General features: G+C 57.0%; 53 protein-coding genes and 1 tRNA gene (2 of these 54 only partly in view). 43 read left to right on the top strand and 11 right to left on the bottom strand.

Annotated features, from left to right (window positions below; translation table 11 throughout):
• The 13 genes from murD to dnaE form a co-directional block, all read left to right on the top strand.
• Positions 1 to 575 carry the 3' portion of a UDP-N-acetylmuramoyl-L-alanine--D-glutamate ligase gene (gene murD / locus BQ8011_RS07740; protein ID WP_072456120.1) on the top strand. 907 nt of this gene lie to the left of the window's left edge, so the window shows 575 of its 1,482 coding nt (coding positions 908-1,482); its start codon lies beyond the left edge, outside the window; its stop codon occupies positions 573 to 575.
• Positions 572 to 1,849, top strand: coding sequence for an FtsW/RodA/SpoVE family cell cycle protein (locus tag BQ8011_RS07735; protein ID WP_034501616.1), 1,278 nt, complete (start codon positions 572 to 574; stop codon positions 1,847 to 1,849). Before murD ends, BQ8011_RS07735 begins: the two co-directional genes overlap by 4 nt.
• Positions 1,846 to 2,976 (top strand): undecaprenyldiphospho-muramoylpentapeptide beta-N-acetylglucosaminyltransferase, encoded by a 1,131-nt coding sequence (gene murG / locus BQ8011_RS07730; protein ID WP_072456118.1) that lies wholly within the window; start codon positions 1,846 to 1,848, stop codon positions 2,974 to 2,976. The genes BQ8011_RS07735 and murG overlap by 4 nt, the downstream gene beginning before the upstream one ends.
• Complete coding sequence (murC, locus tag BQ8011_RS07725) at positions 2,973 to 4,379, top strand: UDP-N-acetylmuramate--L-alanine ligase (protein ID WP_072456116.1); 1,407 nt, start codon at positions 2,973 to 2,975, stop codon at positions 4,377 to 4,379. The genes murG and murC overlap by 4 nt, the downstream gene beginning before the upstream one ends.
• Positions 4,376 to 5,503 carry a cell division protein FtsQ/DivIB gene (locus tag BQ8011_RS07720; RefSeq protein WP_072456114.1) on the top strand — a complete coding sequence of 376 codons (1,128 nt, stop codon included), beginning with the start codon at positions 4,376 to 4,378 and terminating at the stop codon, positions 5,501 to 5,503. The genes murC and BQ8011_RS07720 overlap by 4 nt, the downstream gene beginning before the upstream one ends.
• 136 nt (positions 5,504 to 5,639) lie before the next feature.
• Positions 5,640 to 6,881, top strand: coding sequence for a cell division protein FtsZ (ftsZ, locus tag BQ8011_RS07715; protein WP_072456112.1), 1,242 nt, complete (start codon positions 5,640 to 5,642; stop codon positions 6,879 to 6,881).
• A complete protein-coding gene (locus BQ8011_RS07710) occupies positions 6,881 to 7,627 on the top strand; it encodes a purine nucleoside phosphorylase YfiH/LACC1 family protein (protein ID WP_072456110.1) in 747 nt (248 codons plus the stop codon). Before ftsZ ends, BQ8011_RS07710 begins: the two co-directional genes overlap by 1 nt.
• A gap of 59 nt (positions 7,628 to 7,686) precedes the next feature.
• Positions 7,687 to 8,157: a cell division protein SepF gene (locus tag BQ8011_RS07705; RefSeq protein WP_034501610.1), complete on the top strand. Its 471-nt coding sequence runs from the start codon at positions 7,687 to 7,689 to the stop codon at positions 8,155 to 8,157.
• Positions 8,158 to 8,159: 2 nt separating this feature from the next.
• A complete protein-coding gene (locus BQ8011_RS07700) occupies positions 8,160 to 8,468 on the top strand; it encodes a YggT family protein (RefSeq protein WP_072456108.1) in 309 nt (102 codons plus the stop codon).
• A gap of 195 nt (positions 8,469 to 8,663) precedes the next feature.
• Complete coding sequence (locus BQ8011_RS07695; protein WP_034501608.1) at positions 8,664 to 9,278, top strand: DivIVA domain-containing protein; 615 nt, start codon at positions 8,664 to 8,666, stop codon at positions 9,276 to 9,278.
• A 71-nt stretch (positions 9,279 to 9,349) separates the two neighbouring features.
• Positions 9,350 to 9,847: a signal peptidase II gene (lspA, locus tag BQ8011_RS07690; RefSeq protein WP_231945297.1), complete on the top strand. Its 498-nt coding sequence runs from the start codon at positions 9,350 to 9,352 to the stop codon at positions 9,845 to 9,847.
• Positions 9,840 to 10,754 (top strand): RluA family pseudouridine synthase, encoded by a 915-nt coding sequence (locus tag BQ8011_RS07685; protein ID WP_072456106.1) that lies wholly within the window; start codon positions 9,840 to 9,842, stop codon positions 10,752 to 10,754. Before lspA ends, BQ8011_RS07685 begins: the two co-directional genes overlap by 8 nt.
• Before the next feature lie 56 nt (positions 10,755 to 10,810).
• Entirely contained in the window at positions 10,811 to 14,359 is a 3,549-nt protein-coding gene (gene dnaE / locus BQ8011_RS07680) for a DNA polymerase III subunit alpha (RefSeq protein WP_072456104.1), read from the top strand.
• A 76-nt stretch (positions 14,360 to 14,435) separates the two neighbouring features.
• Here the strand turns inward: dnaE and BQ8011_RS07675 are convergent, their stop codons facing one another.
• Positions 14,436 to 14,669, bottom strand: a complete 234-nt coding sequence (locus BQ8011_RS07675; RefSeq protein ID WP_072456102.1) for an RNA-binding S4 domain-containing protein — start codon at positions 14,667 to 14,669, stop codon at positions 14,436 to 14,438.
• A 161-nt stretch (positions 14,670 to 14,830) separates the two neighbouring features.
• Here BQ8011_RS07675 and BQ8011_RS07670 point away from each other — a divergent pair, with 161 nt between their 5' ends.
• The 6 genes from BQ8011_RS07670 (at position 14,831) to BQ8011_RS07645 (ending at position 18,640) form a co-directional block, all read left to right on the top strand.
• Entirely contained in the window at positions 14,831 to 15,442 is a 612-nt protein-coding gene (locus tag BQ8011_RS07670; protein WP_072457745.1) for a hypothetical protein, read from the top strand.
• On the top strand, positions 15,442 to 16,200 hold the full coding sequence (locus BQ8011_RS07665; RefSeq protein WP_034501602.1) for an SseB family protein: 759 nt from the start codon (positions 15,442 to 15,444) through the stop codon (positions 16,198 to 16,200). The genes BQ8011_RS07670 and BQ8011_RS07665 overlap by 1 nt, the downstream gene beginning before the upstream one ends.
• 266 nt (positions 16,201 to 16,466) lie before the next feature.
• A complete protein-coding gene (gene infC, locus BQ8011_RS07660; protein WP_072456100.1) occupies positions 16,467 to 17,138 on the top strand; it encodes a translation initiation factor IF-3 in 672 nt (223 codons plus the stop codon).
• Between the two features lie 47 nt (positions 17,139 to 17,185).
• Positions 17,186 to 17,380, top strand: coding sequence for a 50S ribosomal protein L35 (gene rpmI, locus BQ8011_RS07655; protein WP_034501600.1), 195 nt, complete (start codon positions 17,186 to 17,188; stop codon positions 17,378 to 17,380).
• A gap of 29 nt (positions 17,381 to 17,409) precedes the next feature.
• Positions 17,410 to 17,790, top strand: a complete 381-nt coding sequence (gene rplT, locus BQ8011_RS07650) for a 50S ribosomal protein L20 (RefSeq protein WP_034501599.1) — start codon at positions 17,410 to 17,412, stop codon at positions 17,788 to 17,790.
• Between the two features lie 7 nt (positions 17,791 to 17,797).
• Positions 17,798 to 18,640 (top strand): TrmH family RNA methyltransferase, encoded by an 843-nt coding sequence (locus BQ8011_RS07645; RefSeq protein ID WP_072456098.1) that lies wholly within the window; start codon positions 17,798 to 17,800, stop codon positions 18,638 to 18,640.
• Positions 18,641 to 18,738: 98 nt separating this feature from the next.
• On the opposite strand, the gene BQ8011_RS07640 is transcribed toward BQ8011_RS07645, so the two are convergent.
• The 3 genes from BQ8011_RS07640 to rpmB form a co-directional block, all read right to left on the bottom strand.
• Positions 18,739 to 20,040 (bottom strand): MFS transporter, encoded by a 1,302-nt coding sequence (locus BQ8011_RS07640; RefSeq protein WP_072456096.1) that lies wholly within the window; start codon positions 20,038 to 20,040, stop codon positions 18,739 to 18,741.
• A 21-nt stretch (positions 20,041 to 20,061) separates the two neighbouring features.
• Positions 20,062 to 21,564 carry a sucrose phosphorylase gene (gene gtfA / locus BQ8011_RS07635; protein WP_072456094.1) on the bottom strand — a complete coding sequence of 501 codons (1,503 nt, stop codon included), beginning with the start codon at positions 21,562 to 21,564 and terminating at the stop codon, positions 20,062 to 20,064.
• A 339-nt stretch (positions 21,565 to 21,903) separates the two neighbouring features.
• A complete protein-coding gene (gene rpmB, locus BQ8011_RS07630) occupies positions 21,904 to 22,095 on the bottom strand; it encodes a 50S ribosomal protein L28 (RefSeq protein ID WP_019127135.1) in 192 nt (63 codons plus the stop codon).
• A gap of 238 nt (positions 22,096 to 22,333) precedes the next feature.
• Between rpmB and BQ8011_RS07625 the strand changes: the two genes are divergently transcribed.
• The 8 genes from BQ8011_RS07625 to BQ8011_RS07590 are packed head-to-tail and all read left to right on the top strand — an operon-like array spanning position 22,334 to position 29,862.
• Entirely contained in the window at positions 22,334 to 23,944 is a 1,611-nt protein-coding gene (locus BQ8011_RS07625) for a hypothetical protein (RefSeq protein WP_072456092.1), read from the top strand.
• Positions 23,941 to 26,100, top strand: a complete 2,160-nt coding sequence (locus tag BQ8011_RS07620) for an ATP-dependent DNA helicase RecG (RefSeq protein ID WP_072456090.1) — start codon at positions 23,941 to 23,943, stop codon at positions 26,098 to 26,100. Before BQ8011_RS07625 ends, BQ8011_RS07620 begins: the two co-directional genes overlap by 4 nt.
• A 14-nt stretch (positions 26,101 to 26,114) precedes the next feature.
• The gene (gene rsmD / locus BQ8011_RS07615; protein ID WP_072456088.1) at positions 26,115 to 26,684 is read left to right on the top strand and encodes a 16S rRNA (guanine(966)-N(2))-methyltransferase RsmD; all 570 of its coding nucleotides are present in this window, start codon (positions 26,115 to 26,117) and stop codon (positions 26,682 to 26,684) included.
• On the top strand, positions 26,681 to 27,190 hold the full coding sequence (coaD, locus tag BQ8011_RS07610; RefSeq protein ID WP_072456086.1) for a pantetheine-phosphate adenylyltransferase: 510 nt from the start codon (positions 26,681 to 26,683) through the stop codon (positions 27,188 to 27,190). The genes rsmD and coaD overlap by 4 nt, the downstream gene beginning before the upstream one ends.
• Positions 27,183 to 27,899 carry a DivIVA domain-containing protein gene (locus BQ8011_RS07605; RefSeq protein WP_034501591.1) on the top strand — a complete coding sequence of 239 codons (717 nt, stop codon included), beginning with the start codon at positions 27,183 to 27,185 and terminating at the stop codon, positions 27,897 to 27,899. The genes coaD and BQ8011_RS07605 overlap by 8 nt, the downstream gene beginning before the upstream one ends.
• The gene (locus BQ8011_RS07600) at positions 27,892 to 28,458 is read left to right on the top strand and encodes a YceD family protein (protein ID WP_072456085.1); all 567 of its coding nucleotides are present in this window, start codon (positions 27,892 to 27,894) and stop codon (positions 28,456 to 28,458) included. The genes BQ8011_RS07605 and BQ8011_RS07600 overlap by 8 nt, the downstream gene beginning before the upstream one ends.
• Complete coding sequence (gene rnc / locus BQ8011_RS07595) at positions 28,458 to 29,213, top strand: ribonuclease III (RefSeq protein ID WP_072456083.1); 756 nt, start codon at positions 28,458 to 28,460, stop codon at positions 29,211 to 29,213. Before BQ8011_RS07600 ends, rnc begins: the two co-directional genes overlap by 1 nt.
• Positions 29,214 to 29,247: 34 nt before the next feature.
• Positions 29,248 to 29,862, top strand: coding sequence for a response regulator (locus tag BQ8011_RS07590; RefSeq protein ID WP_034234131.1), 615 nt, complete (start codon positions 29,248 to 29,250; stop codon positions 29,860 to 29,862).
• 9 nt (positions 29,863 to 29,871) lie between these two features.
• Here BQ8011_RS07590 and BQ8011_RS07585 read toward each other — a convergent pair whose 3' ends face one another.
• From BQ8011_RS07585 to BQ8011_RS07565, 5 genes are all read right to left on the bottom strand, one after another.
• Complete coding sequence (locus tag BQ8011_RS07585) at positions 29,872 to 31,518, bottom strand: GAF domain-containing sensor histidine kinase (protein WP_072456082.1); 1,647 nt, start codon at positions 31,516 to 31,518, stop codon at positions 29,872 to 29,874.
• Positions 31,515 to 33,350 carry a thiol reductant ABC exporter subunit CydC gene (gene cydC / locus BQ8011_RS07580; RefSeq protein WP_072456080.1) on the bottom strand — a complete coding sequence of 612 codons (1,836 nt, stop codon included), beginning with the start codon at positions 33,348 to 33,350 and terminating at the stop codon, positions 31,515 to 31,517. The genes BQ8011_RS07585 and cydC overlap by 4 nt, the downstream gene beginning before the upstream one ends.
• A gap of 2 nt (positions 33,351 to 33,352) precedes the next feature.
• Positions 33,353 to 35,053, bottom strand: a complete 1,701-nt coding sequence (cydD, locus tag BQ8011_RS07575) for a thiol reductant ABC exporter subunit CydD (RefSeq protein ID WP_072456078.1) — start codon at positions 35,051 to 35,053, stop codon at positions 33,353 to 33,355.
• 86 nt (positions 35,054 to 35,139) lie between these two features.
• Positions 35,140 to 36,261, bottom strand: a complete 1,122-nt coding sequence (gene cydB, locus BQ8011_RS07570) for a cytochrome d ubiquinol oxidase subunit II (RefSeq protein WP_072456076.1) — start codon at positions 36,259 to 36,261, stop codon at positions 35,140 to 35,142.
• Between the two features lie 14 nt (positions 36,262 to 36,275).
• Entirely contained in the window at positions 36,276 to 37,826 is a 1,551-nt protein-coding gene (locus BQ8011_RS07565; protein WP_072457743.1) for a cytochrome ubiquinol oxidase subunit I, read from the bottom strand.
• 417 nt (positions 37,827 to 38,243) lie between these two features.
• Between BQ8011_RS07565 and BQ8011_RS07560 the strand changes: the two genes are divergently transcribed.
• From BQ8011_RS07560 to BQ8011_RS07490, 15 genes are all read left to right on the top strand, one after another.
• Entirely contained in the window at positions 38,244 to 40,736 is a 2,493-nt protein-coding gene (locus BQ8011_RS07560; RefSeq protein WP_072456074.1) for an Rne/Rng family ribonuclease, read from the top strand.
• Between the two features lie 175 nt (positions 40,737 to 40,911).
• Positions 40,912 to 41,232 carry a 50S ribosomal protein L21 gene (rplU, locus tag BQ8011_RS07555; RefSeq protein ID WP_034501582.1) on the top strand — a complete coding sequence of 107 codons (321 nt, stop codon included), beginning with the start codon at positions 40,912 to 40,914 and terminating at the stop codon, positions 41,230 to 41,232.
• A 29-nt stretch (positions 41,233 to 41,261) separates the two neighbouring features.
• Positions 41,262 to 41,522: a 50S ribosomal protein L27 gene (gene rpmA / locus BQ8011_RS07550; RefSeq protein WP_009748005.1), complete on the top strand. Its 261-nt coding sequence runs from the start codon at positions 41,262 to 41,264 to the stop codon at positions 41,520 to 41,522.
• A gap of 100 nt (positions 41,523 to 41,622) precedes the next feature.
• Positions 41,623 to 43,146 (top strand): GTPase ObgE, encoded by a 1,524-nt coding sequence (gene obgE / locus BQ8011_RS07545; RefSeq protein ID WP_072456072.1) that lies wholly within the window; start codon positions 41,623 to 41,625, stop codon positions 43,144 to 43,146.
• Complete coding sequence (gene proB / locus BQ8011_RS07540) at positions 43,147 to 44,256, top strand: glutamate 5-kinase (RefSeq protein WP_072456070.1); 1,110 nt, start codon at positions 43,147 to 43,149, stop codon at positions 44,254 to 44,256. It begins immediately after the preceding gene.
• 2 nt (positions 44,257 to 44,258) lie between these two features.
• A complete protein-coding gene (locus BQ8011_RS07535; RefSeq protein WP_072456068.1) occupies positions 44,259 to 45,539 on the top strand; it encodes a glutamate-5-semialdehyde dehydrogenase in 1,281 nt (426 codons plus the stop codon).
• Positions 45,540 to 45,550: 11 nt separating this feature from the next.
• Positions 45,551 to 46,171 carry a nicotinate-nucleotide adenylyltransferase gene (nadD, locus tag BQ8011_RS07530; RefSeq protein ID WP_072456066.1) on the top strand — a complete coding sequence of 207 codons (621 nt, stop codon included), beginning with the start codon at positions 45,551 to 45,553 and terminating at the stop codon, positions 46,169 to 46,171.
• Between the two features lie 83 nt (positions 46,172 to 46,254).
• Positions 46,255 to 46,677, top strand: coding sequence for a ribosome silencing factor (gene rsfS, locus BQ8011_RS07525; protein ID WP_072456064.1), 423 nt, complete (start codon positions 46,255 to 46,257; stop codon positions 46,675 to 46,677).
• Positions 46,674 to 47,453 (top strand): histidine phosphatase family protein, encoded by a 780-nt coding sequence (locus BQ8011_RS07520; RefSeq protein WP_072456062.1) that lies wholly within the window; start codon positions 46,674 to 46,676, stop codon positions 47,451 to 47,453. Before rsfS ends, BQ8011_RS07520 begins: the two co-directional genes overlap by 4 nt.
• Positions 47,454 to 47,556: 103 nt before the next feature.
• Positions 47,557 to 47,629 (top strand) — tRNA-Ala (locus BQ8011_RS07515).
• A gap of 301 nt (positions 47,630 to 47,930) precedes the next feature.
• Positions 47,931 to 48,983, top strand: coding sequence for an ABC transporter substrate-binding protein (locus BQ8011_RS07510; RefSeq protein ID WP_072456060.1), 1,053 nt, complete (start codon positions 47,931 to 47,933; stop codon positions 48,981 to 48,983).
• A gap of 82 nt (positions 48,984 to 49,065) precedes the next feature.
• On the top strand, positions 49,066 to 50,754 hold the full coding sequence (locus BQ8011_RS07505; RefSeq protein ID WP_072456058.1) for an ABC transporter permease: 1,689 nt from the start codon (positions 49,066 to 49,068) through the stop codon (positions 50,752 to 50,754).
• Positions 50,751 to 51,884, top strand: a complete 1,134-nt coding sequence (locus BQ8011_RS07500; protein ID WP_072456056.1) for an ABC transporter ATP-binding protein — start codon at positions 50,751 to 50,753, stop codon at positions 51,882 to 51,884. The genes BQ8011_RS07505 and BQ8011_RS07500 overlap by 4 nt, the downstream gene beginning before the upstream one ends.
• Positions 51,885 to 51,895: 11 nt before the next feature.
• Positions 51,896 to 52,522, top strand: coding sequence for a 2'-5' RNA ligase family protein (locus BQ8011_RS07495; RefSeq protein WP_072456054.1), 627 nt, complete (start codon positions 51,896 to 51,898; stop codon positions 52,520 to 52,522).
• Positions 52,523 to 52,567: 45 nt separating this feature from the next.
• Entirely contained in the window at positions 52,568 to 53,578 is a 1,011-nt protein-coding gene (locus tag BQ8011_RS07490) for a LacI family DNA-binding transcriptional regulator (RefSeq protein ID WP_072456052.1), read from the top strand.
• 71 nt (positions 53,579 to 53,649) lie between these two features.
• Here BQ8011_RS07490 and BQ8011_RS09030 read toward each other — a convergent pair whose 3' ends face one another.
• Together BQ8011_RS09030 and BQ8011_RS07480 are read right to left on the bottom strand one after the other, a co-directional pair.
• Positions 53,650 to 53,814, bottom strand: coding sequence for a carbohydrate-binding protein (locus BQ8011_RS09030; RefSeq protein WP_157884993.1), 165 nt, complete (start codon positions 53,812 to 53,814; stop codon positions 53,650 to 53,652).
• Positions 53,815 to 54,292: 478 nt separating this feature from the next.
• Entirely contained in the window at positions 54,293 to 56,314 is a 2,022-nt protein-coding gene (locus BQ8011_RS07480; RefSeq protein ID WP_072456048.1) for an OPT family oligopeptide transporter, read from the bottom strand.
• A 172-nt stretch (positions 56,315 to 56,486) separates the two neighbouring features.
• Here BQ8011_RS07480 and BQ8011_RS07475 point away from each other — a divergent pair, with 172 nt between their 5' ends.
• A protein-coding gene (locus BQ8011_RS07475; RefSeq protein ID WP_072456046.1) for an MFS transporter crosses the window boundary here: on the top strand, positions 56,487 to 57,671 show its 5' portion. 66 nt of this gene lie beyond the right edge of the window; the window shows 1,185 of its 1,251 coding nt (coding positions 1-1,185); it begins with the start codon at positions 56,487 to 56,489; its stop codon lies beyond the right edge, outside the window.

Below are 57,671 nucleotides of genomic sequence, written 5' to 3'. Positions count from 1 at the left end.
ACGATGGGGTTACCGATGCTGCGCGCATGGATGCCACTGCCGCCGCGGGCCTCGCTCGAGCTTATGGAGTGAACCCGGAGGCAGTTGCACAGGGTCTGCGTGACTTCCATCCTGCCGATCATCGACGTGCGGTGATCTCTCACGCCGCGGACGTTACGTGGATTGATGATTCCAAGGCAACAAATGCTCATGCTGCTGCGGCCTCGCTGCGTGGAATTGCTCCAGGAACAGCTATCTGGATTGCCGGGGGAGATACGAAGGGCCAAGAATTCGGCGAGCTAGTCGCAAAAATTGCCCCTCAGCTGCGCGGAGTCGTTGTCATTGGGGAAGACCGCAGCGCGATTCTTCGTGCGCTCGCGCAATATGCGCCGACAGTTCCCTTTGTTGAAGTTGACGGACACGAAGACTGGATGTTCTCCGTTGTGAACGAGGCCGTTGCTCTCTCGCGCCCCGGAGATACTGTTGTGCTTGCACCGGCCTGCGCGTCGTGGGATCAATTCCGTTCTTACGCCCAGCGCGGGGAGGTTTTCCGCGAGGCAGTTGCGCGCCTTGAAGCTCATTGGGCTGCGCAATGACCTCTCTTCTTGAGCGTCTCCACATTCCTCGCTTCGAATTTGCACGGCGAAATGAGGAAGATAAGGTCTACTCGCCTGTAGCGACCTACTATCTCATTGCTCTACCTGCACTGATTTTGACGCTATTCGGCTTGGTCATGGGCTTTTCTGCATCAGCAGTTACGACGATCTCCCAAGGTGGTAGCCCATACAGTACCTTCGCTCGTCAGCTCGCAATTACCGGAATCTCATTCTTAGTCGCAGCGATCATCATTCAACGTATTCCCTCATCGCTGTGGTACCGAGCGGCACCTCTGGTTTTCCTGATCGCACTCGGTTTTCAAGGCCTTGTCTTGACTCCATTGGCTGCTTCTCAAGGCGGCAATACCAACTGGGTGTCTCTCCCAGGGCTGGGAACATTCCAGCCATCTGAGTTCCTCAAGCTTGCTCTGATCATCGCCCTTGGAAGGGTACTGACTCGAGAAGGCGCAAGGCGCCAAGACTGGAAGCAAATGGCGGTCACGGTGGGCGGCACTGCATTTCTCGCTCTTGTTGACGTCATGCTGGGCAAGGACATGGGAACCGCAATGGTCATGGCAGCGGGAGCTGCCGGAGCAGTGTGGGTTGCAGGATTGCCCAAGCGGTGGTTCCTCACCATCGCAGCAGCTGTGATTCCTTTGGGAGTATTCCTTGTCTTCCAAAACCCAACGCGTTTGAAGCGTATTGCTGCGGTCATGCCGTGGAATCGTCCCGCACGGAACCTGTCTGCTCCCGAACAGATTGACCACGCGCTGTGGGCATTGGGATCGGGCGGCCTAACCGGTCTTGGACCGGGGGCATCGCGCGAGAAATGGAATTACCTCCAGGCCGCGCACACAGACTTTATCTTGGCGATTATCGGCGAAGAGTTTGGCCTTTTGGGGTCCCTCACCGTTATTACGTGCCTGTGCCTGATGATTTGGGGAATGCTTCGGCTCATTCGCACCACGAACTCATTCTTCGCCGCCATCATCACCGGTGGCGTTGCGACGTGGATTGGGATCCAGGCCTTCATTAATATCGCTTCTGTGACAGGGATGGGGCCCGTTATTGGTGTTCCTCTTCCCCTTGTTTCATATGGCGGATCCTCATATCTCTTTACGGTCTCTGCGATTGCCGTCGTTGCTGCCTGCGCACGCGAGAATGCAGGGATGACAATGGGCCTGAAATTCTCGAGTTTGCGTGACCCCCGCGTCTCGTCGCGGCGTCGTCATCCCGGAAAGAAACGTCAACGCTCGACGGAAGGAACACGATGAGTGAGAAGATCGTTCTTGCTGGCGGTGGAACAGCGGGGCATGTGAACCCCCTGCTCGCAACGGCCCTTGAACTGCGTTCACGCGGGTACGAGGTTGTCGCGCTTGGAACGAAACAGGGCTTGGAAACGACCCTTGTTCCGGCAGCGGGCATCGAACTTGTGACAATTGAACGCGTTCCGCTTCCCCGGAAGCCTTCCCTGCAGTTCTTCTCATTGCCGCGTCGCATGAAGCAAGCCATTGCTCAGTGTCGCTCGGTCCTCCAGGGAGCGCAGGCACTTGTTGGTTTTGGCGGATATGTGTCCACGCCTGCTTATCTTGCCGCCCGTAAAATGGGCATTCCGATCATCATCCACGAGCAAAATGCGCGGCCGGGTTTGGCTAATCGCGTGGGTGCTCGCTGGGCCTCGGCTTTGGGACTGACTTTCCCCTCGACACCGCTGGTTGCCAAGCAGGGAATTACGGAAGTGACGGGCTTGCCGCTTCGCCCTGCCATCCAGGAGCTGGCTGCTACTCGCTCCAGTGAGGAAGGACGCCTCGCTGCACGCGAGCAGGCGGCCTCGAGGCTGGGAATTGATCCGAAGATGGAGACTCTCCTCATCACCGGAGGATCTCTCGGCGCTCTTAACGTTAATCGTGCGATGATTGCCGCGGCCGCGCAGCTTCCGCCAAACGTGCAAGTACTTCACTTGACTGGGAAGGGCAAGGATCAGGAAGTTTCTCAGGCGGTGTCTGCAGCTGGCGTTGCACAACGCTGGCACGTGATTGATTACCTCTCAACAATGGAAGACGCGCTAGCTGTCGCTGACCTTGTTGTCTGCCGTTCAGGAGCAGGCACTGTCGCCGAGATGACCGCGCTGGGATTGCCGTGTGTGTATGTTCCGCTTCCTATCGGTAATGGAGAGCAGAAGCTTAATGCCGCTGACCACGTTGCTCACGGTGGTGCTCTTCTCGTGGCGGACTCGGATCTGAATGCCCACTACGTTTGTGAGAAGATCTTCCCCCTGCTCGGAAGCGCAGAATTGCAGCAGATGGCGCAGGCGTCGCGAGCTCTGGCTCAACCCGATGGCGCGCTTAAACTTGCCGACCTGATCGAATCGACTCTTCATGGGAAGAAGGCTGAAAAGTGAGTACCTCACATCGCTTCCACCTGATCGGTATCGGCGGCGCTGGAATGTCAGTCGTCGCAGAGCTTTTGAAAGATCGAGGCCTTGAGGTCTCGGGATCCGATCAAAAGGATTCACCGGTCTTGGACCACCTACGAAGCGTGGGTGTGAAGGTTTTCGTCGGCCACGATGCTTCGCATGTTCCCGCAGATAGCGTTGTTGTCGTTTCAACCGCTGTGCGAGAGACAAATCCAGAACTTGCTTATGCCCGCAAAGAAGGGCTGAGGGTTATCCATCGATCTCAAGCTCTTGCTCTGGCCGCTAGCGGAATGCGTTTCGTTGCGGTTGCAGGCGCTCATGGAAAAACGACGACCTCGGGAATGCTCTCAATGGCCCTGCGTCAGGCGGGCGCTGATCCTTCGATTGCGGTTGGGTCTGTCATCCCTGAACTTGGTTCGGGAGCTCACTTGGGCAGTGGAGATATTTTCGTTGCCGAGGCCGATGAATCCGACGGCTCTTTCCTGAACTACACGCCGTGGATCGAAATCGTTACCAATGTCGAGCCCGATCACTTGGACCGCTATGGAAGTCGCGAGGCCTTTGAACAAGTTTTCGTTGACTTCGTTGGGTGTCTTCGTGAGGGCGGAACGCTTGTGTGCTGCGGTGAGGACGCGGGGAGTGCTCGCCTTGCTCGTTACGCGAAAGGACGCGGTATTGATACCGTGACCTACGGGCGTGAAGGACAGGAAAGCCCTGAACTTGGTGCGCCCTGCGATGTCGTCATCAAAGACGCGACAACCGATGGACACATCGCATCGGCTCAAGTTTTGTGGAACACAGAAACGGTCGAGATTAACCTGCGCGTCCCTGGGCTGCACAACATTGTGAATGCTGTGGCCGCGTGGATTTCTGGCGTTCGTTTGGGTATCGAGGGGCATCTCATGGCTTCCTCGCTCACTGCTTTCAGCGGGACTTCTCGTCGTTTTGAATTCAAGGGGGAAAACGGCGGACGTCGGCTTTACGATGACTATGCGCATCATCCCACTGAGGTCGCAGCAGCCATTACCCAAGCCCGCAGTGCAGCCGGGAATGGGGAAGTAAGCGTTGTCTTCCAGCCTCACTTGTATTCGCGGACCCAGTCTTTCGCGGAGCGTTTTGCTGATGCGCTTTCGCATGCTGATCACGTCTATGTCTGTGATATCTACGGAGCACGTGAAGACCCCGTTCCGGGCGTTGACTCGACTCTCATCACTTCGCACCTGCCGAAGGCACGCTACGTCCCTGACATGCATGAGGCCGCTCGTTTGGCTGCTCGCGAGGTCAGCGAAGGTGGGATTCTCCTGACCATGGGTGCCGGATCGATTACCCAATGCGATCAGGATGTGCTCGATGAATGGGAACACGACGGCGCGGGGAGCGCTCAGTGAAACAACCCCCTCGTCCTCGTCGCAGCCGCGCCTTTCCTCCTCAAGAACCAGCGAGCGCCCCAGAATCCGCCCCCGAAGACGATCGCCGAGGCGCAGCTGAGGAGGTCGAGGCCCCGCAGGCCTCGGTGGAGGATAACTCGCGCACCGCTTCGGCCTCGATACGGGGGGAAGAAAGTGGAAGCGAACGCGAGGATCATTTTTCAACGGGCGCACGTGCTTCGCGGATTCGTCGGGGGAGCGAAGCGCGTGATGAGCGCGCGGCGAGGCGTGAACGCAATCGTGAGTTGCGTCGTTCGCGACGCGAAGCAGCAGCTCGTCCAACCAGTGGCGACCTTCTTCGCCGTCCTATCGGTCAGTCGGATGCTGCGACAGTTTTAGGCTCGAGTGAAGAGAGCGCGACTGCAGACTTGAGCGAGCGCCGAAAAGAACGTCAGTTAGCGCAGCGTCGACTAGTGCTCACTCGGATCGCGACGGTATCTGCGGCGTGTGTCGTGGCTATTGTACTCGTGTGGGGGATCTTCTTTTCTCCTCTATTCGCGCTGGACATGTCCAAAGTGTCGATCGAAGGCTTGGGAGACGATAGCGCCACAACCTCTGAGGTACAAGCTGCTGTTGAGCCTTTTGCTTCTACTCCGCTCCCACGCCTTTCGACCTCAAAAGTGAGCGCCGCTGTTGGTGGAGTGCGCTTAGTTCGCGAGGCTCAGGTTGAGCGCACGTGGCCTCGAGGCCTAAGGGTTACTGTGCGCCCGCGTCAGGCGGTTCTTGCGGTAAAAGAGGGGAACGCTTGGTCCTTGGTTGACGATCAAGGCGTGAGTTTGTCCTCCTCTCCTTCCATGCCCGAAGGAATGGCACCGACCACGCTGCCTGATGGAGACGAGCGCTCACGCGCTGCCGGTGAGGTTGCTGCAATTTGGGCAGCAATGGGAGACGAATTGCGTTCTCAAATCACGATGATCACTCATGACGGTCAGACCGTATCGATGACATTGTCGAACTCGCGGACCTTAAATTGGGGAGTCGCTAGCGAGAATGATCTGAAAGCGAAAGTGGCTCAGGTTTTGATTTCGCAGCGTCAGGCGCGCACCTACGACGTGTCTTCTCCCGTGCATCCTGTCACTTCTTAAGTTCGAGAAGCGACACGCCCACAAATGACCTTGAAGAAGAGGTGTCCTACCCCTACCGTCTTTCCGTCTAAAAGCAGGTCAAACATCAACCTTCCACTTGAGGTTTAAGGTTGGTGCGCAGAAAGAGGGCAGGGTTATGGTCGCACCGCAGAATCATCTGGCGGTTATTAAGGTCGTCGGAGTCGGTGGTGGCGGTGTGAACGCCGTCAATCGAATGATTGAAGTGGGCTTGAAGGGCGTTGAATTTATCGCCGTGAACACGGACGCGCAGGCTCTGCTCATGTCCGATGCAGAAACCAAGCTTGATATCGGTCGCGATCTCACGCACGGCCTCGGCGCCGGCGCAGATCCCGCAGTCGGTCGCCAGGCCGCCGAAGACCACATTGACGAAATCACCGAAGCCCTCGAGGGTGCAGACATGGTCTTCGTGACCGCGGGTGAAGGCGGCGGTACCGGTACCGGCGCTGCCCCCGTCGTTGCAAAGATTGCGCGCACCGCGGGTGCACTGACCGTCGGTGTCGTCACTCGTCCCTTCTCCTTCGAAGGAAATCGCCGTGCCTCTCAGGCGGATGCAGGTGTGGAAAAGCTGCGCGAAGAAGTCGACACCCTCATCGTGATCCCCAACGATCGCCTCCTGCAGATTTCTGACGCGAATATTTCGGTTCTTGAAGCTTTCCGCGCTGCTGACCAAGTCCTCCTTTCAGGTGTCCAGGGCATCACCGAACTGATCACGACTCCTGGTCTGATCAACGTTGACTTCAACGATGTGAAGTCCGTGATGAAGGATGCCGGTTCTGCCCTCATGGGGATCGGCTCTGCAACCGGTGAAGATCGCGCTCTGCGCGCGGTTGAGTCCGCAATTTCTTCGCCCCTTCTCGAGGCCTCGATCGATGGCGCGCACGGCGTCCTCATGTTCTTCCAGGGCGGTTCCGACCTTGGTCTGCAGGAGATCTACCAGTCCTCGCTCCTTGTTCGCGAGGCCGCGCACCCCGAGGCGAATATCATCTTCGGTTCGGTTATCGACGATTCGCTGGGCGACGAGATCCGCGTGACAGTTATCGCTGCAGGCTTTGATGAGGTTGCGACGCAGGCGGGTCCGGTCAGCGAGCCCGTCATCGCGCCTCGCCCCGTCCAGGCTCGCCCGGAAAAGAGCGAACAGCAGCCAGCACCGCAGCGCCGCCTCGGTGAGGTTGCCTCGACTCATACCGCTGCACACCGCGCAGATCCGGAACTGCCGACTCGTACCAACCAGATTCCGATCGCGCGTCCGACCGAAGAAGACGGATCGAAGGAAGTTCCTTCTTCCCTCGAAGTTCCTCGCGTCTTCGAAGAGGAACAGCATTCGGATGTCTTGGACATTCCGGACTTCCTGCGCTGATGAAGCATACTGACCTGCCCGGTGCCCGCGTCTTCTTCACTGAAGTTGGCGCGGGCACCGACCCATACCGGGACAACTATGGCGCGCATGTTCCCGATGACCCTCGGCTTGTTGAAGAACGGCGTTTCGGACTTTTTACTCAGATCGGGGCACCAATCGTTTGGATGAACCAGACTCACTCGGCCACTGTTGAGATTCTTGATCCTGCGAAGATCTCTTCTTATGACTCTGGGCGCATGGGGGAGTGGGGTCCTATCGAGTCTGACGGAATCGTCGTCGATTCTCGTCAATGGGAAACCCCGCCAGCCCTTGCGGTAATGACAGCAGATTGCATGCCGGTATTGTTGAGTTCGCGCCAGGGAGTCATCGGTGCGGTTCACGCTGGTCGGGTCGGCTTCCTTCATGGAATCTTGTCGCATGCCCTTGATGCTTTTCGTTGCTGCGGCGTGCAAAATGAAGAAATCTCTATGCTCATTGGACCGTGTATCTGCGGTAAGTGCTATGAAGTTTCGCCGCAGATGAGAGAAGAGAGCGCTGCCAGCTGCTCCGCCATTGCCTCGCAAACATCATGGGGCACCGAGGCCTTAGATTTGCCGGGTGCTGCCTTGCAGTGGGCCCGCGAACGTGGAATTAGCGCGTCTTGGGTGGGCGAGTGTACGCTCGAGAACCCGGCTTACCATTCCTACCGTCGTTCCCCCGAATGTGGGCGTTTTGCGTCGGTAATTGCGACATGCCGACACTCTTAAGCTGAAGCGATGCTCCGGGGCATTACCTTGTGCACAGGTCCCATTATTTCAAGGAGAGCATGATGTCAGGCTTCGGAGCGAAAGCACGCCAATTCATGGGTTGGTACACCCCGGAAGAGGTCGATGAGAGCACTTTGGACTTCCTTCCCGAAGAGTTTGAGGAGACAGAGGTGGCTCACATTACGCCCACTCCCGCATCGAATGTCACTCCGATCCACCGCGAGGAGCGTCGTAGCTCTCAGCAGGCCGATCTTTCTCGGATCGTGACAGTTCGCCCGCTGAACTACAACGATGCTCCCGCCATTGCTGAACCCTACCGTGACGGCATTCCGGTGATTATGAACCTCTCGGAGGTTTCCGATAAGGATGCGCAGCGCTTCATTGATTTCGCTGTCGGTCTGACCTACGGACTCCAGGGTGTTTTTGAGCGCGTGACCGATCGCGTCTTCCTCCTGTCACCTCACAGCGTCGAAGTTACTGGCGACGTCACCGGCTCCAATCGTTCGGCTACCGCACTCTTCGGGCGCTGACAATGGTATTCCTGTGGTTGGGAGGAGCGATTGCTCTTCTTGCCGGTCTTTACATGCTCGTGCTGATCGCACGCATGATCTTTGACTGGATCCGCATCCTCTCGCCGTTATGGCGCCCACGGGGAATCATTCTGCTGCTCGCAAATGTGATCTACTTTTTCACGGACCCTCCGCTAAAATTTCTGCGCAAGATGATCCCACCGGTTCGTTTGGGAGGAAATGTCGCCATCGACACGGCCTTCCTGATCGTCTTCTTGGTGACGATCCTGTGTGAAAACCTTGGTGTTTTCATTCGGAGCTTCGGTGTTTGATCTGTGCAGCTGACGCGCGCTCTCGATCCCGTCGCGCTTGCGTGTCACCCGAGTAATAAGTGAAATATGGGGAAATTGGTGTTATTGTGACGCTAGTTCCGCTATTATTCCAGTGTGTAGTTCGGGTCATCCTCATCGGTGATCCGGTGGTGTGAGTGCACTTACATCACGTAACAAGTACCGAGAGGTAAACAAATGGCTCTGCTCACAACCGAAGATGTTTTGAACAAAACCTTCAACATCGTTAAGTTCCGTGAAGGATACGACCAGGTCGAGGTCGACGATTTCCTTGATGAAGTCGTCTCCACGATCTACACCCTCCAGGCTGAGAATCAGAACCTGCGCGAAGAGCTCGAAGCAGCTGAACGTCGCGTAGCCGAGCTGTCGAACGGCCAAGCCACCACCTTCACGGCACCCGAAGAACCCGAACCCGTCGTCGAAGAGGCACCTGCCCCCGCAGCGTCTGTCACCGAGACTGTTGTTGCCGCTCCTGTCGCTCCCGCGACCCCGGAGAGCGCAGAGTCTGCAACCTCGATGCTCGCTTTGGCTCAGCGCGTCCACGACGAATACGTGCGCGATGGTCGCGAAGAGTCCGACCGAATCATTGCTGACGCCAACGCTAAGCGCGATGAGATCATCGCTGATGCTCAGAACCAGCACCAGAACATCCTCTCCCAGCTGGATCAGGAGCGTTCGCTGCTCGAAGGAAAGATCAACGAGCTTCGTTCCTTCGAAGCCGAATACCGTGCGAACCTGCGTGACCACCTCGAGGGCCTGCTCAAGGAAGTAAACGCCGGTACGCAGAACTGATTGTCTTTTAGACATCCGTTATCTTCTCTATGACGGTGGCGCCTGAGCGGCGTCACCGTCATAATCTTTATGTGAAGAAAAATAACCGCGCGATACTCATCTGGGCATACGTCATTGCAATCCTTGCAATCGCACTCGATCAAGCCTCGAAGTTTTGGGCACAGAAGAATCTAGGAGACGGCACTGTTCGTCCGCTTCTGGGATCTTTTCTCCGCCTTGAACTGACCGCCAATCCGGGCGCTGCGTTTTCACTGGGATCTCACACGACGATCATCTTCACATGCATTGCCTGCGTCGTCGTTACTGCAATCATCATGTATCTTCCCCGCGTTCGCTCGCGCTTCCTTGCCTTCGGTTGCGCTCTTCTCCTGGGCGGGGCAGCGGGTAACCTCATCGATCGATTTATCCAAAACCCAGGCTGGGGTAACGGACACGTTGTTGATTTCATTGGTTACGGGAACTGGTTCATCGGGAACGTTGCCGATATTTGGATTGTCTGCGCTGTCATCCTTCTCTTTATCGGTAGCTTTGTCGGACCCAAACGTAGCGCGCTCACTGATCATGCCTGAAACCCGCCTCATGCCTGTTCCTGACGCTCTCGTGGGAGAGCGTATTGACGCAGCTCTTTCGCGAATTCTTGGACTCTCACGCTCGCGATGCAGTGACCTGATCCTTGAAGGACATATTCGAGTCAATGGGAATCCAGCCTCGAAGTCGCTCAAGCTCGGCGAAAATGACCTCCTCGAAATCACCATCCCAGATCCGGAAGTTCCCGTAACTCCCGTTGTTGGCATGGATATTCTCTATGACGACGATGACATCGTCGTTGTGAATAAACCCGTCGGGGTTGCTGCTCATTCTGGTCCCGGCTGGACGGGCCCGACCGTTGTAGGCAACCTTGCAGCAGCGGGATATCGCATCACGACACACGGTCCTGTTGAACGTCAGGGAATCGTTCACCGACTCGATGTGGGAACCTCAGGTGCGATGATGGTGGCTAAATCGGAACTCGCCTACTCGGTCATGAAGCGCGCATTCAAAGAGCGCACAGTCCGAAAGATCTACCACGCGGTCGTTGCCGGGCATCCCGATCCGGCCTCGGGAACGATCGATGCTCCCATTGGCCGCCATCCTTCACGTGAGTGGCGGATGGCCGTGATCGACGGGGGGAAACACGCAGTCACGCACTATGACACCCTCGAGTTGATGGCGGGGGCGGCCCTGCTCGAAGTCCACTTGGAAACCGGACGTACCCATCAGATTCGTGTTCACATGGCGGCTGTCGGGCATCCTTGCGTCGGAGATGTTTTTTACGGGGCGGATCCGACGAAGGCGGAAGAACTTGGCTTGGAACGCCAATGGCTTCATGCCGTTGAACTCGGCTTCACCCATCCGCGCACTCAACTTCCCGTAACGGTCCGCGCGCCTTACCCGGATGACCTTCAAAGAGCTCTTGATACTTTGCGTGAAGCCTAAGGCTTGAACTCTCGATTCAATCAGTACGGCCTGAAGAGAAACACTAGACTGGAAACATGGCACCTGTGGACTCGTTCGTGCACCTGCACAATCACTCGGAATACTCGATGCTCGATGGAGCTGCGCGAATCAAACCGATGGTGGCAGAAGCCGTACGTTTGGGGCAGCCCGCAATTGGTCTGACCGACCACGGATACCTCTTTGGTGCCTATGAGTTCTACGACGCAGCAACGAAAGCCGGCATTAAGCCCATCATCGGACTCGAAGCCTATGTGACCCCCGGGACCTCTCGTTTTGATCGCCAAAAAGTCACCTGGGGTGAGCCCTGGCAGCGCTCGGACGACGTATCGGCCTCGGGGTCCTACAATCACCTCACGTTGATCGCCTACTCAACCGAGGGAATGCACAATCTTTTCCGCTTGGGATCCTATGCCTCGGTAGACGGACAATTCGGTAAGTGGCCGCGCGCAGATAAAGAACTCCTCGAGCGCTTCCACAAAGGATTGATTGTCTTCACCGGCTGCCCCTCCGGAGCTGTGCAGACCCGCATGCGTTTGGGGCAATGGGACGAGGCCGTGGCGGAGGCCGCGGAACTACGCGATATTTTCGGACCCGAGAACTTCTACGTCGAAGTCATGGATCACGGGATTGAGTTTGAACGCCGTACCCAAAAGCAGCTCCTCGAACTAGCCAAGCTCATGGATGCTCCGCTGGTAGCGACCAACGATGCGCACTATGTGAAGAAAGAAGACCGCGGGATCCAAGACGCGCTCTTGTGTATTAACTCGGGGTCGCGAATCTCTGACCCTGATCGCTTCAAATTTGACGGCGATGGCTACTACATCCGTCCCTCCGAAGAAATGCGCTCGATCTGGAAAGAGCTGCCCCAAGCCTGTGATTCGACGCTTGAGATTGCCGAAAGATGCGAGGTTCACTTCCGTACCACCGCGGAAGGCGCCTCGTATATGCCTGACTTCCCGGTGCCCGAAGGGGAAGACAAGACCTCGTGGTTCATCAAGGAAGTTGAAAAGGGACTTCAGGAGCGATTCCCGAAGGGAATTCCGGATGCTGTGCGTAAGCAAGCTGAATACGAGGAAGACGTCATCATCAAGATGGGGTTCCCCGGTTACTTCCTGACGGTTGCGGACTACATCAACTGGGCGAAGAGCCAAGGAATCCGCGTGGGGCCGGGCCGTGGTTCCGGTGCAGGATCCATGGTCGCCTACGCGATGAAGATCACGGAGCTCAACCCCCTCAACCACGGGCTCATCTTCGAACGCTTCTTGAACCCCGAACGTATTTCGATGCCCGACTTCGACGTTGACTTTGACGAACGTCGTCGCGATGAAGTCATCGAGTACGTCAAGCAAAAGTACGGCGAAGACCGTATTTCTCAGGTCGTTACCTACGGTCGAATCAAGACGAAGCAGGCTTTGAAGGACTCCGCGCGTATTTTGGGGCGTGACTTCAAAGTGGGGGAGCAGCTGACGAAGGCCCTGCCGCCATCGGTCATGGGCAAGGACATTTCTGTTGCGGGCATCTTCGACGAGAATGACAAGCGCTACGCCGAGGCGGCGGAGTTCCGTAAGTATTACGAAGAGAACCCGGATATTCACGAGGTCGTCCAATATGCCCTGGGCCTTGAAGGACTGACGCGTCAGTGGGGTGTGCACGCCTGTGCTGTCATTATGTCTTCGCATACGCTGACGGACATCATCCCGATCATGAAACGTCCGCAAGACGGCGCAATCATTACGCAGTTTGACTATCCGACCTGTGAAGGGCTCGGCCTGCTCAAGATGGACTTCTTGGGCCTGAGAAACCTCACTGTCATCTCAGATGCTTTGGAGAACATCAAGCTCAATGGGAAAGAAGATCCAGATCTAGACCATGTGGCGCTGGATGACCCGGCAACCTACGAGCTATTGGGACGCGGAGACACTCTGGGTGTTTTCCAGCTTGATGGCGGTGGTATGCGCGATCTTCTCAAGCTCATGAAACCCGACAACTTCGAAGATATCTCGGCTGTCGGTGCGCTGTATCGCCCGGGGCCCATGGGCGCGAATTCCCATACGAATTACGCGCTGCGTAAGAACGGGCGTCAAGAGATCACCCCTATTCACCCCGAGCTTGCGGAGCCACTCGAAGACATTCTTGGAACGACTTTCGGTCTGATCGTCTACCAGGAACAGGTCATGCAGATTGCCCAGAAGCTGGCAGGCTACTCTCTGGGCCAGGCAGATATTCTGCGTAAGGCCATGGGTAAGAAGAAGAAGGAAGTTCTGGACCAACAGTTCAAGGGCTTCCGCCAAGGAATGATCGATAACGGGTACTCCGAGGAATCGATTCAAGCTCTGTGGGACGTCGTTGTTCCTTTCTCTGCCTACGCTTTTAACAAGGCACACTCTGCGGCATACGGTTTGGTGTCCTACTGGACTGCTTACCTGAAAGCGAATTATCCGACCGAATACATGGCAGCCCTGCTGACCTCAACGAAGGACAACAAGGACCGTCGTGCTCTCTATTTGGCGGAATGCCGTCACATGGGCATCACGGTGCTTCCTCCGGATGTCAATCATTCGATGGGAACCTTTGCTCCTGATGGGCAGAATATTCGTTTCGGTTTGAACGCTATCCAAAACGTTGGAGCCAACGTCGTTGATGCCATCGTGGAGACCCGAAAGGAAAAGGGAAAGTTCACCAACTTCCAAGACTTCCTCGACAAGGTTCCCCAGGTTGTGTGTAATAAGCGCACCATTCAGTCCTTGATTCGTGCGGGAGCTTTCGACTCGCTTGGCTACACCCGCCGTTCGCTTCTCGCCCGCTGCGACGAGGCCGTGGATGCAGTGATCGACCTCAAGCGCAACGAGGCAATCGGGCAGTTTGATCTTTTCGGCGGCATGGGGATGGGAGATGAGCCGGGTTCTTCACTGGCCATCGAAATCCCGAATCTGCCTGAATTCGACCGCCGCCAAAAGCTCGCCGAAGAACGTGAGATGCTGGGATTGTACGTTTCAGACCACCCGCTGCGAGGCCTCGAAGGCGCGCTGGAGAGACACCAAGACGTCGAAATTGCGCAGATCGTCGGTGGGGAAGAATCCATGGTCGACCGAACGGTGAAGATCGCGGGATTGGTTTCCGCGGTCCAAACAAAGGTCACGAAGCAGGGCAATCCTTGGGCAATTGCAACGATTGAAGACCTGAGCGGTTCAGTGGAAGTACTCTTCTTCCCCCGCGCCTATGAAACTGTCCAGACTTTCCTTGCTCCCGACTTGGTTGTTCAGATTGAGGGACGCGTCAATACGCGTGACGAACAGGTATCGATCTACGGGCAGTCCATGAATATTCTGGAATTGCGCGAGGACGGTAATGTTCCCCTTGACCTGGAACTGGCAGCATCGCGCTGCACACCTGAGCTTTTGCGTGAACTCAAGGAAGTCCTAGAGACTTTCCCCGGGTCGTCACCCGTGCGACTACACCTGCGTGAACCCGGACGCGTCACCATCGTTGAGCTGGACTCTTCACTTCGAGTGACGCAATCAGGCCCCTTCTTTAGCCACGTGAAGGCGGTTGTCGGAGCAGATGGCGTGCTGACCTCGCACTGATCGTACGAAACCCGGTAGAAAACGCCGCCAATGGGGGAGTGCGGCATCTTTGCGTGGTGGCCGGTGGCCTCGTCGCTTAATCGACGACGCTCACGCGCGCCGCGTAGGTCCCCATGGCAGTGTGAAGCTCGACGAGTTCTCCATCCTCAAGGGCATGTCCGCGCCTAGTCTCTACCTCGCCATTGACGCACACATCACCACTTTGGATGAGTTCGCGTGCCTCGGCCCCATCTTCAACAAGGCCAGAAAGTTTCAGGAACTGTCCAAGGCGGATAGCCCCGCGAACCTCGATTGTGGGGACCGATGACATATAGACTCCTACGTTTCCAAAGTCTTCTCTTTGCTTCGTATTATCACACGCGCCGCGCACGCGATACGATAGGCCAAGTAATCAACACGAAGTGGGAGGGCCCTGTGTCTGAAGACCAGAATCGGGATCTCGATGCACAATTTCGCGATCTAGTCGCAGGCATGGAAACCGATTTGGACGCGGGCGGTATGCCGGAAGATGCGGCGGCCAGCCAGAACCCAGCCACTGATGATCTTGATACTCCCGTTGATGAGGCTCTTCACCTTGAGGGGGGAAAGCTCTCCGTCGCATTGATCCTCGCGCCGATTCCTTCCGCTGAGGCCTTGCATTCCCTTCTTGCCCTTTCCGGAATTCACGAGGCCGTGGTCCGTCTGAAACCGTGGACGGGAGTTTGGCTTCGCGTGCAGACCCAGACGACGCAAGAAGACGAACTGAACGTCCTGCTCACTGGGCGTCGAGCGATGCCCGCCGAGGTCGACAAGGTTGCTTCTGTGATCTCGCGACTTTCGAAGTATGGAGCAGTTGCGATCATGTCCTGGCTCGTTGAGGGCGATGGAATCGAACCGGGAGTCTCGGGGCAAATTACCGCTCAACGCTACGTCAATGGCCATAGTGAAGACGATATTCCAGCGGGGCTTTTGCTTGGAGCAATGCCTCAGGCAACCGAGGATTTACTTCTTGGGCGTACGGTTCCCGAAGACTATCCCGATTCGATTCAAGCCGATGGTAAAGGCGGCAAACGAGGCCGTTTCATGTGGTTCAGGAAGCGTTGATGGTGGATATCGGAGAGGCGCAGAAGAACCGTTTGGCTCAGCGCTTAGCGATGGCTTCTCACAACCGTGAGGATTCTGGTCAGCTCTTGGAAGCAACCGCGCGGGCTCTTCAAAGCGGTGAAGACGGTAGTGCGTCTCAGCTTGAGGCACTGGTTCATGCCTTCGAAAACGAACGCGTAATTGTCCCGATCCGCGTTGAAGAAGATCCTCGGGTGACAGGGATTCACGCGGGGGAGGCCGGACATGATCCCGTCGGATTTCTTCGCGTTGAAACGGTGGCAGGGCCAGCGATTGCTGCCTTTACCTCCGCGCAGTCACTGGGCGCGTATGACCCGAATGCTCGTCCCATGGCGCTGAGCTTTCGCCGCCTCGCATTGGCTGCATTAGTTGAGAGCGCAGGCAAGGTTATCGTGGATCCTAGCAGCCGCGATATTCTCATCCCTCGCAGTGCAACGAGCGCGCTTGCTCAGGGAGATCATTGGCTCCCAGCATGGAAAGATCAGGAACTACGGGACCTTCTTTTCCGGCAGGCACAGGATGAATGCTCATCGATTATTGATCTGAGCGTCGAGTATGCGGGAATGGGTGTATGTAGGGTCAGCCTCGTCATTGATCCGCAAGCAGTGGAAGAAGCGGATCGTGCGCAGTTGCGCGAAAGAGTCTTGCACACGATCGACGTTCTGAATTCGAATAAGCGTCTGAGAGCCGTTGCTGATGATATTCAGTGGGTTCCGCGCTGGGGGACACTAGCCGGATAGGGGCATCACAGGGCGAGCATGTGAGAGATTCCATCGCTGTGGCTTATGGAGGGCCTTCGCGTTGAATGGAATCTTTTGCTAAGATTGTTTCGACCAATCGGGGATTTCGCCCCGATCGTGCAAGCGGAGTTTCTCCCACCTTGATTCCCGCCCGGGTGACCGGGTTGCCCACGTAGAGCCAGGGGATCGGGTTAAACGGTAGCATCCGGACGGATGTTGTTGCCGGGATAAGCCTTCGTGCGCACAGTGGCACGGAGGCATTTTTCGTGTCACGGATACGACTGTGGAAGGAGCCACTCATTAGCGAGCCTCGCATCAATGAGCGGATTCGAGTTCCCGAGGTACGTCTCGTGGGACCCGGAGGAGAACAGGTTGGTGTTGTCCGCGTGGAAGACGCACTGCGTCTTGCCGAAGAAGCGGGCCTCGACCTGGTCGAGGTTGCACCCGACGCTAAGCCGCCGGTTGCAAAACTCATGGACTACGGAAAGTACAAGTACGAAGCGGCCCAGAAGGCCCGTGATGCTCGCCGTAACCAGGCGAACACCCAGCTGAAGGAAATCCGTTTCCGACTGAAGATTGATGACCACGATTTCTCGGTGAAGAAGGGACACGTTGAGCGTTTCCTTTCTGCCGGCGACAAAGTCAAGGTCATGATCATGTTCCGCGGTCGTGAGCAGTCACGACCCGAAGCGGGCGTCCGACTCTTGCAGCGTCTGGCTGAAGAAGTGGGAGAACTCGCCACCGTCGAATCTATGCCTCGTCAAGATGGCCGCAACATGACCATGGTTCTTGCGCCTACGAAGCGCAAGTCCGATGCGGTGAACGAGCAGCGTAAGCGCCGTGAAGCCGAGCGTGAAGAACGCCGCGGTAAGCGCGCCGAACGCGCCAGTAAGGACCAAGCTCGTGCGGCCTCGCAAGAGGCTGATGCACAGAAGTAGTGAAGGCAGGGGCTCAGCCCCCGTCCGGAAGAAGAAGGATCAAAATAATGCCGAAGAATAAGACGCATTCCGGTGCAAAGAAGCGTTTCCGCTTGACCGGAAAGGGCAAGATCATGCGCGAGCAGGCAGGCGCACGCCACCTCCTCGAGCACAAGTCCTCCCGCAAGACCCGTCGTCTGGCCACCGATCAGGTTCTGGCCACCGCCGATGTCAAGCGCGTCCGTTCCATGCTGGGCAAGTGACCCGCACCTTCGACAAGGAGATTTAGAAAATGGCACGTGTTAAGCGTTCTGTTAACGCCAAGAAGAAGCGTCGCACCGTACTTGACCAGGCATCCGGCTACCGTGGCCAGCGTTCGCGCATGTACCGCAAGGCCAAGGAACAGGTCACGCACTCATTCGTGTACTCGTACCGTGACCGCAAGGCCAAGAAGGGCGATTTCCGTCGCCTGTGGATCCAGCGCATCAACGCTGCTTCCCGCGCACAGGGCATGACCTACAACCGTTTCATCCAGGGCCTGAACCTGGCAGGCGTTGAGGTCGATCGCCGCATGCTGGCCGAACTGGCCGTCAACGACATTGCCACCTTCAATGCTCTCGTTGAGGTCGCCAAGAAGGCTCTGCCGGCAGACGTGAACGCCCCCAAGGCCTGAGCTTTCGGTGAATAACTTTTCTGAACGCCCGTCCATCCTCGATAATCCTCATGCTGAACGCGTGAAGAAAGTCGCGGCTCTGGCCGGGCGTTCGGCGCGTTTCAAGCACGGGAAAATTCTGGTTGAGGGGCCGCAGGCAGTTCGTGAACTAATCCGGCATCGTTCCTCCTTCATTGAGGACGTGTATTACTCTGCATCTGCAGCGCGCCTACACAGCGAGCTTATTTCCGAGGCAACGCAGGCCTGCCGCTGGGTTCATGAAGTCAGTGACGAGGTCTCTGAAGCGTTGAGCCGCGATAGCCAGGGAATTTGCGCAGTTGCACGTACAGAGGCAATTGAGACGTCCCTTCCCGAAATCCAAAGTGGGGATACCCTCGTCGTCATTGCTCAGGGGAGAGACCCGGGTAATGTCGGCACCATCATGCGTACCGCAGATGCGATGGGGGCTCGGGCAATTATCAGCGTCAAGGGAAGTGTTGATTCTTCCAGTCCAAAGGTTATTCGCTCCTCTGCTGGCTCGGTTTTCCATCTTCCCATCGTCCCCGCTGCGTCTTTTGGCGAGGCCTGCCAGACTTTGCGCGGCATGAATGCTGCAATCCTCGGGACTTCCGGTGCGCAAGGTGCCTACAGCCTGACCTCATTAATGTCGTATGCCGCCTGGGAAAGACGCGGCTGGCTTGCTCAAACCCATGCATGGGTCTTCGGAAACGAGGCACAGGGAATGAGCGATGATGAAATGGCCGCATGCGATGCTCTGGTGATGATTCCGATGAGCGGCCGGGCAGAGTCCCTCAACGTTGCAAGCGCCGCTGCGATGTGCCTCTTTGCGTCGCAGAGCGCGCGCGTGTAGGGGAGTAGGGGTTCTTCAGCAGCTGCTGCCTCGATAAAAAGCCCGGCGCATCGGTTGCTCAATAGGCAACTGACGCACCGGGCATTTGTGTTTATGGCTTACTTAACCTTCTTGATTCGCATGATGAGCCATGCGGCAATCAAGACGATAACGATCGCAACAACGAAGACGATCGTGTAGGCCGAGGTTGGCGTTGTCGTTGTATTGGTGACCTTCTTGACGATCACGACGATTGCAGAGGTCATCAAAGAACCAACGACCATCGATAGCGTGTTCGCCAGATTCAAAATTCCCAGGTCCTTACCGGCCTCGTCGGGGTTGGGAAGGACCGAAACATTGAGCGCCTGATCGATCGCGTTGTACACGCCGTAGCCAAGGCCCGCGATTCCCGCAAAGAGGTACATACCCAGTGCAGAGTGGAAGATCAGCGGCATTGCAGAGCCAATCGCGAACATGACACTGGCCAGGGCAACTGGGAGTTTTCGGCGGCCGATGAGGTCGGTGATTGGTCCAGCGCCCAGCGCTGCAACCAGTGAGACAGCCAGAGTGATCAGTGCCATCGAGGCAATAAGCTCTGCTGCAAGCGTGGTTGCATTCGACTGGCCAGCGAAGATGTAATCCTGCGCAATGTAGAGCAGGTAGGTGTTGATCATCCAGTAGCCGCCCATCATCAAGGTGCGGCCAACAAGTGCGTAGTAGAAATCAGGTGCGTTCTTCGGCGGGCGGAAGGATTCGAGGATGCGCTTTGCTGAGAAGCTCTCATCAGATTCGCCCCGATTATCGCCTTCTCGTGGCCAGATAATGACGGTGACAATACCGATAGCAGCGAAGACGGCTGCACCGAGGAGCCATCCGTGTGTCAGCCCGTTATCGACTTTCAGTAGGCGCGCGCCAACAAGGTTACCAATGGTCTGTCCAGCGGCGATGCCTGCACCGTAGAAGCCCGAGATCGTGCCTCGAACCTCGTCGGGGATGCGGTCAGACATTGTTGCCACAAAGGGAGCAAGCATGACGTTGTATCCCAGCTGGGCGGTGCACCACAGCAATAGGATCATCGGGAAGGAGTTCTGGTTCAGTGCAAGCAGGGCCATTGCACCACCAGCAATCAAACCGCCCAGAATGATCCACGGAGTGCGCTTACCGAAGCGAGAACGCGTCAGATCAGAGAAAGTACCGAAAATAACGTTCGCAAGAAGTGCGACTACGGAACCAACAGCGTTGATCGTACCCAGCATCGACTCTTTGCCAGCGGCGTTAATGTTCTCAAGAACGGCCGGTAAAATCACGGAGGTCAAGGCAACCCAGGGGATCGCGCAGGCAACCGCGCTCAAGGTAAAACCAATGCTCAAGCGAATGAGCTTGATTCGCTTTGTCCTCGATTGAGGAGTGCTTGTAGCCATGATGAGTTCCTTCGGGGATGACTAGTTAGCGACGGGAGGATTGGCAAGAAGATCATCGGTCGTGTGCTCGCCTTGGCCATCAGTCCACGACAGCGAAGCAATAGAACCGGTTTCCGACGGGGCGGCCGGATTGAAAGTGAGCTTTGCACTCGTGCCGGCGCCTTCCCACGCCAGCGTCAGCACTTCGCCATCTCGCTGGTAGGAGAAGTCTCCGTCAAAGGCCGCAAGAGTGTTACGGAACGCGCACAGAGCGTTGAGTGCCTGAACGACAGGACGCTTGAGGTTTTCTTCAACCTCTTGTGCCGTGTAGTAGTGGCGGTTGATGTCGCGCCCGACATTGGTGCGCTTGAGCAGTTCCATGTCATTGGCGCCGGCCATTGCACCCACGTAGTAGACCTGGGGAATTCCCGGGAGGAAGAACTGAACCGCGCGAGTTGCCAGGTAATGCTGGTCATTGCAGCCCAATGCCGAGTAGTAGGTCGAATTGACCTGGTAGAGATCCAGATTCGAGGCCGCAGCCCCCGTTGCTTCGCGAGATTCTCCTTGGGTATTTGCGTGGATCGTTTCGACGAGGCGATCAACATCGGGATCGGGAACCAGACCTTTGAGGGAGCGATCCAGCTGGTCTGAACCAATGTCGATGACGCCGATTCCATCGTGAGTATCCAAAACGGTCACGGCGTTATTCGGACGCACGTTGATCCAGTGCTCAAGAGCATCGACGCTGCCCGAGAAGATTGAGTGGAGCAAGAGCGGAGGAAGGGCAAAATCGTAGACGCGATCGACCTTGCTGGCAATGTCGATTTGCTTCTTGTAGTAGGAGTGGACTTCGATAAGTGTTTCGAGGCCCCTCTTCGCGCCCTCTTCCTTGATCCGTTCGATCAGCCTGAAGGTCTTAGGAATCATGAAGCAGGATGTACGCGCTTCCTTCGCCCCGTATCCGACAGCGTCGAGGCGGATTGAGGAAACATGGCTTGCCCCGAGTTGATCGAGGATTGACATCAGGTATCCCCAGCCCTGGTCAGAATCGGTATCGATGTCAACCTGCTGTGGAGTGAAAGTCGTCCAAACCAGTCGTGTCTTATTGCCCCAGGTGTAGTGGGTGAGGGGAAGACCTGGACGAGGACGGTAGATACCAGCAAGTTCTTCTTCGGTCACGCCTTCAGGGAAGACGCTGGACAAGGTCAGGAACATCGGGGCGAAGGGGCTGTCTTCACCGTTCTTCATGACGTCTTGGAACTGCTCTGATTCCCAGGAAACGTGATTGACAATGGTGTCAACCATGATTTCGTGGCTCTTTGACAGTTCTGCAACGTCATCCCAAGATCCGAGCCTCGGATCAACCTTGGTGTGATCGACGGGGTCAAATCCTGCATCGGCGCCATCGAAGGGGGTGAAGAAGGGAAGAATGTGAACGCCTTCGTATACCCCCGAGAAATGCCGACGCAGTGTTTCCGTCAGCGAGGAAATCGTGTCACCACCGAAACGGTCGGCGTAGGTGATGAGCTGGACCTTATTTTGCATGGTTTCCCCCTATTCCGGTGGTGTGCGATCAGTGCACATGCCCCCTCAAAATGGTGTTCCCAAACATATAACATCTGTGAACACTTTTAGAATAGCGGCTCGTTATCTAAATGCTTCGTGGAGTCCATGGTCTGCAGCAAGCAAATAAATGCATATTTACTGGAAAACGTCTGGGAAGAATGTCCCTCTGTCTCTCAAACCGTCTTTGACCTGCACTTTCAGGGAATGGGGTTGCTCAGGTTGATTCTATGGCGGCTGGGACCAAAGGCGGGGCGGTCGTAGGAGAGGTAAAGAAAAAGGCCGAACTCGCAAAGCGAGCTCGGCCGATCTCAGTCTGAATCAGGCAGCGCGAACGACTCGATCAGACTTCAGGCACTTGGTGCACACGTTCAGGCGCTTGGGCGTCCCATCGACCAGGGCGCGAACGCGCTGAATGTTCGGATTCCACCGGCGGTTGGTACGAACGTGCGAGTGCGACACGCTCTTGCCGAAGCCGGGTCCCTTACCGCACACGTCACAAACGGCAGCCACGATGTTCTCCTCGGTTTTTCTTACACGATTAGTTGTCTTGACCTTGAAGATCAAGAGGCCATTGGTGACAGGTCACCGCAGGCAACTATGACACCTTATCTGATTTCGCCTCAAATAACCAAGTCCACGGGGGAAATATGCGTGTCAGGTGGCACACATGTGTGTGGGCGCGAAACAATGTCATCATCCCCTTCAACCGGCAACAGTACGTTACAAGACGTCGATCAAAGGATAAGTGGTGTCTTTAGACTCTGGAGTGCTCGCACGCAGCTTTCGCATTGCAGCAGACGAGATGACAAAGCTTGCGCCTTTTATCGATGACCTCGATGGTGTCGGCGGTGGCGATTGCGATACGGGAACAAACGCCCGAGTCACTTTTGAAGCCCTCGCCCATTCCCTCAGTGGATTTCCCGAAGACGATCCTTTATCTATCGGGCTGGATGTCGCACTCCAAGCCGGAGTACGTGCTTCCTTGGGACACTGCGGAATACTGATCGTCTCCATCTTGCAGTCTTGGCGTGTGGCTCTTGGAGAACAAGAACTCACCCCCATTCGCCTGCGACGTATGCTCGTCGCAACCGCATCTGCCTCCTCAACTATCAACGGTCACACCGCGGCCTTCGATGCGATGATCGCTGAAGCTTCCTCAGAGCTCATGGGACTTGGAGATACTCTGCCAGAAATTCCCGAGGAGCTCTCCGCCTTCTGTGCCGCTGCGCAATTTGGCCTCGTCGAGGCCACCAGTGCTTCGACCGGAACAATCGATGCAGGAGCCGCTGTCGTCGCACTCATGCTCAGCGCTCTTGACGCAGCATGTCGCGATGATCTCGGAATGCTCGAGTCTCTTGCCGCGATGCTTGCTGAACTTGCCGGACAAACTGCGAGCCGCGTGCGTCCCAGCGCTCCCGCTCCCGATCGTGCCTTCACCGTTGACGTGATTCTTCAAGGAACTCAAGACGATTGTGAGGCGCACTGTCGTCACCTCGATGCTTTAAACGCCCGCTACTCGTGGATCGGTCAGTCTGATCTCTTCGGGCTGGGGGAGTGGCGCTTCCATATTGATACTGCCGCACCTCTTTCTGTTCGCCCGCACCGAGGACGTACCCTGCGTTTCCATGTCGCCGATGCGCGGCCTGACGAAACAATCGGTATCGATACTTTGGCCGATGGCGTGACGCACCGCGGGATCCGACTCCTCGAGCGCCAGCCGATCCGCCGAGTAGAACGCGCTGCAGTAGTGGCTTGCACTCGCATCCCCGGAATGGTTGAAGACCTTGCACTGTGCGGTGCGCACGTGTTCCTCGACCCTCAGCTTGAAGACCTCGAAGCCTTAGTCCAGCCCGCCCGCTGTGCCTCCAGTGGTGTGGAATTGATCGTTCCTAGTGATCGTGACTGTCTTGCTTTGGCGCAGAGGATCAGCGTGTCTTACGAGCGCCTGGGCGCAGAGCCGGAACTGAGCGTTCTCATCGCCTCGTCGCACAATGAATTGGAAGCGCTCGCGGTCAGTCGCGCCTGCGCACCCCTTTTCGTTCCCCAGCCCGGGGGACGGCAAGTGGCTCCAAGGCTTTGCGCGCTTGTTGAAGAAAACGCGCAAAGCGCATTACTCGCCCAGCATTCCAGGCCGATCGAAGCGGATTGGCAAGTCGAGGACATCTCACGTGCTGTTCAAGAACTTATCACCTACGCTCCTTCTCGGTGGGCTCTCCTAGCCGGTAGTGAAGACTCGGGCACTCTTATCGCCGTGCTGCGTCAGCTCTTAGACGGATTAAACCTCGAAGTGAGCGGTGCGGATCTTGAGGTTATCGACGCTTCTCCCCAGGTGCATTCTCTTGTGCAGGCCCTGTCGTGAATCCGCTTGATGCCCCGCTGAATCTGCGCCTTCCTGCCAAGCTCGCGAAGAAACTTGAGAAGGCAGGGATCAATACTGTCGGAGACCTGCTTCTTGAAGCGCCGAGGCGGTACTACCACTGGGGTGCGCTGACCCCCATGCATATTTTGCGCAGCGGTGAAGACGTCACAATCTTGGCGGAAGTCGTCAGTACTCGCCTGATCCCGAATCGCTCGCGGGCAGGAGTGCGCCTTGAAGTGCTCCTCACGGATGGCACAAGCCAGATGAGTGCCACCTTCTTTGCTGCAAATCCCTACAAGCTCAGCGTTCATGAACGCCTGCTTCAACCGGGAGAATACTTTCTTTTCGCCGGGAAGGTCGGATCATATCGGGGGAATCTGCAGCTGGTGCATCCCGAATTCGAGGGAGTCGAAGACGATCAAGATGATCGTTCCCTTCGCGAGAGATCCCATCGCCCGATCCCCATTTATTCCTCTAAAGGTGGTATCACCTCGTGGGTGATCGCCCGAGCGATTGCTGTTCTCCTTGAATCGATTGAGCTCGATTCAATCCCAGACCCTATTCCGGATAGTATCCGCACGCGCTACGATATCGATCCCCTTGGCCGTTCACTCCTCCTTCTTCACCAAGGAACAAGTGACGAAGAAGTGGCACGAGCGAAGAAGAACTTGCGGTGGAGGGAAGCCTTTATCCTCCAGGCTTTTCTCGCGCACAGACGTCTAGGCAACAACGCGATACAGGCTTGCGTCTCGCCGCACTCGTCGCCTGAATTGACTGCCTTCTTGTCCTCTCTTCCCTTTACTTTGACCGATTCCCAAAAGCATGCGATTGAGCAGATCAGTGCGGGATTGGCAGATTCTCACCCCATGCAGCGTCTCCTTGAAGGAGACGTCGGTTCTGGGAAAACTGTCGTCGCATTGGCCGCACTTATCCAAGTCGTCGCCGCCGGGCATCAGGGTGCTCTTCTTGCTCCCACCGAAGTTTTAGCGAAGCAGCACGTGGATTCTTTGCGTGCACTGCTTGCACCTCTTGAAAAGGCAGGTTTTTCAATCGACCTGCGCCTTCTGACATCCTCGACACCTGCTCCGGCTAGACGCGAAATTGAACGCTTACTTGCCTCTGGGACTCCGCTCATTGTCGTCGGCACCCACGCCTTGCTTTTTGCTCGTAATCTCTTTGCGGACCTAGCCCTTGCAGTGATTGATGAACAGCACCGTTTCGGTGTGCGCCAACGCGATGCACTTCGAGACAGCCGAAATGATGGGCTCCTAGTCCATCAGCTAGTCATGACTGCTACTCCGATCCCAAGAAGCGTCGCCATGACGATTTTCGGCGACCTAGATGTGACCGTCATGAAGGAACTGCCCAAGGGCCGTCAGCCTGTAGCCACCTACGTTGTTGACGCGGGCAATGAGTCGTGGATGAGACGAATGTGGCAGCGCGCTCGTGAGGAGATCGACGGAGGCGGACGTGTATATATCGTCTGTCCCCGCATTGATGACTCTGATACGAGCGATGCGCTGCTCGATTCTGAGTCTTCTGTTCCCCTTGCCTCAGTTTCCCAAACCTTGCTCTCCCTCTCCACGAACGATGCCCTGCGCGGGATTGGTACGGCAGCTTTGACGGGGCGCGACAGTAGCGAGGATAAAGAAGCCATCATGAGTGCCTTCGCTAGCGGTGAATGCCCGATTCTTGTGGCTACTACCGTCATCGAGGTCGGAGTCGACGTTCCGGAGGCGACCATGATGATCATCTTGGACGCGCAACAGTTCGGCCTTTCTCAGCTCCATCAATTGCGCGGGCGCGTTGGGCGCTCCGCTCGAGCAAGTGTGTGCATGGCAGTTCACCCCAGTGCGATCACCGATACTTCTGCCAAACGCCTCGATGCCTTCGCTTCAACGACAGATGGCTTTGTCCTTGCCGAGGCCGATCTTGCGCTGCGTAGGGAAGGGGATGTTTTGGGATCGGCTCAGTCTGGAAAATCTTCTCGCCTGCGTTTCTTAAGCGTCGTTCGCGACGGAGAGATTATTGAGGAGGCACGTTCGTGTGCGCAGGAGCTTCTTGCCGCTGATCCCGAGCTGAGTGAACACGCCGCGTTGCGACAAGCTCTCAATGACGCTTCAAGCGAAGAGCTCGTGTGGATGGAGCGTAGCTAACGTAGTCTTAAACCATGACTCGAATTATTGCTGGCACTTTGAAAGGACGAATCCTCCAGGTTCCTCCTTCAGGGACTCGGCCGACCTCCGAACGTGTGCGTGAGGCAATTTTTTCGCGTCTCGAGCACATGGGTGTCATTGAAGATGCAAGAGTCCTTGATCTGTATGCGGGAAGCGGCGCTTTGGGTTTCGAGGCCATCTCGCGGGGAGCAGCGTCCCTAACCTTAGTGGACTCATCTGCGGCAGCAATTCGCACTTTAAAGAAGAACCTTCCACTTGCGCCCGAAGCGCTGATCATTGGCGCAGATGCTCTTTCTGCGGTCTCCAATCGCCTGAGCGGTTCATTTGACCTAGTCTTTATCGATCCACCCTATGACGAGGCAAGCCAGGACGTCACTGAACTCCTCAAAGCCCTGCTTCCTTTATGTTCTCCAGATGCCTCCATCGTTGTAGAACGATCGACGCGTTCTCCCGAAGTTGAGATTCCAGAGGGATTGATGTGTGAAGACCGCAGGGACTGGGGAGAAACACGAGTCTTTTTCCTTGCGCCTCCACTTGACGAACAGGACCACGAGAGCGAATGAAAGCCGTTATTCCAGGGAGTTTTGACCCCCTTACAGTGGGACACCTCGACATCATTACGCGCGCTTCGCGCATTGCGGATCACGTGATCGTTGCGGTCGGGGTGAACCCGGCCAAGGCCTCGGCAAGCGAAATGAAATGCCGGCTTGAAAGCGCTAGAGCGGGGGTTGCTCATCTGCCCAATGTTGAGGTTCTCCCGATGCGCGGACTGCTTGTTGATTTTTGCGCTGAAAATGATGTCGACGTAGTCGTGAAGGGGATTCGCACCAGCGCGGATATGGACTCCGAGATGACTCAGGCCGTAACGAATAGGGAAATCGGTGGGGTAGAAACACTGTGGATTCCTACCGATCCGCGCTATCAGCATGTCTCCTCGTCATTGGTGCGTGAACTTTTTGGCTGGGGAATGGATGTTTCTCGGTATGTTCCTTCCTCAGTTTTGACTCTGTGGGGAGAAAATAGAGACGTAGTGTACGCGCATCGAGCAACAGGAGGACACAATGACTGAGACCCACGACGAGCAGGCGGATTCGGCGCAGCAGTGGGAGGACCAGACAGTCTACGGTCCCTCGACCGTCATTGCTGCTTTGGATCGAATTGAAGATCTCCTTGAAGCTGCGCGTGCAGTCCCGCTTTCGGCGTCCGTTATGGTTAACCGAGCTGAGCTATTGGATCTTCTTGACCAAGCACGTGAAGCTCTTCCCGATGATTTGAAGGCTGCGGATGCGGTTGTGGCCGATGCCGACGCCGTGCTGGTGCGTGCTGACTCAGCTGCGGAAACAACTATTGCCGAGGCGAACGCGCGTGCTCGTTCGACAATCGACGAGGCCCGTGAGAAGGCGGACCAGCTGGTCGCCGAGGCTGAAGAGCAAGCGCAGCGTACCCGTGAAAAGGCCGAGGAAGAAGCAGCTCGAGTTCGCGCGCAGGCACAATCGGATGCAGAAAATACGCTGGCCGATGCGAACGCCCAAGCGGAGCGCTTGATCTCAAGCGAAAACATCAAGCAGATGGCCGAGGAACGTGCGCGTGAGATCGTTTCGCAGGCTCGTGCCCAGGAAAAGCAGATGCGTACCGGCGCTGATGAGTACGCCTCGGCTTCGCTCAGCGAGTTGTCCTCGCTGCTCCAAGAACTCCAACGCCGCACCGATGCCGGTCGGCGCGCCATTGCCGAGCGCAATGGTCGTGATTTGACGAATGTGACTTTAGAACATGAATGAACGTCCTCTAGAAATTTCCCTGCGCGATCTTTCTCGCTCGCCGGGATCAATGCGCGACTATGAGCTGATGTGGGAAGTCCCCGAGGACCTGGGGACCTCCATCATGCGTGTTGCTCCGGGCAGTGAGCTTCCTATTGATGTTGCAATCACCTCGGTTGATGATGGTGTTTTGGTGCGTGTACACGCTGACGTCGACCTTGAAGGTGAATGCGTACGTTGCCTTGACGAGGTGCATCGTCACCACAGCGTCGATATTGATGAGCTATTCTTCGAGCCCAAAGCTGCCCAGCGCCTTCGCCAGGAAAACGATGAAGAAGCCGATGACTTCCTGACGATCTCGGCAAAAGATACGATCGATATCGAGTCGATTGTGCGCGATGGGATCGTCACTTTGATGGAAGACCGGCCACTGTGCAAGCCCGATTGCCAGGGACTGTGCCCGGGGTGCGGAGAAAAGTGGGAGGATCTGCCCGAAGACCACGAGCACGTCGTGATTGATCCGCGCCTTGCAGGGCTCGCGGGGCTTTTTGATCAGCTCTCGCACCAGGATGAGAACTGATGGCTCGCCGATCGAAACTCCCGGTTCCGCCGCGCCCTCAAACCGATACCCTGCTTGAAGCATGGGGGACCCCGGTACGCCAAGATCTCTTGGACCTTGCGCTCATTCACCGCTCCTACGCAAACGAGGCAGGGGGCATCGCGCATAACGAGCGTTTGGAGTTCTTGGGAGACTCTGTTCTTTCCATCGTTATTGCCGATGAACTCTTCCATCGCCACGTCGACGTACCTGAATCTGAGCTGTCACGGATGCGTGCCGCAACCGTGTCTCAGGAGCCTCTTGCGCAAGCTGCAAGGCACATCGAACTGGGGGAGTACATTTACCTTGGCCGTGGGGAAAGCACGCACGGAGGACGCGACAAGGACTCGATTCTTTCCGATACCTTTGAGGCTCTCGTTGGAGCAACCTATTTAAGTGTTGGGCTTGAAGGTGCCAGAGAGACGATTTTGCGTCACCTTGGTTTCCTTCTCGTACACGCGGTCGAACGCGCTGCAGAGCAGGATTGGAAGACGACTCTCACCGAGTTTGCTTTCACCCACGATATGGGGGCAGTCACCTACGAGGTGGAGGGCGAAGGCCCCGACCACCAGAGGGTGTTTACCGCGCATGCGCACGTCGCCTCGAGAACTGAGCAGGTTGGCCAGGGCGTCGGATCCTCAAAGAAACATGCTGAAAATGCTGCTGCTGCGGACGCTGTTGCCCGTCTGACCAGGCAGCGCTCGCGGAAGAAAACAGAAGGAGAAGCCCGTGGCTGAAACAGAAGAAGCATTTGAAACTCCCATCCGCGTCATGATCGTCGATGATCATGAGATTGTCCGCCGAGGTATCGCGGAAATCGTCGATCGTGCAGATGACCTTGAAGTTGTTGCAGAAGCTGGAACGGTCCAAGACGCCTTGCGTCGAGCGCAATTGGTCAGTCCTGATGTCATCCTTGTTGATCTTCAACTCCCCGACGGGACGGGGATCGACATCATGGAATCCCTCGGGCAGACAAACCCCGAGATCCGTCCGATCGTTCTGACTTCCTTTGATGATGACGAGGCCTTGGCTGAATCCCTTGCCAAGGGGGCACGTGCCTACGTCCTGAAGACCGTTCGAGGTGCGGAAATCACCGATGTCATTAAGGCCGTGGCACAGGGGCGTATTCTTCTGGATGAGCGCACGCTGACGCGTCGGCGCGCAGATCACGACGATCCGACGGCTGATCTGACTCCTTCGGAACGCAAAGTTTTGGAACTGATCGGGGACGGACTGTCGAACCGAGAGATCGGCGCAAAGCTTGGCGTCGCTGAAAAGACCGTCAAGAACCACATCACGTCGCTGCTCTCGAAGATGGGGTTGCAACGCCGAACCCAAGTAGCAGCGTGGGTTGCCGGCCAGCGCGCCGCCGCTTGGCGTAATTGAAAGCCTTGTTTAGGACAGGGGGACGCGCCAGGTGATCCTGGTGCCTTTCCCCTCTAAACCTGTCCCCAACGTGAATGTTCCACCGTTCAGACGCGCGCGTTCTGCCATATTCGCAAGCCCTGAATTTCTCGTGTGTTCAGGGTCGATTCCAACCCCGTCGTCTGCGATGGACACCGTGAGGCTACCTGAGTTCGTGTCTCCGTGAAGGTCAACACTGACAGCGCCAGCCGTTGCGTGAGCATGACGGGCAATGTTTGACAGTCCCTCTCGAACGACGGCGACCGCGTCATCACTTCGTGAGTCATCGACCCTGGAATCCACCAATTCCACGAGGCAGTCTTCGCTCTCTGCTTGCTCGTTGACGGCTTGACCATCAACGGATATCAACAGCGAGGGGGCAAAACCCAAGAAAGAACGCGAGAGCGAGGACTCTCGACGAATACGCTCCACTAGACCCACATTGGAATCTGGTTCACGCAGGTTGTGGACGATTGCGCGGATCTGGCGCACGGCCTCGTCAATGGACGCCAAGGAGAGGTCAAGGGCGTGAATGACTTCGCTGACCTCAAGCTGCTCTTCGCTAACTTTTTGCTTGGTAGCGTCCAACTGCATTCCCGCAGCAAAGAGCTGTTGAATTGCGAAATCGTGAAGATCCCGACCGATACGGTCGCGCTCATCCAGAAGGGAAGCGACGTCTTCCGCGTGACGCGCTGAAGCAAGTTCCAAAGCAAGAGCAGCTTGAGCAGCGAGGGACTCAGCGAGGGCAAGTTCGGAGTAGTCGAATTCTGGTTTGCCTGGTAAGCGGAGCAAAATGAGGACTCCCGCAGGCTTTCCTCTCCCGCGTAGAGGAGCATAAAGCGCAGGGCCGAATTCAGTGAACTCAGGGATACGCATAGTCTGAGCGCGGGCGAGGGAATCAACGATCATGCCGGTTCCCTCATTAAGCACCGACATTGCGCGGCCCTCGGGTGGGAACATTACGCCGAGAAGACGATCCGCGTGATGCCCATCGGTAATTTCCGCAGCCCACGTGTCTTTGACCGAAGGCAGAACGATAATCGCCGTATCTGCTTGCGAAACCTCGCGAACGGTCTGGGCAATCAGAGTAAGGCCTTCTTCTTCATCCGCGCCCTCAAGCATCGAAGTCGTGAGCTGTTGGGAAGCGCGGATCCACCTGGCGCGTCGTCGAGCATCTGCATACAGGTGAGCGTTTTCAACAGCAATTCCCGCGGCCGAGGCTAGCGTCTGGACAATGCGTAGCGCGCTCAGTCCAAATCCTCCCAGGCGATTAACCAAATACAGGCGGGCGTAGACCTGGCCTTGGAAAGTCACTGAAACGCCGAGGAAATTCTCGAAACCCGGGAGGTTTTCAAGCAGGCTCGGATCGTTCAAAATAACGTAGCCCTCGTCGGTAATACGCTCGACGAGCTCACCGGGAAGCTGGTCCGGCGAGGCGTTTCCTGCGGGGGCATCGCCGAATTCGACGGACATTGTCGTATCACCCCACGTGTCGAGAACCGACAATCCTGCGTAGCGTGCACCGGTTAATGCGCATGCGCGTTCGACGAAGTTTTCCAGAATTCGCTGGAGGTCGAGGCTTGAGGTCACATCGAGTGCAGCCTCAAGAAGTCGAGAGTCGGTCCTCTCCGGGCTCATTGGTCCTCCTGACTCAGTGCCCAACGGAAGTGCTCGTTGTTTTGGGCGAGCTGCTCGAAAGTTCCTCGCGCAATGATCTGTGCTGGGCGCTTGCGAGGATCTCCATCGGGATACCCCATCAGGATAATCTCATCGGCCAGTTGAAGAGCACTCAAGCGGTGCGTGACAATGAGCAAACCACGCTGACGGGTACGTTGCGCCAAAGTGCGCATGAGCGCGTCGGCTGATTGGGGATCCAAATGCTCACTGGCCTCGTCAATGAGAATGATAGGCGCCGGGGAAGCAAGAGCTCGTGCGACCAAGAGTCTGCGGCGCTCTCCACCGGAAACTCCAGTCGCGCCGGCGCCGATGAGGGTATCGATTCCCTCCGGCAAAGAAGCGCACCACTGCTCGAGGCCGACTGCGCTGAGTAAGTCGAGGGCCTGTTGTTTGTCCAGATCTGGGTTTGCGACGCGGAGGTTCTCAAAAATGCTTGTCGCGAAAATATGGGCATCTTCAGCGGTCACTTGGAGAACTGATGAGCTCTCCTGGTGGGGAATGTCCATGAGACTGACATCGTTGAGGGTAAGGCTTCCCTCTCGCGGCGGAATGAGACCCGCAAGAGTGTAGAGAAGTGTTGTTTTCCCGATCCCCGAGGGGCCGACAATTGCTATGGACCGTCCACGCTCGACTTCGAGGTCGAGTCCTTCAACAAGCTCGGGGCTATTCGGCCACGCGATCGAGAGGTTTTCAGCACGCAGAAGCGGCGAGCTCACCATTTCTGGCGTGATCGTTTCCTTGTGCTTTCCCGAGGCCGCGTGGGCGCCTTGCGTGGAGTCAGCTGTTTCTTGGCCAGCATTCTTTGCAGATAGAAGAGCCCTGGGCCCGATGAGTTCATCAATGCGCGCTGCTGCCTGTGCAGAACGCACGAGCTGGGCGACAGCGGAATTCATTTGAGAGGATGCTTCGAAAGAAGACAGGGGAGTGAGTGCAATAACGGCTAAAGCCACCGCACTGAGGATCTGAGCGTTGACGCTGGGGATCCCTACGAGCAAGGCTCCGACAACGGCGCATCCCATTGCTGCTCGATCAATGAACTGAGCCCAAGCGGAGGCGCGCGCTGCGCCCTTTCGTGAGGACTCAATACGGTCCTCAGCGCGTTCAAGCTCTGCCTGAGCGCGGCCGACCAATCCATTGATCGCCAACTCGTCATAACCGTCAATAAGTGTGACAAGGGCAGAACTCAAAGAGCTACGTGCCTCAATACCTTCGACTTGGGCAGCTCGTTGTGCGCGAGCGGTGACAAGAGGAGCGAGCACACCCGAAGCGATAAGACACAGTGCCAAGATCACTGCCGCCCCCGGTGATAAGAGCGCCAGGGCCCCGACGGTTCCACAGCCAACAATGGCTGCGACCCCGGCCGGAAGAGCCGATTTCACGATAAAGTCGCCGACTTCATCAACATCGGAACCGATGCGTGCAAGAAGGTCTCCGCGACGCAGGGAAGTGACGTGGCTCAGATCTGCCTGCGCAATTTGGTCATAGAGGTGCAGACGAAGGTGATCCATTCCCTCGAGAGCGACTCGATGGGAGACAAGGCGTTGAATGTAACGCAGGAGTGCACGTGAGACACCGAAGAGGCGCACCGATGTAGCGGCAACAGAAAGAACCAGAACAGGGGGCATCTGGGAAGCACGCGCAATAAGCCAAGCAGAAGTGGCACCAAGTGCAATCGAGGACCCAATGCCCAGACTTGCAAGAAGGAGAGCAGAGACAAAACGCCATTTGTCAACGCGCAGCAAAGAAATAGCCCAGCGCAGGGAGGAACGTTCTTGAGGAGTGAGGATCCGCATAACTACTTGCCTCCTTCCACTTCTTCGAGTTCTTCTTCGTTCATCTGCATGCTGTGGATCTGAATAATCTGATCTGCTGCCTCGATTAACGCCTGCCTGTGCGCGATAGCGATGACCGTTCGGCCTTGCCCGCGCAGGGTTTCAATCGCGCGGAGAACAACTTCTTCACTGGCGGCATCGAGGTGCGCGGTTGGCTCATCCAAAATCACGATGGGCGTGGTTGCTACAAGCGCGCGAGTCAGGGCAAAACGTTGTCTTTGCCCAACGGATAGGCCAATCCCTCCCTGGCCAATGGGAGTATCCCACCGAAGAGGAAGCGAATCGAGAACGTCGCTGAAAGCACACAGGGAGGCTGCGGCCTCGAGATCATCATTCGAGGCCGGGGGAAGCTGCTCGCGCAAAGTTCCAGGGATCAAAGTGGGGTGTTGCGGCACCCAGGTGATGGTCTTCCACCATTGCTCACGAGCAAGCTCACGCACATTGATATCTGTGGCTGAGTCCTGGTTGCGCAAGCAAATTTCGCCGTGATCTGGATCGATGAGCTGCATCAACGCATAAATCGTACTGGTCTTTCCTGCGCCCGAAGGCCCGATGAGAACATTGAGCTTACCCGGAAGGACAACGGCATTGGCACAGGCAGGCGCCCACACACCGCGAGCAGCAATCGAAAGATCGCGGATGACGATCTGTGTCCTCGACCAGTCAATTGAGTCGAGAGTAGAGGGAGACAGTGAATCTTCATCAGTGACTGCGGACGTTTCGAGGATGTCAAAGGCTCGCTCGGCTGCTGCGACACCGTTCGCGGATGCATGAAATTGCGCACCAACCTGGCGAAGAGGCTCGAATACCTCTGGGGCTAGCATGATGACCGCGAGGCCAGTGAAGAGATCGACGTTACCGAAAACCATGCGCATACCGACTTCAACGGCGACCAGCGCGACGCATAAGGTGGAGAGGAATTCAAGAACAGCGCCCGAGAGGAAAGCAACGCGCAAAGTCCCCATAGTTGCTCGCGTGTTCGAGGCGGACAGCGCGGCAAGATGCTTTCGAGGGGCACCTTCGCGACCGAGTGCTCGAAGGGTGGGTAATCCGGCAATGAGATCAAGCATCTGCGCACCGAGCTGTTGCATTGATTCAAGCTTTGCTGAGGACGCATCCTGCGTGAAACGGCCGATTAGCGCCATGAAAATAGGAATTAAAGGAACGACGATCGCTGCGATGAATGCCGACCAAAAATCCAGATAGAGAATCGTCGCCAAAGCAAGGGGAGTGACGGTCGCAGTAAGGACAAGCTGGGGTAGGTAGTCGACGAAGTAGGGAGAGAGATCACTTAAGCCGCGCGTAAGAAGTGTCGAGGCCTCGCTGCCGTTTGTTGCTCGCCAGCGCGGACCCAATTGCGCGATGTGGTCGATGACGTGTGCACGTAACTCGCGGATCGTTCGGTCTGCAGCGCGGTGGCCAAGGGCCTCGCGAATCCCGATGACGGCCGCCCGGAGCGCAACGATCACGGCAAGGACGCACAAGGGCATGCGCAGTTGTGCAAGAGTTGCCCCAGAGGTGACCGCGGGGGAGAGAGCTGCAGAAAGCGCAAGAGTCTGTGCGATCACAAGGAGCGCCGTCAAAATGCCAAGGATCGAAATGACGATGATGTGGCGACGGGCGCTTCGTGCGTATTTGAGCAGTCGAGGGTCCAGGGGGCGCATTCCTCTATTTTCTTTCCTTTGAGGGGGAGATGCTCGCTGAAAAAACTGGTGGCCCCGGTTTCCCGAGGCCACCAGCTCTGCGGGGATCAGCCCGCGAGGAAATTCTGATCCAGTCTGATCTTGTCGAAGATCAAACCGGTGTCCGTTGACACGTCCTTTGTTGAAACGCGAGAACGGAACTTCCAGTAGGACCACACAGTGTAGGCGAGAACCACGGGGACGAGGCACAAGGCCACGATCGACATGACGATCAGCGTTCCCTGGGTCGAGGATGCCTGCTCAATGGTCAGTGAGTAAGCGGGGTTGATACTCGACTTCATCACTGCGGGAGCCATCGCGGAGAAGATCCATGCGACAGCGCCTGCCATTGCGATGCAGGAGAAGAGGAATGCCAATCCTTCACGACGCAGAGCCTTCTGGGAGAAGGCTGCCTGGGCGATCAAGCACAGGGCTGCAACGAGCAACGGGAGCCACGCGAAGACATTCGTCGAGTATGCGAATTGTCCCCAGATCACCCAGATTGCTGCCAGAGCAGTGGCCGCGACAGAAGCGGGAGCAGCAAATGTATTTGCTCGCTCGCGCAAGTCGCCCTCGGTCTTGAGCGCGAGGAACTGTGCACCGTGTGCCAAGCACAGGGCAACCAGGACGACTCCGCCAAGGAGCGTGTAGGGGGTGAGAAGAGAGAAGAACCCGCCGGTGAGCTGGTGAACAGCCGTTGCCAAAGATGCGGGAACATCCTCGGGGGCAACCACCGTATTGGTGCCGTGGGTGACAACTTCGATCTTCATTCCCTGCACCAGGTTGGCGAAGGCAACACCGAAGAGGAGCGGAACGAGGAGAGCCGATACAGCGTGGGTGCGATCCCAGATGCTGCGCCACTTCTCGGACTTGATCTTCGAACGCCATTCAACTGCGCACACGCGCACGATCAGGGCGAGGAGGATCAGGAAGAGTGCCAAGTACATTCCGGAGAACATCGTGGCGTACCACTCGGGGAATGCTGCGAAGGTCGCTCCACCGGCGGTGAGAAGCCACACTTCATTGCCATCCCAGTGGGGGCCGATGGTGCGCAGCGCCTGAGTGCGCTCGCGATCGTCGCGGGCGAGGAATCCTTGGAGCATTCCAACGCCATAGTCGAAGCCCTCGAGAACCAGGTACATGGTCCACAGGACGGCGATGAGGATAAACCACAAAATACTTAGTGTCATGGGTCTTCCTTTCCTCAGTACCCGAAGGAGAGTGCGCCAGCGGTCGCTTCCTCATCGGATGCGTCCTTGGAGCGGGAGTGGAGGCCTTCGGCGGCGTAGCGCTTCATGAGGATGAACCAAATGACGCCGAGGACTGCGTAAACGATCGTGAAGATAACCATCGAGAAGAGAACCTGCCAAGCAGGGACAGCGCTGGAGATACCAGCGGAAGTCATCATCATGACCGAGCCGATGGGATCGCCGCTTTCAAGTCCTGCGAGGTTAGGAACAACAACCCAAGGCTGACGTCCCATTTCAGTGAAGATCCAACCGAAGGACGCAGCTAGGAAGGGCATCGGGATGGAGACAAGCGCGAAAGTTCCCAACGCCTTCGATGCAGAAACCTGTCCCTTGCGCGTTGCCCACAGGCCCCACAGCGCCAAGAGAGCAGAGAAGGCACCCAGGCCGATCATGATTCGGAAGGACCAGAAGGTCACCATCTGCGGGGGACGGAAATCATATTGGGATGCATCGCCATAGGTCTTGACGAAGTCTGCATTCGAGTTCAGGAGTTCGACCATGCGCTTTTGCTCGTCGGCAACGCCCTTGACGTTGGCCGAGAAAGAATTGTGCGACATGAAGGCGGCAACGCCGGGAACTTCGATGAACTTGGTGGGCTGAGCACCATCCTCACCCAGCGGGCATTCGCCGAACTGTGCAACGGTGAATGCTGCGCCCTGAGTATCGACACAGACACCTTCTGCAGCTGCCATCTTCATGGGCTGAATCTCGACCAGCTCCTGGCCTTGGAAGTGGCCGGTTGCTGCAGTTCCGATTCCACCGATCAGGATGACGGCGAGGCCGAAGCGCGCGATCGGGCGCCACATGCGTGCGGCTTCCTTTGCGCCTTCTTCACCGCCGAGGCGCTTTGCGCGAGTCATCCACCACACGGAAAGACCTGCAACGAAGGTACCGGCAACGAGCCATGCGGAGGTAATGACGTGGGTGTATTCCCACACAAGAACCGGGTTGGCAACGACCTTGAGGAAGCCTGCGGCTCCATCCAGTTCTGCGCGACCGGTTTCGGGGTTGAATCGTGCGCCTACGGGGTGTTGCATCCAGGAGTTTGCTCCGAGGATCCACAGGGCGGAGATCATGGTTCCGATCGATGCCAACCAAATGCAGGCAAGGTGCCAGCCCTTGGAGAGGCGTCCCCAACCGAAGATCCACAATCCCAGGAAGGTTGATTCAAGGAAGAAGGCCAAAAGGGCCTCGACAGCGAGCGGAGCACCGAAGATGTCGCCAACGTAGCGGGAATACTCCGACCAGTTCATGCCGAATTGGAATTCCTGCACGATACCGGTGGCAACACCGAGGGCGAAGTTGATCAAGAGCAACTTGCCGAAGAAACGGGTTGCCTGAAGCCATTCCTCTTTACCTGTCTTGTGCCACACGGTCTGCATAATTGCGACCAGGAGCGACAGACCGATGGTGAGAGGAACCAAGACGAAGTGGTAAACGGTCAGGATACCGAATTGCCATCGTCCCAGTGTCAGCGCATCGAGTGCAGCTGGAGCAAAGGTCATGGTCATAGTCCTGTCTCAGGGAAATTGTGTTCAGGGTGTGTCATAAGTTCGTCACAGATGTGGCAAAACTTTAACGACGTTGTGTCAACAAATATAGAACGCAACCGTCTAAAATGCTGCTTTTCTGAATAATCAGGGCACTGTGTCGTTTTCTTCAGCGGCTCCGTGGGTGACGCATTGAGCTCGGCGCGAACCGCCGAATGGCAGCTCAAGCATGCCTGCGCACCCTATGAGACAATAGGGGAGACGAAATGGTTGGAGCGCACTCTCTGACCATCACAGCGCATGTTTCTATGAGAACGCGCATGCCTGTGGTCGCCTCATGCGACTTCGAAGAGACTTCCGCTTAAACGCGTGTAAATACAGACCCAGCAGTGCGAGCTCGGTCAACATACTGACATTGTGAAAGAAGAGGCCATGCCTGAAACGCCAGCAGCAACCCTGCTTTTCCAGGCTCCGACATTCCAGGAACCGACTTTTTCCGCACCGCCAAGTGTGCCCCAGCAAGAAAGTGAAGAAAAATCTCAGCGTCGTTCGCGCACCCGCGTCGCGCGAAGCGAAGAAAGCACTGAGGAAGCGACGCCGAAGAAGCGTACGCGTACGCGCAAGAAGGTAGCTGAGGAAGAAGCTTCCGCCGAACCCGCGCAGACGAAGCGTCGTCGTACCAAGCGCAAGGAAACAGAAGAAGAAGCTCCGGCCTCGGAAAAAGAAGCGGTAACGCAGGACGCTCAATCTTCGGAAAGCGAAGAAAATGCAGAAGGCGGCGAAGAAACAAGCCGTCGTCGCCGTCGTCGCCGCGTACGCGCATCCGAAGCTCAAGACGTTAACGATGAAGTTCAAGCCCTTAAGGGCTCGACGCGTCTGGAAGCAAAGAAGCAGCGCCGTAAAGAAGGGCGCCGCGAAGGGCGTCGTCATCATCGCATCACCGAGTCTGAGTTTTTGGCTCGACGCGAGTCCGTGAACCGGAAGATGGTCATTCGTGACCAAGGTGGACTCGATCAGATCGCAATCATCGAAGACGACCTCTTGGTTGAGCACTATGTTGCGCGCCGTACCCAAAAGACTGCTGTCGGCAATATCTATATGGGACGCGTTCAAAACGTTCTTCCCTCAATGGAAGCTGCCTTCGTTGACATTGGCAAGGGGCGCAATGCGGTCCTGTATGCAGGCGAAGTCAATTGGGATGCTGTTGGCTTGGAAGGAAAGCCTCGCCGCATTGAATCTGCTCTTAAACCAGGCGATCCTGTCCTTGTTCAGGTGACGAAGGATCCCATCGGGCACAAGGGCGCGCGTCTGACCAGTCAGATCACCTTGGCGGGGCGCTACCTGGTTTTGATCCCCGGTGGTTCCATGATGGGTATTTCCCGCAAGCTCCCGGAACGCGAGCGTATTCGCTTGAAGAAGATCCTCAAGCAGGTCGTCCCTGACTCTGCGGGCGTGATTGTGCGAACGGCTGCCGAAGGTGCAAGTGAAGAACAGATCCGCGATGACGTTCGTCGTCTGAGCAAGCAGTGGGACGATATTGAGTCCAAGCTTTCCTCGACGAAGAACGCGCCGGTCCTTCTGCGCGGCGAACCGGAGCTTGCTGTCCGCGTTGTTCGTGACATCTTCAATGAGGACTTCTCCGAACTCATTATTGAAGGTCATGAGACCTATGAGACGGTGAAATCTTACGTTGATGAGCTTTCGCCCGAGCTTTCTGACCGAGTTCACAAGTGGGTCGGAACCGAGGACGCTTTCCATGCCTACCGCGTGGATGAGCAACTTGCCAAGGGAATGGATCGCAAGGTGTGGCTGCCCAGTGGCGGTACCTTGATCATTGACCGAACCGAGGCAATGACGGTTATCGATGTCAATACCGGTAAGTTCATCGGTGCTGGCGGAACTTTGGAAGAAACCGTTACGCGCAACAATCTCGAGGCCGCAGAAGAGATCGTCCGTCAGCTGCGGCTGCGCGATATCGGTGGCATCGTCATCATCGACTTCGTTGATATGGTCTTGGAATCTAACCGAGATTTGGTTCTGCGTCGCTTGGTTGAATGCTTGGGACGTGATCGAACTCGTCACCAGGTCACCGAGATTACTTCTCTTGGTTTGGTGCAGATGACGCGTAAGCGTGTGGGGGAGGGGCTCGTTGAGGCCTTCTCGACCACCTGCGAGGCGTGTGAAGGTCGCGGTTTCATTGTTCACCAGCACCCCGTTGAAATCCAAGGTGCCGTTGAGGAGGCGCCGAAGCGCTCGAAGAAGGCGCAAGCCCGCGCCCGGGTCGAGGAATCTCCCGAACATGAACGCGCTCGAGAAGCGCTCACTGCGATCGCTGCGGCGACTGTGCGCGATGATTCCTCATCCCACCAGGAATCAGGTGCTCACAGCGAACAACCTTTGGCAAAGGACTCTGATTCCGGCGCTCACGAGGCTGAAGTATCCACGCCGAAGGCGGACTCTTCAGCGGATGAGCAGTCTGGGGTAAACGCCGCGTCGGTAAAGCGCCCACGCCGCTCTCGCCGGGCAACGCGTCCTCAAACGGAAGAAAGTGCCGAGGTCTCTACGCCTGAAGAAAAGCCTGAGGTGGCACCTGTAGCGCAGAATACTCCCGACCAGTTCGCAAGCGACTCCGAGCGCACGGAAGAAAGCGGAAGTGTGCAGCCGCCGACTGCCTCGTCGCGGACTAGGGAAAAACCAGCACGTCCGGGGCGAAGCCGCAGGCGTCGTGCAGTGATCGAGGCAAGTGAACCAGTCACGGTTCATCTTGATCTTCCTGAGCCGGCTGCCCCTGTTGCTGCAGTCCACAGTGTCCAAGACATTGTGATCGATGTACCTGCACGCTCCGAAGACAGCGCCCCCATCAAGCGCTATCGGCGGCGTCGGGTCGCTGTCAGTGCACCCGCTGCGCCGGGCGAAGAACAGTAACAGTGCCCAAGCACACACCCAAATTCTGAAAGTTTTCGCTCTAGCGGTTTGCTTGAGAGTCGATTTTCAGCTAAATTTGATCGTCGGCGCAACGAGCGCCAACGGGCTTAGTGTTTCTTGAAGAGGAACGTTGTTCGAACGTGGAAGCCAAGTCCGTCCAAGTTTTCGAGAAGAGATGAGCTTCAACGTGGTCTACGCGATCGTCAAGGCCGGCGGCCGGCAGGAAAAGGTGTCCGTCGGTGACGTCGTCGTCGTCGACAAGCTGGCAGATGAAATTGGTGCCAGCATCGAACTCCAGCCTTTGATGCTGGTCGATGGCGATGCAATCACCGTCGAGCCCAGCGCACTGGAGAAGGTCACGGTCAAGGCAGAGGTTGTTGACTCTGCTAAGGGCCCGAAGATCTCCATTATTAAGTACAAGAACAAGACCGGTTACCGTAAGCGTCAGGGCCACCGCCAGAAGCTCTCGGTTATTAAGATCACTGAGATCGCCTGAACCGTTCGATATAGAAAGTAGACGTCGAGATGGCACATAAGAAGGGCCTTGGCTCCTCCCGCAACGGCCGCGACTCGAACGCCCAGCGACTGGGCGTCAAGCGTTACGGCGGCCAGCTGGTCAACGCCGGCGAAATCATCGTTCGTCAGCGCGGCACCCACTTCCACCCCGGTGAGGGCGTTGGTCGTGGCAAGGACGACACCCTCTTCGCGCTGCGCGCGGGTGCGGTTGAGTTCGCAACCCGTCGTGACCGTAGGGTTGTCAACATCGTTGAGCCGGTCTCTGCCTGAGACCGACCGCTGATTGGGGGCGTCCGGCACAAGGCCGGATGCCCCTTTTCACTATCCTGATTCGCGCTGGTGCGCACTGGTCAAGACGGGGGACACCACAGTGGCAAGCTTTGTCGATCGAGTAACGATTTTCGCCCAAGGAGGCAACGGCGGCCACGGTGTCGCCTCGGTTAAGCGCGAGAAATTTAAGCCACTGGGCGGGCCTGATGGCGGTAACGGCGGTAACGGCGGTTCCGTGATCCTCGAAGTAGACCCACAGGTGACCACTCTTCTGACCTATCACCGTAATCCCCACCAGAGAGCGGAAAACGGCACTCAAGGCATGGGAGACTTCCGCCAAGGAAGGAACGGCGCGGACACAATCCTCCCGGTTCCAGACGGCACTGTCGTCAAGTCAAAGCGCGGTGAGCTGCTTGCTGACCTCACCGGCGCTGGAAGTCGATTCGTTATTGCCGAAGGAGGCCGAGGAGGCCTAGGCAACGCGGCGCTCGCCTCGAAAAAGCGTAAGGCTCCGGGTTTTGCTCTCCTTGGAGAGCCCGGGGAAGAACACAATGTTGTTCTTGAACTCAAGTCTGTTGCCGATGTCGCCCTCGTCGGCTACCCCTCGGCTGGTAAATCCTCACTGATTGCGGCGATGTCTGCCGCGCGCCCCAAGATTGCCGACTATCCTTTCACGACGCTTGTGCCCAATCTTGGGGTTGTCCAAGCAGGGGATTCTCGCTACACCGTTGCCGATGTTCCAGGACTCATTCCCGGGGCTTCCAGCGGTAAGGGGCTGGGATTGGACTTCTTGCGTCATATCGAACGCTGCGCTGTCATTGTGCACATTCTCGATACCGCAACTTTCGAAGTCGATCGTGATCCCGTTTCTGACCTTCGAACAATCGAAGCCGAATTGGCCGCATATGAGGGCGATCTGGGCGAAATTGAAGGCTATGTTCCCCTCATGCAGCGCCCCCGCGTCATTGTCCTCAACAAGATCGATATTCCCGATGGTCGCGATCTTGTCGATATCGTTCGCCCGGATCTCGAGGTCTTCGGCTGGCCGATTTTCGCAGTTTCTGCAGTGACCCACGAGGGCCTCAAAGAGCTTTCTTTTGCGCTCGCATCCCTTGTTGACGAGCACCGCTCCAAGCTACCCCAGATTGAATCCGCACGTCAGGTTCTGCGGCCTCGTCCGGTGGGAAGCAAGGACGAAATCACGGTGCGCGCGGTCGAACATGCCGGTGAGCTCGTCTACCAGATTCGTGGAACCAAGCCTGAACGCTGGGTGTTGCAAACCGACTTCTCCAACGACGAGGCCGTGGGCTACCTTGCCGATCGCCTCGCGGGAGCAGGGGTCGAAGATCAGCTGATGAAGGCGGGTGCTCACGCCGGCGATACCGTCGTCATCGGTCGCCTCGACGGGGGAGTGATCTTTGATTGGGAACCCACGCTGACGACCGGACCGGAACTACTCGGACAGCGAGGCACTGATCTCAGGCTTGATCGCAACGAGCGCCGGACAACGGCTCAGCGTCGTGAGCGTTATCGCGAAATGATGGACGCGAAGTCTGCGGCACGAGAAGAACTGTGGACCGAGCGTTCGACCGGCGTATGGACTGATCCGGAGGATGAGCGCTAAATGACTCCAAGGCACATCGCGGTGCAGCAGGCGCGCCGAATTGTTGTCAAAATCGGTTCTTCTTCACTCACCCGTGAAGATGGCGGACTTGACCTCAATCGAATCGATTCTGTCGCCAGACTCGTTTCTGCCAAAGCGCGGCGAGGCTGCGAGATCCTGATCGTCTCTTCGGGCGCCGTTGCAGCGGGCCTTGAGCCTCTTGGACTCTCCTCGCGTCCTAAGGATTTAGCAAGCGTCCAGGCAGCCGCGGCAATGGGCCAGGGTTATCTCATGGCGCGTTGGTCATCCGCTTTCCAAGCTCACCACCTCCACGTCGCGCAGATTTTGCTCACCGCAGCCGACGTCATGCAGCGCGAGCACTATACGAATGCAATGTCTGCGCTCGATAAACTCCTTGCTTTTGGGGTCGTGCCGATCATCAATGAAAATGACGCGGTGACGACTCGGGAAGTGCGTTTTGGTGATAATGATCGGCTTGCGGCATACGTTGCACAGATGGTTGGCGCGGATGTCTTGGTCTTGCTGACAGACGTTGATGGACTGTATACGGCGCCTCCCTCGCAGCCCGGGGCTCGTTTGATCACCGAGGTTTATGCAACCGATGAACTTGGTGGAATCGACGTGCGCGGAGCTGGTTCCAGCGTGGGGACAGGCGGAATGGCAACAAAGCTCCATGCAGCCTCCATGGCCCAGCACGGGGGAATCGGCGTGATCCTCACCAGCGCAGATCGTTTGAACGAGGTTCTTGACGGACAACCGGTCGGAACGTGGTTTGAACCCACGAGAAACCGACCGGCCTCGCGAACCTTATGGATCGCCCACGTTGCTCCCTCAGCGGGACAGATACTCATCGATGCCGGCGCACGCCGCGCGATTACTCGGGGAAAGAAGTCTCTTCTTCCTGCGGGTATTACTGACGTCCTCGGGGTCTTTTCGGCGGGAGAAGTCATCGATATTGTGGATGACAGTGGATTGATTGCTCGAGGGATCTCCCGCTACGACTCAGATAGCTTGGCCAAGCTCATGGGCCATAAGCAGGAAGACAAACAGAAGGAACATATGCGTCCGGCTGTTCACCGCGACGATCTTGCCGTTCTTGTTCAGGAGTAAACGTGAGTAACGAACTGGATATTTTTGAGCTGACCGACCATGCGCGCCGCGCTCAGCGTAAACTTGCCACTTCTTCGAGTGCGCAGCGTAACGCTCTATTGCGTGCCATATCTGCCGCTCTGATCGCTGACTCGGAAGAGATTCTTGAATCGAATGCACGCGATTGTGAGCGCGCACTCGACAAGGGGATGGCTGCTGGCCTCGTCGATCGTCTGCGTCTTGATGACTGCCGCGTGCGCTCTATCGCGCAGTCCGTTCTCGACGTGGTTGGCCTTGAAGATCCGGTTGGGACAATCATTCGTGGGGGCTGCACCGAGGATGGTTTGCGTGTTTCCCAGATCCGCGTTCCGATGGGCGTTGTCGGTATGATCTACGAGGCGCGTCCCAACGTGACTGTTGATGCTTCTATCCTTGCTCTTAAATCGGGTAATGCCGTGATTCTTCGCGGTGGAAGCGCCGCTCTTTCGACAAATGAGACTCTTGTCAAGGTTATTCGTCGCGCGATTGAATCGTGTGGATTCTCGGCAGACTTGGTCCAGACTGTTGATTCTTGGGGACGTGAGGGTGCACGTGCGATGATGCGCGCACGCGGTGGCATCGACGTTCTTATTCCCCGAGGCGGCGCGGGCCTGATCCGCGCTGTCGTCGAAGAATCCACCGTCCCGGTTATTGAAACGGGAACTGGAAACTGCCACGTCTATGTTGATAGCGGTGCTGATGTTCAAGCTGCGCTGGCCATCATCATGAACGCGAAGACCCAAAGGGTCGGCGTCTGTAACGCTGCAGAAACCCTTCTGGTTCACCGTGATATGGTCGCTTCTTTCCTCCCCCTTGCTCTTGAACAACTCACTGCCGCGGGAGTGACGATTCACGCCGATGAAGCGACCCGTGAGTGCGCTGCTGTGGGCGATTTAGTCAGTTCACAGTTGATCTGCGCGGCAACGGAAGAAGACTGGGCAACAGAGTACCTCTCGATGGACTTGGCCGTGCGCGTTGTTGACTCAATCGAAGAAGCAGTTGAGCATATCCGCACATACTCTTCTGGTCATACCGAGGCGATCTGCACTCCCTCTCTGAAGGCAGCACACTTCTTCCGCTCCAACATTGATAGCGCGGCTGTCGCGATCAACGCCTCGACACGTTTCACCGATGGCGGCCAGCTGGGCTTGGGTGCCGAGATTGGCATCTCGACCCAAAAGCTTCACGCGCGAGGCCCAATGGGATTGGCTGAACTGACAACCAGCCAGTGGATTATTGAAGGCGACGGCGCGGTACGAAAGTAAGGGAGGGGAGTATGCCTACTCTGGACGCGGCCTCGGGAAAAATCCGACGCTCAATCGGGATCATGGGCGGCACCTTTGACCCCATCCACCACGGGCACCTCGTAGCTGCATCCGAGGTTATGGATGTCTTCCAACTCGATGAGGTTATTTTCGTTCCCACCGCAATGCAGCCCTTCAAAGCGGGTAGGAGGGTTACTCCCGCGGAACATCGCTATTTGATGACGGTGATTGCAACTGCATCGAACCCGCGTTTCTCGGTCTCCCGGGTCGATATCGACCGCGGTGGAACGACCTACACGATCGATACTCTGCGTGATCTCAAAGGCATCTATCCGGATGCAGATTTCTACTTCATTACGGGAGCCGATGCTCTGACGCAGATCGTTCAGTGGAAAGACGTTGATTCCCTCTTCGAAATGGCCCATTTCATTGGGGTGACGCGGCCCGGGCACGTCCTTGATGCGAAGAAACTCCCCGCATCCTCCGTATCTTTGCTGGAAGTTCCGGCAATGGCGATCTCCTCGACAGACTGTAGAAGGCGCGTCGAGCGGAATAAACCGGTGTGGTACCTCGTACCCGATGGCGTCGTTCAATACATCAATAAGTACCGTCTGTATCGCGCCGAGCACTAAAGTGTGATGCGCCAGCCCCGCCGGCACTCTCGGTGGCTCGCGGGACCAGATAATGGCAGACTGAAAGAAACGAAAGGATAACTGTGGACGTTCAAAGCGACGATCTCATCACAAGTGCGCTTCGAGGCGCTGCCAATAAGCTTGCCCAGGATCCTGTGTTGATTGATGTCTCTCAGCGTCTCGGGATCGCAGAGTCGTTCTTGGTGGTCTCTGCTCCTTCATCGCGTCAAGTTCGCGCGATTGCTGAAGAAATCATGGATGAGATCGGGCGCGACTGGCACGTCGTTCCCAAACGTATTGAAGGACGCAGCGAGGGAACGTGGGTTCTGGCCGATTATGGCGATGTTGTGATCCACGTGATGAGCCAAGAAGATCGGGAGTTCTACGCCCTTGAGAGGCTGTGGGCGGATCAAACCATCACTCGTCTTGAACTTCCCGATGTGGCTCCCGGGGCAGTGCGGCCGCTCATGACTCCCGCACAAGTGATTGAGGGGATTGAAGAGTGAGCACCAAGGAAACTGAAGTTTCTGCCGAGGCCGTGGCCGGCTATTCGCACATCACTGGTGCCCGTCGGATCGTCTTCCTTCGTCACGGACAAACCGATTACAACGTCGAGCACCGATTTCAGGGGATCATTGATATCCCGCTCAATAGTGTTGGGCATGAGCAGGCGCTCGAAGGTGGGCGAGTTTTGGCAAAGCGCCTCGCTGGAGGCGGTCGTATCGGTGGTTTGAACGCCGATTATGTGTCGGCCTCGGAAGTAAGGATTGTGTCCTCTCCCTTGGAACGCGCGTTGAATACCGCTCAAGCCTTGGCACGCGAACTTGATGCTCTCGGTGTTGAGGTGGGGGAGATCGCGATCGATAAGCGGCTTCTTGAGCGCTCCTACGGTGTTTTCGAAGGACTAGATTTCGACCAGATTGCAGAGCAATACCCGCAGTGGCTGCTTGAATGGCGCCAGACGGGGGAGAGCGCGGGCGCTGGGGTTGAACCCGGCGGCGTCGTGGGAGATCGCGTTCGTGAGGCCGTGCTTGAACACGCTGAGTCTGTTCCTCAAGGCGGTACTTTGGTTGCGGTTTCTCACGGTGCGGCTATTGCCCGTGGTGTGATGTCCACGATCGGTTTGGATCCTCGAGACTTCGACTGTATTCGCGGTGTCGATAATGTGCACTGGTCTGAACTTGTCCTTGCTGGAGGAGGCGGTTCGGGGGCATCGGGTGCTGCACGTTGGCGCCTGGCATCGCACAACGTCGGGGCTGCCCCGGAGGTCTTTGGAGCTTAACTGAACGGGACAAATGTGTCAGCTCGCACAGCTTCTTAATTTTGCCTCAAGCGACTTCGTCCGCTATTCTTAACAGGTCCGAGCGAGAGATCGCAACGACCTTGGGGCTATGGCGCAGTTGGTAGCGCGCTTCCATGGCATGGAAGAGGTCAGGGGTTCGAATCCCCTTAGCTCCACAATCTCCGCCACAATCCTGAGGATCTCAGTGATTGTGGCGCTTTTCTTTTGTTGCCGCAATGTGCGTGTGAATACGCGCGTGAATATACGCGTCCTGAATGAATCCAGAGTTCTTCGGAAAAGGGCATCAGAAAATCTGCTTCCCGTATGAAAACGTATGCAGATTACGATTTGGTGAAGCTTTGGGGGACAAGTCCCTATTTGTTGACGAAATTGCCGCAAATGCTCTACTATCTCCGGTGTGGAAACGTATCCACAACTCCGAACTGTGCATAGACAACAATTGCAACGGAAGGCTCAATGATGCGCGCACGCTACGCTGCTCTCCCCGCCGCACTCCTGGCACTCTCTCTCGCCGCCTGCTCTGCCCCCGAAGGCCAGAGCACCCAGGGAGGCTCCGCCTCGGCAGATACCCTGAACATTGCCTGCTCCCAGCAGGAAGATTTCTGCCAGGCGATCGTCGCCGCCTACACCAGGGAAACCGGTCAGAAGGCCACCTACGTTCGCCTGGGTGCCGGCGAAGTCCTCGCCCGCCTCGAAACCAACCCCGGTGAATTCGACGTCTGGTCCGGCGGCCAGGCCGAAAACCACCTCGTCGCCAACGACAAGGGCAAGATCGAAAAGTACGTCTCAAAGAACGCCTCTGCACTGCCCTCGCAGTACAACAACGCCGAAGGCATCTGGTCCGGCTTCTATACCGACTCCATTGCGTTCTGCTCCAACAAGAAGGAACTCGAACGCATCGGCGCACAGGCTCCCACCTCCTGGCAGGACCTGCTCAAGCCCGAATTCAAGGGGCGCATTGCCATGCCGCACCCTGCCACCGCAGGCGTTGGCTACATGGCCATGTACACTGTCGCCACCCTGAATAACGGCGACCAGGAGAAGACCGTTTCCTACTTCAAGGAACTGGTTCCCAACATCATGCAGTTCTCCAAGTCCGCAGCAACCGGTACCGAACAGGCCGGACGCGGTGAGGTGGCCGTTGCCATCGCCCTCGACTCCGACTGCGAAAAGGCCAACAAGGCCGGATATTCCGACCTGGTCACCACCTACCCCTCGGAAGGCACCGGCTACGAAGTGGGCGCAGTCTCCGTCCTCGCGGGTGCACGCAACCCCGAAGGCGCCAAGGCCTACATGGACTGGTTGCTGACCACCAAGGCTCAGGATCTCTACGCGGACGTCCCCTCCTTCGCAGCACCCACCCTGCCCGACGCCAAGGTCGGTCCGAACGTCCCCAAGCAGGACGTCGTGAAGCACGTGGACTGGGATGTACGCAAGGCAGCTGACTCTCGCGCCAACTACATCGGCATCTTCGAAAGCCAGATCGCCGGAGCAAGCTCCGCCAAGTGAGACCACAGGGTGCGCGAGAACCCACTGAGGAACTCGCGCACCCTGTGTGCGTCTCTCCTGCCGTTTTCATTGGAGACAAGCTATGAGCATTCCACAGCTGCGTAAAGGTCGGCAGCTCGACATCCCCGTCGCCCTCATCACCACGGTGACCGTTATCGGGCTGATTCTCCTCCTGGGAATCCCCGTTGCCAAACTCATCGGTATCGGCGTGTCCGCACGCGGGCTGGCAGCTATCACCCAATCCTTCGGCGCCAACGTCGACACTCTGGTGAACACCCTGGTGCTGGGACTGTGCGTCGGAATTGTCGGAACCTTCATCGGATTCGTCACCGCATTCGCCCAAGTGTTCCTCACCTTCCCCGGGAAGAAGCTCCTGCACTGGGTGACCCTCCTGCCCACGATTTCCCCGCCCTTTGCGACGGCCACCGCCATCATCACCCTGTTCGGTAAGCGCGGCATCATCACCTACGGAATCTTCGGCATCGAGAACAACATCTACGGCCTGGTGGGTCTGGTCATCGTGCTCTCCCTGACCTTCGCGCCCGTGGCCTACCTTAATATCCGCGGCATGATGGAAAACTTCGACAACTCCCTGTTCGAAGCATCCGCCACCCTCGGAGCGAAGCCGCTGAGTACGCTGGTGAAAGTCACCATCCCCATGGTGGTTCCCGCAATGCTGGCCTCCTTCCTTGTGCTTTTCGTTGAAGGCATCGCTGACCTGGCGAACCCCCTGGTACTGGGCGGTGACTTCCGAGTGCTGGCCAGTCAGATTTACTTTGCCGTCGCAGGAAGCGGTGACATCGCAAGTGCCGCAGGAGTTGCCCTGGTGCTGCTCCTGCCCGCACTCACGGTGTTCGCCGTTCAGAAATACTGGTCGAACCGTAAGTCTGTGATCACCGTGACCGGTAAGCCCGTGGGCTCCCTCAAAGAGGTCACTGCGTCCAGCGTCAAGATCCCCATGCTCATCCCCGTCTACGGGTGGATCGTCTTCGTCATCGTCGTCTACACGACGCTCTTCGTGGGAAGCTTCGTCAAGATCCTCGGCGTTGACAACACCTTCACGATGGAACACTTCTGGTACGTCCAGCGCCTGGGATCCTCCGCAATTGTCACAACGCTGTCGATGACCCTGGTCGCCGCTCCGATCGCAGCCGTCATGGCGCTGATTATTGCGTGGTTGGTCGTCCGCAAGTTCCCGAAGATCGGTAAAATCTTGGATTTCTGGGGCATGCTCGGTATAGCAATCCCCGGCACCGTCCTCGGTCTGGGATTCGCCCTGGCCTACTCCAACCCCACGTGGCTGTTCGGCAAACAGATTCTGCCCACTCTGGCAGGTGGCTTGGCCGTCGGAAGCGGTGCCATCGCCATCATCCTGGTCTACATTGCGCGCGCCATCCCCACCGGCCAGCAGGCCTGTATTTCCGCGCTCAAACAGATCAACCCGCAGGTGGAAGAAGCCGCACGATCCCTGGGAGCCAGCCAGGTGTCCACCCTGGTGAAAGTGACACTTCCGCTGGTGCGTTCCGGCATCGTCACCGCCGTCACCTACGGCATCACCAAGTCCATGACCATGATCACCGCGATCATCTTCATTACGACGCCTCAAACCAAGGTGATGACCTCCCAGATCTTGGACGAGGTTGATGCCGGGCGTTTCGGCCACGCCTTCGCCTACTGCACCCTCCTCATCGGCCTCGTGCTCATCATCTTGATGATCGCCAACCTTCTTGTTAACCGACTGAATCGCTCCACCAGGACGGTAGTGAAATGACGACTGAACACCACACGCAGGCAGGCGCACTCCAGCTGCGCTCTGTCACCAAAATCTACGATGCCAAGCAGGGGCAGCACCGAGCTGTTGACAGCATCAACCTCGACATTGAGGCCGGAAAATTCGTGACCTTCCTGGGACCGTCCGGCTGTGGGAAGACCACGACCCTACGTATGATCGCCGGATTTGAGGACGTCACAGAAGGCGAAATCACCCTGGACGGCCAGTCCCTGGTGTCTGTCCCGCCCGAAAAGCGCCCCATGTCAATGGTGTTCCAGTCCTACGCGCTCTTCCCACACCTGACGGTGAAAGACAACGTGGGATTCGGTCTGAACTACCAGAAGCTCCCCGCCGCAGAACGTGAGCGGCGGATCGCTGACGGTCTGGCGCTCATGGGGATCGAACAGTACGCTCACCGCTACCCGCATCAGCTGTCCGGAGGCCAGCAGCAGCGCGTTGCCCTGGCGCGAGCACTCGTCATGGAACCGAAGATCATCCTCTTCGACGAACCCCTCTCGAACCTGGATGCGCGCCTGCGTCTGCGCATGCGCAGCGAAATCCGTGCACTCCAACAGCGTCTGGGACTTACCGCGATCTTCGTGACCCACGACCAGTCCGAGGCTCTCACCATGTCCGACATGATCGTGGTGATGAGCGCGGGCACCATCGAGCAGGTCGGGGAGCCGCGTGAAATCTACCATCGCCCGGTGAACCGATTCGTGGCCTCCTTCATGGGAACTGCATCCTTCGTGGCCGGCACGGTTAGTGAGGTACGAGGCGACCGCTACCTGGTGGCCACCCCGCTGGGTGATCTGGACACCGCGGGAGTCCCCGGACTTGGTGTTGGCGATCACGTGGAGTTGGTCGTCCGAGCAGAAAACACCGAGGTCGGCCTGTATGCACCCGGGAACGAGCAGGCAGGGGAGGGCAGAGACGTGGCTCTGGAAGCCACAGTGCGCTCCGCAGCCTTCGACGGCTCGGTCAACACCTACGTCCTGGACACCGCGGCGGGCACCCTCGAAGGCCGTTCTCACGGCATGAATGAACTTCATACTGCCGGAGAGAAGGTCACCTGTGTGATCTCGCGCGAGTCCCTGTGGGTGATTCCCGCGGATTCCTCGGAGAAATAAAGGTCGGAACCATGCGACGCTTTTTTGATCGTGAGGATACGCGGTGGCGCCGAGGAAATGGTGCGCTCCACTTCTACCTCGCGCCCCCCGAGGATTCCCCCCTGTGGGACTTGGTGCGCGAGGCGGAAAAACCCCTGTCAGCGCTCCCACAGATCGGTATCCAACCGCCGGAGTGCATCCACGTGACGGTGCAACGCCTCGATCTGTATCGAGACGAGATCAGTGACGCCCAATGGGAGAAACTGCGCTCGCAGATGGATCGTCGCATGGCGCAGATCGACCCCTTCACGTTGACCTTCGCTCCGCCGGCCGTCCAGGAACGGGCAGTGGAAGTGATTTCCCCAGAGAACCCCTCATTTACGAGGCTGATCGACGCTGTGCGTGACAGCATCGTTGACGCGGGGCTGGGGGAGGCGCTCACGGATCCGCCGTTTGGCCCCCATTTCAGCCTGGCCTATGCGGTTGCGGGGACGAGTAGCGAAGAGGATCGGGCGCTTGCTGATGCTCTTCATGCTCTGAAAACCGACAATTCGATGGAGTGCTCACAGATCGCTCTTGTCGAAGTCGATCAAGACCAAGAGGCCGGTGTTTTTTCCTTCCGTCCTCTATATACTTGGACGGTCGGAACCCCGCGCTGACGTCGGGGAATACCCCACCACTCACTGAAAGACGGATGTTCGAGGATGCCCAGAAAGAAACGAGCCAGCATCATTGATGTGGCTCAAGCAGCGGGAGTGTCGCAGGCGACTGCCAGCCGCGCACTTTCTGGGCATCCCGCCGTCAGTTCCCAAGCGCGCGTCGCTGTGCGCCAAGCTGCCGCCCGCCTCGGATATGTGCGAAACCTCGGTGCTGCTGGGATCGCCAGTTCCAGCACCACCACTGTCGGCCTTTTGGTGCGCAACGTTGGACACAGCTTCTATGGGAAAGTTGCAGAAGAACTCCAAGCGCACACCGACGAACTCGGGTTAGAACTCCTGATTACCGCCGGAGGTGACAGCGAAGAAGGCCAGATGCAGGCCATTAACAACCTCGTGGGACACGGGGTGGGCGTGGTTATCGTTGCTTCTGGTCGAGTATCGAACGAGGCCATGCAGTATGCGGCTTCCTTCGTCCCGCTCATTACTATCGGCTGTGGGGAAACCCGCCCTGAATTTGATTCCGTGCGCATCGATCCCGCGTATGAAGCGATGCTGGCGCAAAAGGTTGTGGCCTGTGGACACCGGAAAGTTGCTGTCACCGCCACCAGCCACCCCCTCGCGGCCACCCTGCATGCCCGTACCGCAACCTTCATTACCCAGCTGGTTGTCGACGGCGTCCAGCCACATATCGTGACGTCTCACAGCGACTACGGTGAGGATCTTTTCGATGGCATTGACCGGGCGATTGATGCCGGGTGTACTGCGGTCATTGCGGGAAGTGATCTGATTGCGGTGAAAATTTTGGAACACTTGGCGTCGCGAGGGATTGCCTGCCCGGAGCAGGTGTCGGTGACGGGCTTTGACGCGACCGGTCCGTATTCTTCACCGCTTTTGAACCTGACGACGGTTGCACAACCGGTGCGTGAATTGGCGAGGCAGACCGTGCTGCTCGCGCAGGAACGCCTAGCCGGTTCCGAGGCGCGCAACGCCTCGATCCTGGTGCCCGGAGAGTTCATCGAAGGAGGAACTCTGGGGAGCCCTCCTGAGGTCAAATAGGGATCTTTTCTCGTGAAAACGGACTGTGGGTGGAGGGGATCTATAGCTTTCTCCTCCACCCACAGACGTCGCTAGCGAACAATCACTCGATCAATATCAGGAGCCCATGGGGTGTTCCCTGAGATGGTCACAGTATTTGTACCGGAGTGGAGTTCGACTGGGATATCAACGGTTCGGACGATTTCCCATCCGCTGGGCTGCCCGTCATTTCCTTTTCCGGAACGTGGAGGTGTCACCACAATATTGCGGTCGTTGACGCGTAGCAGGAAAGAGCGAGGATCTTCAGAGAGGTATCCGACTGACAGTGTGTAAATTCCTGCCGGGTCTACCGAGATATTCGGAAAAGTGATTGCGCCGTTACTTCCCAGATTTCCTACTTTGCGACCGCCTGAACAGCCGGGGCACGGGGAGATCGATGCCTGCCCAGACGTATGAGACAACTCGGCTTCAAATAACGTTCCCGTGTGATCTTCGCAGGGGAGAGGAGTGCGGGAAATATGAATGCTGATACCGCCATGACGAAGCATGCGCAGATCAAGTGAGTCCCGTGAGGTTACTCGCTGGATGTTTGATCATCCAGCGGATTTTTGTATATAGGAAGGGAACTTGAACACGCGCAGGTGATGATAAGAAGTCATCTTAGGCAGTAGCGTGTTCGGATAGAGCCGAGGGGAGCCGGATTCGATCCGGCTCCCCCTGAAAGTAGGTGAGGACTTAGTGCACGTCGAGTGCTTCCTCAGCCGCTGCCTCGTCAGTGGCAGGAGCACTATCTGTACGCGAAACCATGCCGCTTGTCCAACGGTACAGCGCAAAGATTGAACCGAAGAAGAAGACCGCACCAATGAAGGTCGCTGGCGTTGCGAAGGAATCGCCCACAACGGCAAGCGGTTCTTCGCTTCCTGTGGCGCCAACAATGCCTGCGTAGATCACGCCGAAAAGGCTTTCGCCGACGATCAGACCGGTCGCCAAGAGCGTACCCATTCGACGTGCGCGCTCGGGATCCTTGCGCTTTGCGGACCAACGGTCGTAGAAGAAACCGATGACGCCGCCAACGGGGATCATAATCGTCAAAGAAGCGGGGAGGTACATGCCCATGCCGACCGCGAGAGGCGGAAGGGCAAAGCGGCCCTTCGAGCTCAGCTTGAGAAGCTCATCGACGATGATGATACCCACGCCGATGATTGCTCCCAGACCCAAGAGGCTCCAGTCTTGAGTGCCGCCCACGACGCCTTGAGCCAGCGAAGAAATCAGAGAGGCCTGCGGGGCTGCAAGTGCATCTTGACCTGCTCCAGGAGCTCCCTGGAAACCGAAAGCGTTCTGCATGAGGTTCAAGACCGGGGGAATGATCAGAGCACCAAAAACAACACCGATGACCAGCGCGACCTGCTGCTTCCAGGGGGTTGCACCCACGAGCTGACCGGTCTTGAGGTCCTGCAGGTTATCATTCGAGATCGTCGCAATACAGAAGACAATCGCGGCGGTAAAGAGGGTGTAGGCGATGAGGGCAGTGGTTTCCGCGCTGGAAGAACCGTGTCCGTGAACGGCAACGATTGCCAGAGCGGTCAAGACTACGACCAAAATACCCACGCCTGAAACGGGGCTATTTGACGAGCCGATGAGGCCGGCCATGTAACCGCACACTGCGGCGACCAAGAGTCCTGCGAGCAGAGTGAAGATCACAGAAACAGCGATGAGCATCGCTGTATTGTGAGCAATCTCGGTGCCGTGGGTGAAGATCCACAGCAAACCGCCCACGGGAATCATCGACAGAACAATCACCAGAGCGACGATGGTAATCGGAATATCGCGTTCAGTCTGGTCGAGTTCGCCGCCCGCGTGACGGGTGCGAGAAGAACGCATGGCGTCACGGATTCCCTTGATGATGGGGGAGATGATCTTGACAAGAGTCCAGATTGCCGCGACGGCCATGACGCCGGCGCCGATGTAACGCACCTGGCTAGAAAAGACCGTGTCGACAACGTCAGACAGTGGTGAACCGTCAAGCTGCCCGACACTGAAGTAGGGGATCAAGATGAAGAAACTGACGAACATGCCGATGAGCATGGCAATGCCGACAGTCAATCCCACCAGGTGACCGACGCCGATCAGTGCCAGCGAGAGCGAGGTACCAATCGAGGTTGCACCTGCACCTACACGGAAGGTTGCTGACAGGGACGAGGCCGCAACCTTCATGTAGGACAGCAAGGACATTGCGGCAGAGCAGATTGCCCCCCAAATAATTGCGCGTAAACCAAGGCTGTTATCGGCTGACTTCTCGTGGGAGTCACCAACCTTGAGGATTTCTGCTCCGGCAACACCTTCGGGGTAGGGAAGGTCCGAACCCGTAACCAATGCGCGGCGCAAGGGGATCGAGTACATAACACCCAAGATGCCGCCGACCGCGCATACAGCCATTGTTGTCCAGTAGGGGAATCCGCTCCACCAGCCGACAATCACCAGACCGGGGAGGATGAAGATTACTGCGGAAAGCGTTCCGGCAGCGGAAGCAATTGTTTGGACAATGTTGTTTTCTTGGATAGTGTGATCCGAGAAAAATCGTAGAATTGCCATGGAAATGACGGCTGCCGGGATGGAGGTTGCGAAAGTCAATCCAACTTTCAATCCCAGGTAGACGTTCGCGGCGGTGAAAACCAAAGTAATAATTCCACCGATGACAATTCCTCGGAAGGTCAATTCCTTAAGTGACGAGCGTGAGCTCGTTGCGGGCGTAGACACGTGAATCCTTTCCGTGTGCTGACGCATCGGCCGCACCCTGCGGTCATATGTGTCGGTCCTTGTAGTGATTGACAGTCTAAGCGCCTTATGAAAATCCCGTTCAATGTATGGTCGCAATTTGGGAAAATCTGCTGACCAGAGTCGAAAATGAAGTGAAGAACACAGGAAAATAATGACAGCGCAGCAAAAATCATATTCGCGTGCCGCGGTTTCAACTTCCCTGGCATTCGTCGGCATCCTTGCCATGAGTTTAACTATGCGCTCTGGAGCGACCTCGACCGGGCCGCTTCTGTCTACGATCTCTCAGGCCTATTCGGCTCGAGAGGGGGCCCTTGGAGTCCTCTCTGCTCTTCCCTGCCTTGTCTTCGCTGGTGTTGGACTTCTCGCTGTTCCCCTCTCAAAGCGTTGGGGGATGAGCGCTGTGCTGACTACGGGTACTGCACTCAGTGGCCTCGGCTTGCTTGTGCGTCCCTGGGCGGGCAACTTTACGCTCTTTTGTCTTCTGAGCGTCATTGCGCTCATCGGCCCAGCCCTTGCGAACGTCCTTGTCCCTGCATGGATTAAATTCCACGAGGCCGGACGACGAACGCTACTCATCACCACATACGGAACGGTCCTGCTGATCGGAGGAGCGGCAGGTTCTGCGTTCGCCGTGCCGCTTTCTGGTCATGATGGCCAGCTCTGGCGGTCTTCACTGGCGAGTTGGGCGATTTTTGCTGTTATCGCAGGGGCAATTTGGATCAAGATCAGCGGTCTTGTTCGTCGAGATTCTCCCGATGGAGGCACCCGAAGTACGGAAACTTCCTCCTCTAATGCGACCAAGCGGCGCCCGATCTATCACTCGAGGACTGCAATTGCCTTGGTCCTCGGATTCGGACTTCAAGCATTGAATGCTTATGTTCAATTTGCATTTCTCCCGCAAATTTTGATGAATGCCGGCTACTCTGCTGGATTTGCGTCCATCATGACAGCTCTTGTGAATTTGTGGGCAGTCCTTGGTGGCCTGGTCATTCCCTTCATGATTGACCACATGGGGACGCATATCCCATGGCTTTCCATTATTTTCGGTCTGCTGACATTCGTCGGCTGGATCGGTTTGGTGCTGGTGCCCGGGTCTTTCGCATTTCTCTGGGTGTCCTTGTTGGCAATCGGGGGATTCACCTTTCCCCTCATCATCGCCCTCATTCCTGCCCGGTCTCGCGACGCAGCTGTGACGGCCGAACTTTCAGCCTTGGTGCAACCCATTGGCTACCTGATTGCTGCCCTTGGCCCTATCGGTTTCGGTATTCTCCTCCAATCCCTCGGAAGTGAGACTATTCCTTTGTTGGCGATGGCGCTCACGGGCCTACTCATGGGA

Source organism: Actinomyces marseillensis, assembly GCF_900155605.1.
GTDB classification, from domain to species: Bacteria; Actinomycetota; Actinomycetes; order Actinomycetales; family Actinomycetaceae; genus Pauljensenia; species Pauljensenia marseillensis.
Note: the sequence above shows the minus strand (reverse complement) of the source record. Positions and strands in the feature narration are given on the sequence as shown.

Coding starts and splice junctions, on each gene's coding strand:
- proB (WP_072456070.1), top strand. CDS start 43,147: ATGACTCCAAGGCACATCGCGGTGCAGCAGGCGCGCCGAATTGTTGTC.
- BQ8011_RS07670 (WP_072457745.1), top strand. CDS start 14,831: ATGGAAACCGATTTGGACGCGGGCGGTATGCCGGAAGATGCGGCGGCC.
- BQ8011_RS07640 (WP_072456096.1), bottom strand. CDS start 20,040: ATGGCTACAAGCACTCCTCAATCGAGGACAAAGCGAATCAAGCTCATT.
- BQ8011_RS07735 (WP_034501616.1), top strand. CDS start 572: ATGACCTCTCTTCTTGAGCGTCTCCACATTCCTCGCTTCGAATTTGCA.
- BQ8011_RS07705 (WP_034501610.1), top strand. CDS start 7,687: ATGATGTCAGGCTTCGGAGCGAAAGCACGCCAATTCATGGGTTGGTAC.
- rplU (WP_034501582.1), top strand. CDS start 40,912: ATGAGCTTCAACGTGGTCTACGCGATCGTCAAGGCCGGCGGCCGGCAG.
- rnc (WP_072456083.1), top strand. CDS start 28,458: ATGGCTCGCCGATCGAAACTCCCGGTTCCGCCGCGCCCTCAAACCGAT.
- BQ8011_RS07500 (WP_072456056.1), top strand. CDS start 50,751: ATGACGACTGAACACCACACGCAGGCAGGCGCACTCCAGCTGCGCTCT.
- cydC (WP_072456080.1), bottom strand. CDS start 33,350: ATGCGGATCCTCACTCCTCAAGAACGTTCCTCCCTGCGCTGGGCTATT.
- ftsZ (WP_072456112.1), top strand. CDS start 5,640: ATGGTCGCACCGCAGAATCATCTGGCGGTTATTAAGGTCGTCGGAGTC.
- cydD (WP_072456078.1), bottom strand. CDS start 35,053: ATGCGCCCCCTGGACCCTCGACTGCTCAAATACGCACGAAGCGCCCGT.
- BQ8011_RS07490 (WP_072456052.1), top strand. CDS start 52,568: ATGCCCAGAAAGAAACGAGCCAGCATCATTGATGTGGCTCAAGCAGCG.
- rpmI (WP_034501600.1), top strand. CDS start 17,186: ATGCCGAAGAATAAGACGCATTCCGGTGCAAAGAAGCGTTTCCGCTTG.
- BQ8011_RS07600 (WP_072456085.1), top strand. CDS start 27,892: ATGAATGAACGTCCTCTAGAAATTTCCCTGCGCGATCTTTCTCGCTCG.
- dnaE (WP_072456104.1), top strand. CDS start 10,811: ATGGCACCTGTGGACTCGTTCGTGCACCTGCACAATCACTCGGAATAC.
- BQ8011_RS07565 (WP_072457743.1), bottom strand. CDS start 37,826: ATGACCTTTGCTCCAGCTGCACTCGATGCGCTGACACTGGGACGATGG.
- BQ8011_RS07590 (WP_034234131.1), top strand. CDS start 29,248: ATGATCGTCGATGATCATGAGATTGTCCGCCGAGGTATCGCGGAAATC.
- coaD (WP_072456086.1), top strand. CDS start 26,681: ATGAAAGCCGTTATTCCAGGGAGTTTTGACCCCCTTACAGTGGGACAC.
- BQ8011_RS07560 (WP_072456074.1), top strand. CDS start 38,244: ATGCCTGAAACGCCAGCAGCAACCCTGCTTTTCCAGGCTCCGACATTC.
- BQ8011_RS07710 (WP_072456110.1), top strand. CDS start 6,881: ATGAAGCATACTGACCTGCCCGGTGCCCGCGTCTTCTTCACTGAAGTT.
- BQ8011_RS07685 (WP_072456106.1), top strand. CDS start 9,840: ATGCCTGAAACCCGCCTCATGCCTGTTCCTGACGCTCTCGTGGGAGAG.
- nadD (WP_072456066.1), top strand. CDS start 45,551: ATGCCTACTCTGGACGCGGCCTCGGGAAAAATCCGACGCTCAATCGGG.
- rplT (WP_034501599.1), top strand. CDS start 17,410: ATGGCACGTGTTAAGCGTTCTGTTAACGCCAAGAAGAAGCGTCGCACC.
- cydB (WP_072456076.1), bottom strand. CDS start 36,261: ATGACACTAAGTATTTTGTGGTTTATCCTCATCGCCGTCCTGTGGACC.
- BQ8011_RS07505 (WP_072456058.1), top strand. CDS start 49,066: ATGAGCATTCCACAGCTGCGTAAAGGTCGGCAGCTCGACATCCCCGTC.
- BQ8011_RS07585 (WP_072456082.1), bottom strand. CDS start 31,518: ATGAGCCCGGAGAGGACCGACTCTCGACTTCTTGAGGCTGCACTCGAT.
- BQ8011_RS07695 (WP_034501608.1), top strand. CDS start 8,664: ATGGCTCTGCTCACAACCGAAGATGTTTTGAACAAAACCTTCAACATC.
- rpmA (WP_009748005.1), top strand. CDS start 41,262: ATGGCACATAAGAAGGGCCTTGGCTCCTCCCGCAACGGCCGCGACTCG.
- BQ8011_RS07510 (WP_072456060.1), top strand. CDS start 47,931: ATGATGCGCGCACGCTACGCTGCTCTCCCCGCCGCACTCCTGGCACTC.
- BQ8011_RS07495 (WP_072456054.1), top strand. CDS start 51,896: ATGCGACGCTTTTTTGATCGTGAGGATACGCGGTGGCGCCGAGGAAAT.
- BQ8011_RS07700 (WP_072456108.1), top strand. CDS start 8,160: ATGGTATTCCTGTGGTTGGGAGGAGCGATTGCTCTTCTTGCCGGTCTT.
- murG (WP_072456118.1), top strand. CDS start 1,846: ATGAGTGAGAAGATCGTTCTTGCTGGCGGTGGAACAGCGGGGCATGTG.
- rsmD (WP_072456088.1), top strand. CDS start 26,115: ATGACTCGAATTATTGCTGGCACTTTGAAAGGACGAATCCTCCAGGTT.
- gtfA (WP_072456094.1), bottom strand. CDS start 21,564: ATGCAAAATAAGGTCCAGCTCATCACCTACGCCGACCGTTTCGGTGGT.
- BQ8011_RS07665 (WP_034501602.1), top strand. CDS start 15,442: ATGGTGGATATCGGAGAGGCGCAGAAGAACCGTTTGGCTCAGCGCTTA.
- BQ8011_RS07605 (WP_034501591.1), top strand. CDS start 27,183: ATGACTGAGACCCACGACGAGCAGGCGGATTCGGCGCAGCAGTGGGAG.
- BQ8011_RS07675 (WP_072456102.1), bottom strand. CDS start 14,669: ATGTCATCGGTCCCCACAATCGAGGTTCGCGGGGCTATCCGCCTTGGA.